The organism is Leisingera sp. XS_AS12 (assembly GCF_041224635.1).
GTDB lineage: Bacteria > Pseudomonadota > Alphaproteobacteria > Rhodobacterales > Rhodobacteraceae > Leisingera.
In genome coordinates, this window is record NZ_JBGFGM010000103.1 from 1 (window position 1) to 54,794 (window position 54,794).

Below are 54,794 nucleotides of genomic sequence, written 5' to 3' on the forward strand. Positions count from 1 at the left end.
CCCCCCCCCCCCCCCCCCCCCCCCCCCCCCCCCCCCCCCCCCCCCCCCCCCCCCCCCCCCCCCCCCCCCCCCCCCCCCCCCCCCCCCCCCCCCCCCCCCCCCCCCCCCCCCCCCCCCCCCCCCCCCCCCCCCCCCCGCCACAAGCCATCTGCGGGGCTTCAAACCGATCCGCATCCGGTTTATGGACAGCAAAACCGCTGCCGCAAAGGATGCCCTGCCCATGATCCCCTCCTCCTATCCGTCGAAAGAAGAAATCGCCCGCCTGTCGGCCCGGATGCTGCTGGAAATCGGCGCGGTGAACTTCAACACGGATGAGCCCTACACGCTGGCCTCCGGCCTGCCCTCGCCCAGCTACATCGACTGCCGCAAGCTGATCTCCTTTCCGCGCATCCGCTCGACGCTGATGGACTTCATGACTGTCACCGTGATGCGCAACGCGGGCTTCGAGGCGTTCGACAACATCGCCGGCGGCGAGACCGCGGGCATCCCCTTTGCCGCGCTGGTGGCCGAGCGCATGGCGCTGCCGATGACCTATGTGCGCAAGAAGCCCAAGGGCTATGGCCGCAATGCCCGCATCGAGGGCGCGATGAGCGAAGGCGAGCGGGTGCTGCTGGTCGAGGATCTGACCACCGATGGTGGTTCCAAGCTGTCCTTCGTGGATGCGATCCGCGAGACCGGCGCCAGCTGCGGCCATACCGCGGTGATCTTCTATTACGACATCTTCCCCGAGACCACCAAGACGCTGGGCGACCACGGGGTGGAGCTGCACTACCTCTGCACCTGGTGGGATGTGCTGGCCGAAGCGCGGGCGCAGGGCGCTTTCAGCACCGAGACACTGGACGAGGTGGAACGCTTCCTGAAAGATCCGCGCGCCTGGCAGGATGCGCATAAATCCGCCTGACGACACGTCAAGCTGACCGCGTTCCCCGGCGGGCGCTGTGGATAAGCCACGCGCCCCGAATCGCACTCCAGAGACAAGAACCACAAGATATGGGGGGCTTTCCTAAGCCCCCCGCATCCTTTAGCCTGCCCGAAACCGGACAGCAGCCGAATGGCCCCCAGCCATCCACAGACAGACGCCGGATATGCACAGGGTATCCACAGAGATTCCCAGATAGGAGAACGCCTCCGCGCGCCCTATAACGCAGGCCTAACGACGAGAGCAGTGATGAACGAGATTACCCCTTTCGACGGCGATATGCCCCCTCCGGCCCCGATGCCCGAGCCTGCACAGGCCGACAGCGCGATGCCGGACAACGAGCTGCCGCATTCGGTAGAGGCCGAGCAGCAGCTGCTGGGCGCGATCCTGACCAACAACGAGGTCTACGACAAGATCGCGCTGATCATCGATTCTTCGCATTTCTACGACCCGGTTCATGCCCGCATCTTCGAGGTGGCCGCGGCGCGGATTTCCAAGAATGCGCTGGCCTCGCCGGTTACCCTGAAAGCCTTCCTCGAAGACCATGAAGGTCTGAAGGAGCTGGGCGGCCCGGCCTACCTGGCCAAGCTGGCCGGTGCGTCGATCTCGGCCTTCGCGGTGCGCGACTATGCGCAGATGATCTACGACCTGGCGATCCGCCGCGAACTGATCGCCCTGGGCCAGTCGATCGCCGACAAGGCGCGGCGTGTCGACGTCGCCTCGGAACCGCGGGAACAGATCGTCGAAGCGGAACAGCAGCTCTATCAGCTGGCGGAACAGGGCCAGACCGAGAGCGGTTTCAAATCCTTCCTCAAGGCGGTGACCGAGGCGGTCAACGTCACCAACGAGGCCTACCAGCGTGGCGGCGGCATGGCCGGGATCTCCACCGGGTTGACCGACCTGGACAAGCAACTGGGCGGCCTGCACCCCTCGGACCTGCTGATCCTCGCCGGGCGCCCCTCGATGGGGAAAACCTCGCTGGCGACCAACATCGCCTTCAACGTCGCCAAGGCCTACAAGCGCGGCATCAAGCCCGACGGCACCGAAGGCGCCATCGACGGCGGCGTCGTGGGCTTCTTCAGCCTCGAGATGTCGGCCGAGCAGCTGGCGGGCCGGATCCTGGCGGAAGCCTCGGAAATCTCCTCGCACAAGATCCGTCAGGGTGACATGACCGAGGAGGAATTCCGCCGCTTCGTGCAGGCCGCGAAGGATCTGGAAAGCTGCCCGCTGTTCATCGACGACACGCCGGCGATCCCGATCTCGCAGCTGGCCGCCCGGGCGCGGCGCCTGAAGCGGACCCACGGGCTGGACCTCTTGGTGATCGACTACCTGCAGCTCTGCCGCGGCATGTCCGACAACCGCGTCAACGAGATCGCCGAGATTTCGATGGGCATGAAGGCGATCGCCAAGGAGCTGAACATCCCGGTGATCGCCCTGTCGCAGCTGTCGCGCCAGGTGGAAAACCGCGAGGACAAGCGTCCGCAGCTGTCGGACCTGCGCGAATCGGGCTCGATCGAGCAGGACGCCGACGTGGTGATGTTCGTGTTCCGGGAGGAATACTACAAGGAACGGGAAAAGCCCGGCGATCACGAGCTGGAGAAGATGGAAGAGTGGAAGCAGGCGATGGAACGGCTGCACGCCAAGGCCGAGGTCATCGTCGGCAAGCAGCGTCACGGTCCCATCGGCACGGTGGAGCTGTCCTTCGAGGCGCAGTTCACCCGCTTTGGCAACCTCGCCAAATCCTGGCAACAGGGGCCTGAGGACTATTGATCCGACCTTGTCCCGGGCAGCGCGCGGCAGCTTAACTTGAATTCAAGCCGCGGCGTGCACACATAGCAGGCGTGCGACGGCCTTGCAGGGCTTGCCGCACGCCTCACGGCCACCTATGCTGGAACGCAGAGGCCAGACTGCCGGGCGACCGGCCAAAATGGGAGATCACGCATGAAACTGGGACCAGATCCGATCATCGTATGACCGCTGCGGCAACCGCTGCCGCCGCGCCCCTGCGTCTGGCCGAACGACACCGGCCCCTTCTGTCTTTCTGCAATCTGTCTTCCCGTAAACTTCCCTGACGTTCCGGGATCTGTCCTCACGTTGCCCGATTGTGGCGCCGTACTGCGGCGTGCGACGCCGCGCGTCCGACGTCAGCTGTCCAAGGGGCGGCTCCGGTGTGGCGCCTTGTAGCGGGTCAGTTTCAGGCGGGGAAATGTCCGCCGGAAGGCCGCCATCAGCGCCTTGCCGCTGGTTTCGGCATCCGCACTGGTGGTGCGCAGCAGGTCCACCGCCCGCACCCGCCCGGCCAGCGACAGGGTCTTGTAGCTGTCGTAGTTCAGCCCCTCCACCTGCACCCGGATCTTCTCCAGCAGGCCGTAGTAGTCGATCACCTGGTGCAGCAGGTGGCCGGGAATGAAATGCAGGCTGGCAATATGCTGCCGGTAGATCTCCGTGTGGCGCGCATCCGTCACATGCGGCACCAGGTCGGGATTTGCCCCCAGCGCCGCCTGCAAGACCTCGCGACTGGGCGAGGAGCGGCGGAAGGTCTCCATGTCGCGGGTGTTGAAGTCGATCTCGGCAAACAGCGCCCGGATCAGCCGCCGCCGCGCAACGCTTTCGACATAGGCGCGGCGCAGGAACCAGCCCAGCAGGCCCGCCGCCAGCGAAAAGGGCAGCACTTGCAGGCGGATGCTGCCGAACAATTCTGCGATCCACCCCATCTCTGCCCTGCCCTCCCCGGTTGTTGCTGCCAACCTGCGAAGCCCGCGGCAGATTCACAACCGTTTTCTTGCCCATGCGCGGGGGCCATGGGCTTTCCCCCTTGACCTGCGCCACACCCGTGTCAAGAACACCGCATGAGCACGGGAAAACTGACAATCAACCTGGATGCGCTGGTCACCAACTGGCGGAATCTGGATGCGCTGACCGGCTGCGAGACCGCAGCCGTGGTCAAGGCGAACGGGTATGGCCTGGATGCAGGTCGCGTGGGCACCGCACTGGCCAAGGCGGGGGCGCGCAACTTCTTTGTGGCGGTGGCCGAGGAAGGTGGCGCGCTGCGCCGCGCCTTGGGTCCGGGACCGGGCATCTCGGTGTTTTCCGGCCATATGGAGGGCGACGCCAAACTGCTGAAGGATTTCCAGCTGACGCCGATGCTGAACTCGCTGGACCAGATGCTGCGCCACTTCGAGACCCTGCCCGGCCATCCGTTCGGCGTGCAGCTCGATACCGGCATGAACCGGCTGGGCATGGAGCCCGGCGAATGGGCCGCGGTTGCCGAAATTGCGCTCGGCCAGAACCCGGTGCTGCTGATGTCGCACCTGGCCTGCGCCGACGAGCCGTCGCACCCGATGAATGCGCATCAGCTGAAGACCTTCCGCGAGATGACCGACGGGCTGGACCTGCCGCGCTCGCTGGCGGCCACCGGCGGCATGCTGTTGGGGCCGGATTACCATTTCGACCTCTGCCGCCCCGGCGTCGGCCTGTACGGCGGCCTGCCGTTCAAGGATGCCTTGCCGGTGGTCCAGCTGGAGCTGCCAGTAATCCAGCTGCGCGACCTGGAGGTCGGCGAGACCGCAGGCTATGGCAACACCTGGACCGCCAAGCGTCCCAGCCGCATCGCCACCGTGGCGGCCGGCTATGCCGATGGCCTGCACCGGGCGATGGGCAATGGCGGCATTCACCTCTACGCCGGTGAGACCCCCTGCCCCGTGGTCGGGCGCATCTCGATGGACCTGATCACCGTGGATGTCACCGATCTGCCCGAAGTGCCGGAGATGCTGGCGATTCTGAACGAACAGCAGACCGTCGACACGCTGGCCGATGCCGCGGGCACCATCGGCTACGAGATCCTCACCGCAACCGGCCACCGGCACGCACGGACCTACCAGGGATGACACCGATCGCACTTCTGGCCCGGCTGGGGCGCACGGCGCTGTCTGCGCTGGCGGCGGTGGGACGGGCAGCGCTGTTTGCGCTCTCGGTCTTCAGCCACATGCTGCGGCCGCCCTTCTACCCGCGCGAGCTGTTCCAGGCGCTGCTCAACATCGGCTGGCTGTCGCTGCCGGTGGTTGGGCTGACCGCGATCTTCACCGGCGGTGCGCTGGCCTTGCAGATCTACGCGGGCGGTGCGCGTTTCAACGCCGAGGCCGTGGTGCCGCAGATCGTCGCCATCGGCATGGTGCGCGAGCTGGGCCCGGTGCTGGTCGGCCTGATGATCGCGGCGCGCGTCACCTCGTCGATCGCCGCCGAGATCGCCACCATGAAGGTGACCGAGCAGATCGACGCGCTGGTCACGCTGTCCACCCATCCGATGAAATACCTGGTGGCGCCGCGGGTGCTGGCAGCGCTGGTCACCGTGCCGGTGCTGGTCGCGGTCGGGGACATCATCGGCATCCTTGGCGGCTACACCGTGGCGACCCAGAACCTCGGCTTCAACCCGGCGGCCTATCTCAAGAACACCGTCGACTTCCTCGAGGCGCACGACATCCTGTCCTCGCTGACCAAAGGCGCCGTGTTCGGCACCATCGCGGCGCTGATGGGCTGCTACTACGGCATGACCTCGGGCCGCGGCGCGCAGGGCGTGGGCCGCGCCACCAAGGGCTCGGTCGAGGCGGCCGCGGTGCTGATCCTGGCCGCCAACTTTGTCCTGACGGGGGTGTTCTTCTCGCTATGATCCGCATGGAAAACGTCCACAAGTCCTTTGGCGACAATGCCGTGCTGAAGGGGCTGACCCTGGAAATTCCCAAGGGCACGTCGATGGTCATCATCGGCGGCTCCGGCACCGGCAAATCGGTGGCGCTGAAAAGCGTGCTGGGGCTGATCCAGCCCGACAGCGGCCAGATCTACGTCGACGGGAAACCGGCTGGCGCGGGCGACCGCGACGCGTTTCTGGCGCGTTTCGGCATGCTGTTTCAGGGCGCGGCCCTGTTCGACAGCCTGCCGGTCTGGCAGAACGTCGCCTTTCGCCTGCTGCGCGGGCGGCTGAAACGCCCGGCCGAGGAAGCCCGCGAGATCGCCATCGAGAAACTGCGCCGGGTCGGCCTGCGCGCGGCGGTGGCGGATCTGTTTCCCTCCGAGCTGTCGGGCGGCATGCAGAAACGCGTCGGCCTCGCCCGCGCCATCGCCGCCGAGCCGGAGATCATCTTTTTCGACGAGCCGACCACCGGTCTCGACCCGATCATGTCCGGCGTCATCAACGACCTGATCCGCGAGATCGTGGTGGAGATGGGCGCAACCGCGATGACCATCACCCACGACATGTCCTCGGTCCGCGCCATCGCCGACAACGTGGCAATGCTGCACGATGGGGTGATCCAGTGGACCGGCCCGGTGAGCGAAATGGACCAGTCCGGCGATCCCTATATGGAGCAGTTCATCCACGGCCGCGCCGAGGGGCCGATTGAGGCGGTGCGCTGAGGCGCCGCCTTTCATCTTTCCCTTAAATACTCCCGCCGGAGGCACCCCCCCCCCCCCGAACCTGACGCCCGGCGGGTGTGGGCCGCCGCCGTTTTCCCCTTTCAAATCCGCCGCTCAGCCCCCAAGTCATGGCGGCATGAATTGAAACGAGCCGCCATGATCCTCCGCTTCCTCACCCTGTCGCTGCTGGTCCTTTATCCGGTGGCGTGGTTTGCGCCCCTGATGCGGGCGGGCTTGCTGCCGCTGTTTGGCCTGTCGGAAATCTCGGTGCTGACCGGGCTGCAATCGCTGTGGGCCAGCGATGCCGCGCTGGCGCTGGTGGTCACCTTCTTTGCGATCTTTGCGCCCTACCTCAAGACCATCGGGCTGGCGCTGGTGCAATGGGACCTGCTCGACGCCAAGGTGCAGCCGGTGCTGCATGTGCTGGGCAAGCTGGCGATGGCCGACGTCTTCCTGATCGCGCTTTACATCACCCTGGCCAAGGGCATCGGGCTGGGCACGATCGAGACCGCCTGGGGTCTCTACCTGTTCACCGCCTGCATCCTGGCCTCGCTGGGGCTGGGCATGCTGACCGAACGCGGGCTGCGCAAAAACGCTTAAGCCCTTGATCCCGGGGCAAACCGCTCCAGTTGAATGCAGAGAACTGTTCGGGATCGAGTCCCCGGAACCGGAATTTCCTGCGGCAATCAGGTCTCCCCCGCCTGGCAGGACCGGGTCCGTGGATGTTGTCGGAGGGGGGCCTATGGCCGGGTATAAGACATTCCTTTTCACCGCGCAGGCCGCGATGATGCGGCTGTGCTTCTGTGCAATCTGCCTTGTCGCGCTGGCGGCGCTGGTCGCGACTGCCCTGTCGGCCCTTGGCGTCTGGCCGTGGCTCAGCCTGCAGGCGGGCTTTGGCGCAGAGCCCCATCCGCAGGCCGGAATGGCGGCGCAGATCGGCCTGACGCTGCTGGCGGTGATGCTGGTGTTCTTCCTGCCCGCCAACGGCCGCATCCTGGCGCTGGAGAATTCGCACCGGCGGTTTTCGCTGAACATGGAAGATGTGCTGCACGCCTATCAGCTGGCCCATGCGGGGGACCGCGCCGGGGTGTTCACGCTGGCGTCCGAATTCGACGCGGTGAAGGAGCGGCTGGCCTTCCTGCGCGACCACCCCGATCTTGCCGGGCTGGAGCCGGATGTGCTGGAGGTCGCGGCGCAGATGAGCCAGGTCAGCCGCGAGCTGGCGGAGACCTATTCGGATGACAAGGTGGCGCGCGCCCGCGCCTTCCTCACCCAGCGCCAGCAGGAGCTGGACACCTTCAAGACGCGGCTGGAGGATGCGCAGATCATCATGCAGGAGCTGCGCCAGTGGAGCCGCGACGTGGAGATCGAGGAAAGTATTGCCAAATCGCACCTCGGGCGACTGCGCGGCGAGCTGTTCGAGCTGTTGCCGGAACTGTCGGCGCAGCTGCAGACACCGCCGGATGGGTCTGACCCGGAAACCGGCAGCGTGGTGCCGATCCAGCCGCCACGCAGCGGCGGCTGAGGCGCATCCGCGCAGCAGTTCCGAGCGTCGGCCGACGCCGCGCATCGACGCCGCGCATGTGGACACTTGAACAAAACAGAAACATCTGCCAGTGATCCCACATGGCAAAAACATCTTTCTCCTGCTCCGCCTGCGGAGCCAGCTTTTCGAAATGGTCGGGCCGCTGCGAGGGCTGCGGCGAGTGGAACACCATCAGCGAGGACAAGGGCCTGTCGTCCGGCCCCTCGAAGAAGTCGCTGGGCATCAAGCGCGGGCGCACGATCGAGCTGACGGACCTGTCGACCCGCGAAACCCCGCCACCGCGCAGCCTGTGCGGCGTGGGCGAGCTGGACCGGGTGCTGGGCGGCGGCCTGGTTGCGGCCTCGGCGATCCTGGTCGGCGGTGATCCGGGCATCGGCAAATCCACGCTGCTGTTGCAGGCGGCGGCGCGCTTTGCCCAGAACGGGGTGAAGACCGTCTATGTCAGCGGCGAGGAGGCCTCGGCCCAGGTACGGATGCGCGCGCAGCGGCTGGGTCTGGCGGATGCGCCGGTGCAGCTGGCCGCCGAGACCAACCTGCGCGACATCCTGACCACGCTTGAGGCGGAGAAGCCGCAGCTGGCCATCATCGACTCGATCCAGACCATGTGGGCCGATCACGTGGACAGCGCCCCCGGCTCTGTCAGCCAGGTGCGCGCGGCGGCGCATGAGCTGACAACCTTTGCCAAGCGCCACGGCATTTCCATCATCATGGTCGGCCATGTCACCAAGGAGGGCCAGATCGCTGGCCCGCGCGTGGTGGAGCATATGGTCGACACCGTGCTCTACTTCGAGGGTGAGCGCGGCCACCAGTTCCGCATCCTGCGCGCGGTGAAAAACCGCTTCGGCCCCGCCGACGAAATCGGCGTCTTCGAGATGACCGGCGGCGGGCTGTCGGAGGTGGTGAACCCCTCGGCGCTGTTCCTGTCGGAGCGCGGCGAGCCGTCGCCCGGCTCGGTGGTGTTTGCGGGCATCGAGGGCACGCGGCCGGTGCTGGTGGAGATGCAGGCGCTGATCGCGCCCTCGCCGCACTCACAACCCCGCCGCGCCGTGGTGGGCTGGGATTCGTCGCGGCTGGCGATGATCCTTGCGGTGCTGGAGGCGCGCTGCGGCATTCCCTTTGCCGGGTTGGATGTCTACCTGAACGTGGCCGGCGGCATGAAGATTTCCGAGCCTGCCGCCGACCTCGCCGTGGCGGCGGCGCTGCTGAGCGCCCGAGAGGACGTGGCGCTGCCCGCCGATACCGCGGTTTTTGGAGAAATTTCGCTGTCCGGCGCCCTGCGCCCGGCGCCGCAGACCGAAAACCGGTTGAAAGAGGCGCAAAAACTTGGTTTCACGGCGGCGATAGCCCCCAGCGGCGGCAAATCCATTGCGGTGACCGGCCTGAATCTGCGCCATACCACCGATCTTGCGGGATTTGTTGGCGAATTCTTCGGGGCCGGCTAAAGTCGCAAAAAATTTGATATCGCAGGCAAACGGGCGAGGGACATGGAAGGTTTCACAATCATCGACGGGGTCGTGGCCCTTGTCATCGTCGTATCGGCATTGCTGGCCTATTCGCGCGGCTTCGTACGCGAGGCCATGGCCATCGCCGGCTGGGTTGCCGCCGGTGTGCTGGCGTTCATCTTTGCGCCGCAGGTCGAGCCGCTGATGGCCGAGATCCCGGTGGTGGGCGAGTTCATCGCCGACAGCTGCGAGATCTCGATCATTGCTGCCTTCGCCGCGGTGTTTGCGCTGGCGCTGATCGTGGTCTCGTTCTTCACACCGCTGTTTTCGACGCTGGTGCAGCGGTCTGCCCTGGGCGGGCTGGACCAGGGCGCGGGCTTCTTCTTTGGCGTGCTGCGCGGCATTCTTTTGGTGGCGATCGCGTTCTTCGTCTACAACGTGGTGATGACCGGCCAGAATTTCACGATTGTTGACGAGAGCCGCTCGGCACGGGTGTTCGAGCGACTGATCGGCAAGATCGAAGAGCGCAACCCCGAGCAGGCCCTGGGCTGGATCGAAAGCCAATACGTGGCGCTGACCAGCGCCTGCGACCAGTAAACCTACACAGCAGCAGCCTGGCTGTGACACGGCGGGTGCCCATGGGGCACCCGCCTTTTTTGTCGCGGCAAAGCACTCACACAGTTATCCACAGCCAAAACAAGCACTTCCTTAACCGCTTGTCGCCACGTTAACCTTTTGTTAACCACGGGGAATCGTGATTCTGCCTGCGCCGGGAGGAGGCGCGGAATCCCCCCTGTCGCGGGAAAAATCCTCAGCCTGCGGGGGGGAAAGGTTAACATCCGCTGCGGAATTGGCGTTTTTTCCACCGGAATCCCGGCGCGTCCCGGAAGGGGCCGCACAGCTGCCCCAATTTGGTCCCAATTCGGGGGCGATATGGCTTCAACGGCAGGACGCCGGGTCACGACGCTTCAGAAGGGACGAAACAATGCAGCTGGATCACGTTACAAGCTTTGCTGACTTTCAGCCGGTTGACGCACTGCTGCTGACCAATCCGCTGCCGCAAACCGCCGCCCCGGCTGCCAAGCGCGCCCGTCCGCGCAGCGGCGGCTTCCTCCCCGATACGCTGGTCGAGACCGAAGAAGGCTTCAAGCAGGCCCGCGACATCAAGCCCGGCGACAAGGTGTTTACCTTTGATGGCGGCGCGCAGGAAGTCAAAGCGGTGAAACACGCGGTGCCGCGCCTGACCACCTGCATGCATGTTCCGGCCGGCGCCCTGGGCAACGACACCGACCTGATGCTGCCTTCGGACCAGAAGGTGGTTCTGGAGATGGACACCGCCGAGCGCCTGTTCGGCCTGCCCGTCGTGGTGACCAAGCTGATCGCCCTGGCCGGTTACAAGGGCATCACCCCGGCCGCACCGGAACGCCTCGGCCGCATTCATTTCGAATTCGAAGAAGAAGAACTGGTCTGGGCCGAATGCGGCATGCTGCTGCCGGCCGGGGACGTCGCCGAGGACAGCGCCTTTCACCAGCTGTCGCTGAGCGAAACCCGCCAGGTTCTGGCCAGCGACGAAGGCCGCGCCCTGGCCGAAACCGGCATGGGCGAGGTCGATGCCCGCCTGCCCGGCCCGATGAACAACTTGCTGGACAACCTTCTGGATCGCATCCTGGCGGCCTGATTTCGCGCGGCGCTCACCCCACCCCCACCACCCAGCCGCGCCAAGATGATGGTTTGTCCCTGCCTCTGGCCCGCAGTTCGCTGCGGGCCTTTTTTTTCGACAGCCGTCAGGCTGCCCGCTTCTGCCGCGCCCAGACGCCGCAGCGCAGAAGGGATGTGTGATCCTTTGATGACAGCGCCCTGGAAAGGCACTATGTGAGGGCCGGAACAGGAAACGGATTCGGAGCCTCAGCCCTTGCCGCTGCTGCACGCCTGCCTAAGTGATGATGAGCCGACGCGCCACGCGCGCGCAGCCATGGACGCAGCTGGCCATCGGGGCCAGGCCCGTACAGCAGCCGGCGACCGCTTGACACCCCTGCCCTGGGCTGTGTCACACAGGTGCCCAAGCCGCTTCCAGCAGCAGTCGAACAGCAGAGCCTAAGTGGGATTGGAGCCAGCCAATGTGCGGGATTTTGGGGATCGCAAGCCGGGATACGGATGTCTTTGCGGAGATACATGACGGGCTCTTGATGCTTCAGCACCGCGGCCAGGACGCGGCCGGCATCGTCACCTACACCGGCGAGTTCTTCCGCGAGCGCAAGGCAAACGGTCTCGTCAAGGATGTCTTTGGCCCGCAGGATGCCGAGACCCTGACCGGACGGGTCGGCATGGGCCACGTGCGCTACCCCACCGCTGGCTCGCTGAGCGCGGCCGAAGCCCAGCCCTTCTTCGTCAACGCGCCCTATGGCATCTACCTGGTTCACAACGGAAATATCACCAACACCGCCGAGCAGCGCGAGAAGGTGACCGGCAAGTACAGCCGCCATCTGCGCACCACCTCGGACTCGGAAATCCTGCTGAACGTGCTGGCCGACAAGGTCGCGGACGCGATCAAGGTCAACGGCAACGCGGATCCGATCCGCAACATCTTTGCCGGCGTCAAGATGACCATGGAACGGGTGCAGGGCGCCTATTCGGTTCTGTGCATGATTGCCGGCGTCGGCATGCTGGCCTTCCGCGACCCGCACGGCATCCGGCCGCTGTCGCTGGGCAAGCGCCCCGCGCAGGGCGAAGGGGATGACTACTGCGTGGCCTCCGAGGACGTGGCCTTTGGCATCAACGGCTTTGAGAAGGTCCGCGATGTGAAACCGGGCGAAGCGATCCTGATCGACCTGGACGGCAAGATGCACACCTTCCAGGCAGTCGAGGGCAAGCTCACCCCCTGTATTTTTGAATACGTGTACCTGGCGCGCCCTGATTCGATGCTGGACGGGGTTTCGGTCTACAAGACCCAGCTGCGCATGGGCCAGGCGCTGGCCAAGCAGATCCAGGAGTCGGGCCTGGAAATCGACAGCATCATCCCGGTGCCTGATTCGGCCCGCCCCGTGGCGCTGGAAGTGGCGAACGCGACCGGCATCCGCTACCGCGAGGGGCTGGTGAAGAACCGCTATGTCGGCCGCACCTTCATCATGCCCGGCCAGGCCGAGCGGCAGAAGTCGGTCCGGCGCAAGCTCAACGCGATTCCGCTGGAGTTCAAGGACCTGAACGTGCTGCTGATCGACGATTCGATCGTGCGCGGCAACACCATCAAGAAGATCGTGCAGATGTGCCGCGAGGCAGGCGCCAAGAAGGTCTACATCGCCTCCGCCTCGCCGCCGGTGAAATACCCGAACGTCTATGGCATCGACATGCCCACCAAGCATGAGCTGATCGCAAATGGCCTGTCCATCGAAGAAATCCGCGATGAACTGGGCGCCGACGGGCTGTTCTACCAGAAGCTCGAAGACCTGATCTGGGCGGCGCAGGAAGGCAACCCGGACATCCAGGGCTTTGACTGTTCCTGCTTTGACGGCAACTACGTCACCGGTGTGACCGAAGACTACCTGGCGGCGCTGGAAGGCAGCAGCCGCGTCAGCGCCAAGATCAAGGACATGCCGGTGCCCGGCGCCTCGTGGAACGCATCCAAGCTGGCGCAGGGCTGACGCTCGCCCATCGCTGACGCGGGGGTTTGAACTTTCGCGCGCGTCGGCGTATGAGGGCGGCAACACGGCAATAGGGAGGCGCTGGCCGCGATGGTCCGCGCCTTTTCCTATGCCTTCTGACGAAAGGCCTCTTCTTGGATCCGCATCTTGCCCGCATGCTGAGTTCTCCGCGCAAGTGCCGCTGCTGCGGCGCCACCTTTGCGCAACTTCTCAGCCTCAGCTGTGACAGGCCCGATGTCTGCCCCGAGGATATGGAGGTCGAGGACAATTCAGCGGTTCTGGCCACCCGCGGTGACATCCTGACCGAAGATTTCTGCCGCCTGGGTGATCTGCGCTTCATCCGCGCGGTGCTGGCGGTACCGCTGACCAACAGTCGCGGCGAGGAATTCGTGCTGGGCACCTGGGCCAGCCTCAGCCGCGATGATTTTGACGCCTACCTCGATCTGTTCGAGATGCGCGAAGCGGACAAGCTTGGCGATCGTCCGGCCTGGCTGGCCAACGCGATTCCGCCGGATCTGGCGCTGCCCGCCGGCTGCATGCTGGAGATGCGCCCCGAAGGCCAGTACCCGGAGCTGAAGGTGAGCGAGCAAGGCCACCCGCTGTTCCCCTTGCAGCGCGACGGGGCCTCGCTGGAGGAGCTGCTGGAGCTGCTCTATGCCTATGGCCACGACCTGCCGTCGCTGGTTTATGATGCCTGAGCGCAGCTGAACGGCCCGGCGTCGGCGTCTTTCCACCCAGTCCCCCTGCCCGGTTCGCGGCTTCCTGCCGAAGCGGGCGGGCGTATGTCGCACACCCTTGCCGCCCAACTGCCGAGCCGTCACACACGCCCCGACAGAGACCCACCTATGATGGCCTTTTGGGGAAGGACGACATGGCAAATTCAGATACCACAGCCCGCACCTCTGCCAAGGTCGCCGGGCTTGCAACACAGAGCAATGCGGTGAACCGCAACAACCTGAGCCTGCTGGGGCTGTACGGTCCCGAGGACAGCATGACGGCGCTGGTGCGGCTGCCCTCCGGGCGGACCCGCACGGTGCAGCGTGGCAGCCGCCTGTCGGCGGGCCAGGTGGTCGCGATCGACGCGCGCGGGCTGGTGCTGAGCAGCCGTGGCGGTACCAAGCTGCTGGAGATGCCGGGCTCCTGAGCCGTCGGCCGACACCAACCACTTCCGACGTCAGCTGAAGGCCGCGCGATGGCGGCGGCCGTGCGCGGAAAATCTGACAGGCGCTGCCATAAATCGGCCCGGCAGCCGCGGCGCGCTGTCAGCGCCCCTTGACCTGCCTGCGCCCGCGGACCACAAGGTGGCCCATGACAGATAAGATCGCTCTCATCACCGGTGCCTCGCGCGGACTGGGCAGTGCCCTGGCCGAAGCCCTGGCCCCCACCCATCACATCGTCGCCGTGGCCCGCACCACCGGCGCTCTGGAAGAGCTCGACGACCGCATCAAGGCGGCCGGCGGCAGTGCCACGCTGGCGCCGATGGACATCACCGTGCCCGAAGCGATGGCGACCCTGTGCCGGGGCATCCATGACCGCTGGGGCAAGCTGGACCTGTGGCTGCACACCGCCATTCATGCCACCGCGCTGTGCCCGGCGCCGTCGGTCGCCCCCAAGGACTGGACCAAGGCGCTGGCGGTCAACGCCACCGCGACATCGGTGCTGATCCCCTATGTGGCGCCGTTGCTGGGCCAGTCGGGCCGGGCCGTGTTCTTTGACGACCCGAAAGCCGGCGAGAAGTTCTATGGCACCTATGGCGCGACCAAGGCGGCGCAGATGGCGCTGGCCCGCAGCTGGCAGGCCGAGACGGAGCGCACCGGCCCGCAGGTCCGCATCCTGGAGCCGCGCCCGATGGCCACCGCGCTGCGCGCCCGCTTCCACCCCGGCGAAGATCGCGCGGCCCTGGCCAGCATCCAGGACGAGGCGCACCGTATGCTGCCAGAAATCCTGGCCGAGTAACGACCACACATCTGGCCTGCCCGCCGCCCCCTTCCCGGGGCGGCGCGCGGCCCAAGGGGGCGACCCTGCCTGCATGATGCGACGCCGGGCGGCGGTCCCCGTCCCGCAGGGGGGCTAGCCACCGGCCAAGCGGCTGGTTTCCCCTCCCTCTTCCCTCCCCCAAGTGACGCCCGTTTTCGACTGCCTTCGCCCTGCCTGCGACCGCCCTGCTGCCCAGTCTGTTGCCTCTCTGCCCGTCTTGAGGATCGATCCGGCGCGGCGGCGCGAAAGGCTTGCCCCGTCCCGGCGCAGGTCCTATTCAATCGCAAACCCGGCAAAAGACGGCAGGCAGACCCATGCGCATCCTGATTACCAACGACGACGGCATCAGCGCCCCCGGGCTGGCCGTACTGGACACCATCGCCCGACAGGTTGCAGGCCCGGACGGCGAGGTCTGGTGCGTGGCACCGGCGTTCGAGCAATCCGGCGTTGGCCATTGCATCAGCTACACCCGTCCGACCATGCTCAGCCAGCTGGACAGCCGCCGCTTTGCCGCCGAAGGCTCGCCCGCGGACTGCGTGCTGGCGGGTTTGCACGTGGTGATGCGGGATGCGCGGCCCGATCTGGTGCTGTCGGGGGTGAACCGGGGCAACAACTCGGCAGAGAATGCGTTGTATTCCGGCACGCTGGGCGGTGCGATGGAGGCCGCGCTGCAGGGCATCCCGGCGATGGCGCTGTCGCAATATTACGGCCCCGCCAACCGCGACACCGCTGATCCGTTCGAGGCCGCCGCCGTGCATGGCGCAGCGCTGGTTCAGAAGATCCTGCGCCAGATGCCCGAAGACCGGCAGGATTACCGGCTGTTTTACAACATCAATTTCCCGCCCGTGCCCGCTGCCGCGGTGAAGGGCGTGCGCGCGGCCACCCAGGGGTTCCGCTCGGGCACCGGCTTCAGTGCCGAGGAACAAGTCTCGCCCACCGGGCGCCGTTGCCTCTGGGTGCGCGGTGGCAACCAGCAGGTGGAAACCGCGCCTGGCACGGATGCGGCGCTGAACATGGCCGGTTATATCTCCGTCACCCCGATGCGCGCGGATCTGACCGCCCATGACGCGATGGAGGCCCTGCAGGCGATCGAAACCGACGGTGAGAGACTCGGCGCATGAGCGGACCCGACGCCGAAACCAAGATGCAGTTCCTGTACTCGGTCCGCTCGCGCGGGGTGACCGATGCCTCTGTGCTGGAGGCGATGGAGGAGATCGACCGCGGCTTGTTCCTGCGCGGGCTGTTCGCCGAACGCGCCTATGAGGACGTGCCTCTGCCGATTGCCTGCGGCCAGACCATCTCGCAGCCCTCGGTGGTGGGCATGATGACACAGGCGCTGCAGGTCAGCCCCCGCGACAAGGTTCTCGAGGTGGGCACCGGCTCGGGGTACCAGGCCGCGATCCTGTCGAAACTGGCGCGCCGGGTCTATACCATCGACCGGCACGCGCGGCTGGTGCGCGAGGCGCGAGCGGTGTTCGAGCAGCTTCAGCTGGCCAATGTGACCTCGCTGGTTGGCGATGGCAGCCACGGCTTGCCGGACCAGGCGCCTTTTGACCGCATCATCGTCACTGCCGCCGCCGAGGACCCGCCCGGCCCGCTGCTTGCCCAGCTGAAGACGGGCGGCATCATGGTGCTGCCGGTCGGGCAGTCCGACCACGTGCAGACCCTGATCCGTGTTCGCAAGACTGAAGACGGGCTGGAATATGACGAGCTGCGCCCGGTGCGCTTCGTGCCCTTGCTGGAAGGGCTCGGCAAGGAAATCTGACCGCTGCCGCATGCCTCTGCCGCCGCGATGCCCGGACCGGTCACAATTTCTCCAGCTGGTTTGATATTCCCCCTTGGGCCACGTATCATGCCGGCGGATTTCAGCCGGCCGCCCGGCGGCATGGGCTATAATGATTGACGCGAGAGAATCCCCGCGAAAAAGGGGAGGCGTGTTTTGAGGAGAGCAAGATGACCCGGACCCCCCACCCCCGGACGGCCAGGCATGCGCTGCGCACCGACGGCCCGGCCCAGAGCGGGCCGACGCGCGCCGGTCTGTCCCGCCGCACCCGACTGCTGGCGGCGCTGCCTCTGATCGGGGTACTGGCCGCCTGCAAAAGCCCGCTGGACTACGATCTGCGCGGCCAGATTGGCGCCTTCAATACAACCAGCGCAGCCCAATCCGTGACCTCTGAACGCCCCCGTGCGGACAGCCGCGGGCTGATCACCTACCCCTCTTACCAGGTGGCCGTGGCCCGCCGCGGCGACACCGTGGCGGATGTCGCCACCCGCGTGGGCCTGCCCGCCGACGAGGTTGCCCGTTACAACGGCATGAGCCCGGGCGACAGTGTCCGGCAGGGCGAAATACTGGCCCTGCCCCGCCGCGCCCCCGACGGGGTGCCCGCTGACGGCACCGCCGCGCCCGGCTCGGTTGATATCGCCTCTCTTGCGGGTCAGGCCATCGAGACCGCGCCGCTCACCTCGCCGAACCCGGGCTCCGTCACTTCGACCGAGCTCAAACCCGCGCCCAAGCCGCAGCCGGCCAAGGTCCAGTCCGGCCCCGAGCCGGTGCGCCACAAGGTCAAACGTGGCGAGACCGCCTATACCATCTCGCGTCTCTACCGGGTGCCGGTCAAATCCCTCGCCGAGTGGAATGGCCTTGGCAGTGATTTCGCCGTTCGCGAGGGGCAATACCTGCTGATCCCGCTGAAAGAGGCCCCCGCCCCGAAACCGGAGGCGGAAGTCACGGCAGCGGCGGCCCCGGTCACTGTCACCGAACCCGGCGAAGGCAGCGTCACGCCTGTTCCGCCGAGCGCCACCCGCCCCTTGCCCCGCGAAACGGTGGCGCCCGCTGCCGAGGCCGCCAAGCCCCCGGCAGAGGTGAAACCGGCGCTGCCCGAACCCAGCCGCCAGAGCGATGCCGCGATGTCTTATCCGGTGCAGGGCAAGATCATCAAGACATACTCCAAGGGGCGCAATGACGGTATCGACATTGCGGGGCCTGCGGGCAGCCCGGTCAAGGCGGCCGAAGCCGGTACCGTGGCGGCCATCACCAAGGATTCCAACAATGTGCCGATCATCGTGATCCGCCACAGCCAGAAGCTGCTGACGGTCTATCAGAACGTCGACAACATCACCGTCAACAAGGGCGATACCGTCGCGCGCGGGCAGCGTATCGCCTCGCTGCGCGGGGGCGACGACGCCTATGTACATTTCGAGGTGCGCGACGGGTTCGAGAGCATCGATCCGCTCGACTACCTGAACTGACGCTGACGCGTTTCCGCGACCGACAGCATGCCCGGCAGAGATGCCGGGCTTTTACCTGTGTTGTCAGCGCAGGCTGACCCCGTGGCGACCGGCCAGATCGGTGAAGAACTGCCAGGCCACCCGACCCGAGCGTCCGCCACGGGTGGCCTGCCATTCCACCGCCTCGGCGCGCAGGGTCTCCGGTGCGACCTTGACGCCATAGGCGGCGCAATAGCCCTCGATCATCGCCAGGTATTCGTCCTGGTCGCAGGGGTGGAACCCCAGCCACAAGCCGAAACGGTCGGACAGCGAGACCTTTTCCTCAACCGCTTCGGACGGGTTGATGGCGCTGGAGCGTTCATTCTCGATCATGTCCCGCGGCATCAGGTGGCGACGGTTCGAGGTGGCATAGAACACCACGTTCTCCGGCCGCCCCTCGATGCCGCCGTCGAGCACCGCCTTGAGGCTTTTGTAGTGCTGGTCGTCATGGCTGAAGGACAGGTCATCGCAGAACAGGATGAAGCGGTGCGGCGCGCCGCGCAGGTGGTTCAAGAGCCGCCCGACCGAGGGCAGATCCTCGCGTTGCAGCTCAACCAGCTTCAGACCGGGGTGATCGGCCACCAGCGCGCCGTGCACGGCCTTGACGAGGCTGGACTTGCCCATGCCGCGCGCGCCCCAGAGCAGCGCGTTGTTCGCCGCGAACCCCTGCGCGAAGCGACGGGTGTTTTCCAGCAAGGTGTCCCGAGACCGGTTGATGCCAACCAGCAGGTCCAGATCGACACGACTGACCTCGGCCACCGGCTCAAGCCGTTCCGGCCCCACGTGCCAGACAAAGGCGGAGGCCACGTCAAAATCGGGTGCCGCCAGGGGCGCGGGGGACATCCGCTCCAGCGCCTCGGCGATGCGGGTCAATGCGGTCTGGTCCATGGGCGTGCCTCCGTCTGCCTGTGCGTTGGTGGTGTTCAAAGCACGTTCGTGGACGGGCGGCAAGAGACGGGAGATGTGGGAGAAAGCCTGCCCAAGGAGCGTAAGCTCAGAATGCGGTGCGGCTGGCGCGTGGCGCGGGAATTTGGCTGAGCGCCATACCTGCCCCTTCTGTCCTGGCGTTTATGCCGCGGGCCCGGCCCTCCCCTGCGTGGTGGCAGGGAGATGGGAGTATCCCGTTTCGGTAACAGAGGCAGCGGGCGGCTCACGTCACGCGTCGGACGCGGCCGCTGCCGACCGGTGCTGGGCTTCAGCTTTTGCGGCTTTGCTCTTCGGCCTTCGGGCTCCCGGCGGGGCCCTCATCCATTGTGTCGGTCGTATTCTTCCACTCTTCCTTGATTTTCTGCCGGGGCTTGCCGGGACCATCCTGCGCAACTTCCGGGCGGGCATCCTGCTTGTTCGATTGGCCGTCGGCTTTTCTGTCTTCGGGCATAACATCCTCCATGGCGCGATACAGAGCCAACGTTTGCCCTGTGGGAAAGTTCCGGCGCACCGAACGCTGCGCAAGGAGAGACAAAAAAGGCGCGCCATTGCTGGCGCGCCTTTCTGTGTTTTATCGAGACGGTTTACTTGTCCCTGCCGTCCTCGGCGTCAAACTCAGCCATCAGCGGATCATCAGGATGGGCTTCCATCTCTGTCTCAACCGTGTCGTCCTCGTCGTCATAGTAGCCCTCGGCGCGCAGCTTGGCTTCGCGCTTGGCCTCGACCCGGCGCACCAGGAAAATCGAGACCTCATAGAGGCCGTAGACCACCACGAAGAGAATGATCTGGGTGATCACATCCGGCGGCGTCACCAGCGCGGCGAGGACGAGGATCGCCACCACCGCGTATTTGCGGACAGACGCGAGCCCCTCGGCGCTGACCAGACCTGCCTTGCCCATCAGCGTCAGTAGAACTGGCAGTTGGAAGCAGAGGCCAAAGGCGACAATGAACTTGATCGTCAGGTTCAGATACTCCTGCGCGGAGCCCTGGAACACAACGCTCAGCCCCTGGTTCACCTGCTCGCCGACGACGGCCTCGCCTTCGGCACCGAACTGCTGGAAGCCGAGGAAGAAGTCATAGGCCAGCGGCGTGACCACGTAGAAGGCAAAGCTGGCCCCCAGCAGGAACATGAACGGCGAGGCGATCATGAAGGGCAGGAAAGCGCCCTTCTCGTTCTTGTAGAGCCCCGGCGCCACGAACCGCCACATCTGGAAGCCAATGTAGGGAAAGGCCAGGATAAAGCCGCCCAGGAAAGAGATCTTGATCGCCACAAAGAAACCTTCCTGTGGGCTGATGAAGATCAGGGAACAGTCCTGCCCGCTTTCGGCCAGCACATCGCACAGCGGCGCGGTGAGGAAATTGAACACCGGCGTCGCAACGGTAAAACAGATCACCATGCCGATGACAAAGGCCACGACCGAGTGGATCAGTCGGCTGCGCAGCTCGGCCAGGTGTTCGATCAACGGCGCGGTCGAGTCGTCGATCTCGTCCGTGTTGCTCATGATTTGGCCTCTCCGTCGGATTTCACCTCAGCCTCGGCGGCGGCAGCGCTGGCCTCGGCGGCTTCGGCCTCGCGCGCCTTGCGGTCGGCGGCAGCGCGCGCGGTGGCGGCCTGGATGCGCTTGGCGTCCTCGGCCCGCTCCGCGGCCAGTTTGCCGGTCTCGCTGTCAGGGTCGTATTTGGTCGGGTCGATGGACGATGCCATTTCCTGCGCCGCCTGTTTGACCCCGTCCATGGCGGTGCCGACCGGATTGGTGGCGGTCTTCAGCCCCTTGGCGATGTCATTGACCCCGGCTTCATCCGCCGCATCATGCATCGCCCGGCTGAATTCGCGCGCCATCCCCTTGGCCTTGCCCACGAACCGTCCGACATTGCGAAACAGCACCGGCAGGTCCTTGGGGCCGACCACGATCAGCGCGACCACGCCGATGACCAGAAGTTCGGTCCAGCCAAGATCGAACATAAGCGTTTAGACCTTGTCTTTTTCGGTCGCGGGGGTGACGTCCTTCGCCTCGGCGGCGGTGTCCTCTTCCAGCTCCTTGTTGCCCTCGCTGATCCCCTTCTTGAAGGACGTGATGCCCTTTCCGATCTCGCCCATCAGCGAGGAAATCTTGCCGCGGCCGAACAGGACCAGAACCACGACGGCGATCAGAAGAATGCCGGGAAGGCCGATGTTGTTGAGCATGAGTGTGTCTCCTTACATGGTCCGACGCGGCATATGCGCGCCGGTAAATACGGTCACTTTCGGGTTTAGCGCGTCGGCGACCTGCAGCGGAAGCTCCAAGCCCTCCGCGTGAGGCCCAGACTCCGCTGAAAGTGCAGTTTTTCCGGGACGCCAAACCTCAACTGACAGGTTTATGTCAGTTTCTATCCGGTAAATCCAGCCCATCACGACAAACAGGAGACAAAGTGATGACCAAACATGTGGCGGAAATCGTGACCTTCCAACTGGCCGAAGGCGTGAGCGAGGCGGACTTTACCAGCCTGATGCGGCGCACCGAGAGCTTCGTGCGCGCCCAGCCAGGGTTCATTGCCCGGCGTCTGAGCCGTGGCGCCGATGGCAGCTGGACGGATCATGTGGTCTGGCAGGACATGGCCACGGCGCAACAGGTGGCGCAAACCTTCATGCAGCAGGACTTTGCCCCTGCGGTGATGCAGGCCATCGCCGATGGCAGCGCCCGAATGCGCCATGAAGAGGTGCAGTGGTCGATGCTGCCCTGAGCCAACGCGGGCTGCGCCACGTCTGACATGGCGCAGCCCTTGACCTCCTCGCGTTGGCAATCCAAGGCTGGAGCATGCGCCGCACCGACCGCCTATTCGAAATCATCCAGATCCTGCGCGACGGCAAGCTGCACCGCGCACAGGACATTGCCGCGCGCCTCGAGGTCTCTACCCGGACCATCTACAGGGACATGGACACGCTGGTTGCCTCGGGGGTGCCGGTCGAGGGCGAACGCGGCGTCGGCTATATGGTGCGCGAACAGATCAGCCTGCCGCCGTTGACCCTGACCCCGGAGGAGCTGGAGGCGCTGAACCTCGGCATGGCCATCGTCGCCGAAGCCGCAGACCCCGACCTGAAGGCGGCGGCGCAATCGCTGGCCGCCAAGGTGGACGCGGTGCTGCCCGAGCAGACGATAGCCGAAGCCGACGCGTGGAAATTCGCGGTCTACCCTTTTGCCGATGCGGCGCGCGGCTTTGCCCACATGCCGACGCTGCGCTCGGCGATCAAGGCCCGGCAGAAACTGCGGCTGAGTTACCGGCGCATCGATGGCACCCTCACGCAGAGGACGATCCGCCCCCTGCACATGGAGTATTGGGGACGGGTCTGGACGCTGACCGCCTGGTGCGAGACCCGCGAGGATTTCCGGGTGTTTCGCGTGGACCTGATCGAAGAGGCTGCTGCCCTGCCGGAACTTTTCGTTGATGAGCCCGGCAAACGACTGAAGGATTACCAACCCTACAAGGATAGGGGCTGATCAGCTGTCCGCGGGGAGACCGGTCGGCGGGTTGCGCCCAGCCGGATATCAGGCGGGAAAGACGAAACAGCGGTCGCGCCGCACCGTCAACCACATCACCCGGCCCTTTTCCGGCAGGAACACGTTCGGCACCGTCGCGCGCAGGATGGAGCCATCGAAGTCCATGCGGAATTCGACCAGGCTCTCGCGTCCCAGAAAGCGGGCGCGTTCCACCACCGCGCGGGCCGGGACGCCGTCGCTGGAGGTGGGCAGCGGCCCCTTGCCGCCACGGTCGAAATCGATGCGCAAGTGCTGCGGACGAAAGACGATCTCGACCTCGGTGCCATCGGCGACGCCCGGCGCGAGGAATTCCCCAAAGGCGGTGCGGGCCAGGGCGCCATTCACCTGCGCCTTCAACACGTTGACATCGCTGAAGAAGGACAGCGCCGCCTTGTCGACCGGGTGGGTATAGACGTTGTAGGGCGCCCCCTGCTGCACGATCCGGCCGCCGCGCATCAGCGCGATCTCGTCGGCCATGCGCATCGCCTCTTCCGGCTCGTGCGTGACCAGCAGAACCGCGGTGTCTTCCTCTTTCAGCAGGCTCAGGGTTTCGTCGCGGATGCCGTCGCGCAGCCGGTTGTCGAGACCCGAGAAAGGTTCGTCCATCAGCATGATGCGCGGCCGCGGCGCCAGGGCGCGGGCAAGGGCGACACGCTGCTGCTCGCCGCCTGACAGCTCGTGCGGGTAGACGTCGATGTAGCGGCCCAGCGACACCCGCGCCAGCAGCTCTTCGACACGAGCGCGTTTCTCGTCCTTGCTGCCATTCAGGCCAAAGGCGACATTGGCGCCCACGGTCAGATGCGGAAACAGCGCGAAATCCTGGAACATCAGCCCGATTTCGCGCCGCTCCGGTGGCACCCGGAACACGGTGTCGCAGATCAGCTTGCCGTCGACATAGATCTCGCCGCTGTCCTGCATCTCGACTCCGGCGATCATCCGGAGCGTGGTGGACTTGCCGCAGCCCGATGGCCCCAGAAGGCAGGTCACCTGCCCCGCCTGAATCTGCAAGGAGACATCATCCACCACCGTGCGGCCTTCGATGCGACGCTTGATATTGCGGATTTCAAGACGGGGGGCTGGAGTTTGGGTCTGCAATTGCACCTGTCGCCTCTTGCGGTCCCCGACGATTTTCGTCGGAATTTGCCGAAGCTCTATCAGCCCGCCTGCCCTGCTTCAACCCTGCGGCTGCCACGGGCCACTGCGGCAAAGCCGACCAGCAGCACAGCCACGCAGATCTGCAGCAGCTGCTCGTATTTGTGCCCGTCATACAAAAGCGCGGCCAAGGCGGGCAGATCCCGCAGCATGTAGGCCGCAGCCCCTGCCATCGCCGCGGCAAAGCTCACCAGATACGCCCAGAGCGCAACCTGTCGCCCTGCCAGCGCTGCCGCCAGCACCGGGGTCAGGAACATCGACGCGGTGCCAGAGACCGCCACCGCATCAAACAAGGTCTGGTTGCCCCACAGCGTCAGCGCGCCGCCAGCCGCGGCAAACCCCAGCATCGCCAGTCGGCCGCCTGACAGCGTGCGCGGCAGCAGGCGCAATTCTTCGACCATCAGCCGCGCCGCGCTGCTGAGCGCCGAATCCAGCGTCGACAGCGCCGAGACAAGCAACGACACGATCAGCAGCACGAAAACCCAGCCGGGCAGGATGGCGGCCCATGTTCCCAGCAGCTGACCTTCATAGGCCGCACCCTCCAGCGAGGCCTGGATGCCGAAAAAGCCGAAGCCCAGGATGCAGACTGCCGAAATCCAGAAGGCGTGCAAGAAGCTTTTGCGGGTGGTGGCGGGATCGGCGAGGAAGCCGCGGTCCATCATCACCGGATCATGCACCGGGTAGGAAAACACCTGCAGCGCGGCAACCGCCAAGAGCACCCAGCCGTTGTGCGCACCTGCCGTTCCCGGCGCGGTCAGCACCGCGGCGAGGTCAAAGCCCGGCCGCAGCATGAGCGCCACCAGCGCCGTGCCGAACACCGCCAGAAACACCACCATCTGGATGACATCGGTGCGCAGCGCCGCCGACAGCCCGCCCCAGGCGGAATAGCCCAGCGCCAGCAAGCCGACGGCGACGATGGCCACGGTCTCTGCGCCCTGCACCTGCGGCAGCGCAGCGGCGAAGATCAACCCGACCACAAGGAGGTTGGCAAAGACCTCGGACAGGAGCCGCAACGCGATGACGAGGTTGTAAGCGGTGGTCCCTGTCGTCCCGAACCGCTGTGTCAGCCAGTCCTGAACCGACCCTGCCCCCTGGGCGCGCATCCGCCCGACGATGTATCCACCGGTCAGGAAGGAGCCGTAATAGGCCGCATAGGCCAGCGTGCCGACGATGCCATAATAGAAACCGAGGATCGCGGCATTCATCAGCGACCGCGCAAAGATCCATGTCGTCACCTGTGACAGCACCAGCGTCCACAGCCCCGGCGCCTGCCCCTCGGCGGAGCGTCCGCCAAAGAAGCCTCCGACCGTTGCCCGGCGCGGGGCACCCAACAGGCTGAGAGCAATAACGGCAGCAAAGAGAGCAGTGATGACGATGGCTTGCATGGACAGATCCCGAGAATTTGGTCTCCCCGGACTAGCAGCGGCGCGGGGCCGCTGCCAGATCTTCCACAGGAACGTGATGGCGCGTCAGCAGGCCGGGCACTAGGCCGGTGGCAGCAAGTCGAACTCCGCCGCCGCGTGCACGCGGCCGTTGACCATCAGCTCCACCCGGTGCAGCCCCGGCACCAGCTTGAAGGTAGTGGCATCGCCCTTCAGCTTGTGCGTCTTTTTCAGCCGCAGCTGATCGCCCGTCACCCGGGCCTGTTTGAGCTTGAACACCTTGGCGGAGGTCTTGCCCGACGGGCGCTGGAAATGCAGCACGTAATCCACCAGTACGGCAGAGCCCCGCGCGGCTGCCAGAACGCAGGCCAGTTCAAGCGCGTCCCCGATACGGACTTCGCGACGCGGGAGGCTGATCTCGGCCCGCAGTTCCAGGTCCGGGTCATAGCCCAGCATCTTCATCGCCCGCGGATGGCCCGCCTTGACCAGCCCGCGCAGGGCGTGGGCGGTGATCCAGTCCAGCTCCTTCCGGCTTTGTGCGCCCGCGGCCTGCCAGTGCTGCAGCCGGTCCATCACCAGGTCAGGATCCTTCTTGGCGATGTCGTTGAGGTGATTGGCGACCGAGCGCGTCACGAAGCGTGCGCCGTCGGCGTGCAGCCGGTCCAGCAGCGGCAGCGGGTCGGCCAGCGCCAGCCCCACCGACTCGCCCCAGGGCAGCCGGGGCCGCGTGCCCTCGCTGACCAGGCGGCGGACGTGATAGCTGGAATGCCCGGCCCAGCGCTCCATCCGCGCCAGCACCTCGGCGGGCCAGCGATTCAGGAAGGGGCGGATCGCCCATTCCATCGAGAACCGCTGGGTGATCTCCTCCAGCAGGTCCAGCGACAGATCGCGGTGATCCTCCAGCCCGTGGCGGGCAACGTAGTCGCCCAAGGGGGCAAAGATGAAATCACCGAAGTCATCATCCTTGAGCGACGGGTCCAGCGGCGGCGGCAGCGCGCGCAGCAAAACCCGGGCGGCCTCGGGGAGGCTGGCGGGCAGATGGTCTGCCAGCACGTCGGCGATCAGCGTGATACGCTGCTTCAGCTCCAGCGCGGGCAGATCCGCCATCACCTGCGCCTCGAAGGCGGCAGCATCAAATCCAGTGTCAGCCGCAGAAAAAAGGTCCGCCAGGTAGCGGACCTTGTCGCGGTTGAACAGCTGGTCTTTCAGGGAAAACCCGCTGGCCATGCGCGGTTCCTTACATGGTGGTGTTGGTGGCGCCGCCATCCAGCAGGATGTTCTGACCGACCATGAAGCCCGCGTGCTGCGAGCAGAGGAAGGCGCAGGTCGCACCGAATTCCTGGCGGGTGCCGTAGCGACCTGCCGGAATGGTGGCGCAGCGCTGTTCCTTGGCTTCCTCGACAGAGATGCCTTGCGCCTTGGCCGCGCCCTCATCCAGCGACACGGCGCGGTCGGTGGCGTGGATGCCCGGCTGAAGGTTGTTCATGATGACGCCCTTGCCGGCCACCTGCCGCGCGGTGCCCGCGACATAGCCGGTCAACCCCGCCCGCGCCGCGTTCGACAGGCCCAGCACCGGGATCGGAGATTTGACCGAAACGGAGGTGATGTTGACGACCCGGCCCCAGCCGCGCTCCATCATGCCGGGCACCAGCGCCTTGATCAGGGCGATCGGCGACAGCATGTTGGCATCCAGCGCCTTGATGAAGTCCTCGCGCTCCCAGTCGGTCCACATGCCCGGCGGCGGGCCGCCTGCGTTGGTCACCAGGATATCGACGCCCTCGGCGGCCTCCAGCACCTTCTGCTGGCCGTCCTCGGTGGTCACGTCGGCCGCCACGGTGACGACATCGACGCCATACTGGTCGCGGATCGCCTGCGCCGAAGCCTCGAGTGCGTCGGCACCGCGGGCGTTCATCACCAGGTTCACACCGGCCTCTGCCAGCGCCTCGGCGCAGCCCAGGCCCAGCCCCTTGCTGCTGGCGCAAACCAGCGCGCGCTTGCCCGCAATTCCCAGATCCATCGTCATTCTCCCTTGGGATTCCTGTTCGTTCGCGGCGCAGATTGCACCGTTGCGCGCCCGATGACCAGCCCCGGACCGTCTTGCGCGTCGCGCACCGCCGCCGCGCCGAAAAATCTGCGCGGGGGTACCGTTTTTTGGCCATGTTTTCGCGCCATACCCCTTGGACGCGCCGCGCGCAGGCGACATCATAGGGACAGACCCGGACGTGACGATGGACCCCAGCTTGACCTCCAGCCATGCCGCCCTCCCGGCCTATCCGGCCGCTGATTTCTGTGCCGCCTACGGGGCCTGCATGGGCGATCCGCTCGGCCTGCTGGAAGACCTGGTGCTGGATGACATCTATGTGCTGGCGCAATCCGCGCGCCCGCGCCGTCTCGGCATCGCCGCGCATCATGACGGGCGGTTGACCGTTGACCAGAACACCCAGCTGGGCACGCCCGGCGCAACGCTGCACCTGGACGGATTGCTGACCGTGATGCCCGACAGCGGCACCAACGTCGAGATCCTGCTGGTGGTCGAGGCCGACTCTGACGGCTATGTGGCGGAGATCTTTCTGCTGCCGCTGGCCCCCTTGCTGCCGCAGGTGAATTACACGCTGGTCAGCGCCGAACGGGAGCCTGCAAGACGCAAGCTGGCGCAGTCGGCCTGCGTGTCCTTTACCCGCGGCACCCGCATCACCCTGGCCACCGGCGCGCAATGCCCGATCGAGGACCTGGCCCCCGGCGACCGGGTGCTGACGCGCGATGCAGGGGTGCAGCAGGTGCGCTGGGTCGGCCAGTCCACCCTGCGCGCGGTGGGCAATCTCGCGCCGATCCTGATCCGCGAGGGGGCGCTGAACAACGCCCGCGACCTCGTCGTCAGCCCGAACCACCGGCTGATGGTCTATCAGCGCAGCGACGAGATCGGCGCAGGCGCGCCGGAGATCCTCGTGCGGGCCCGTGACCTGGTGAATGGCAACAGCGTCGTGGTGCTGGATGGCGGCTTTGTCGACTATGTGCAGATCCTGTTCGACAGCCATCACATCATCTACGCCGAAGGGATCGCGGCCGAGACAACTTTCCTCGACCCGGTGACCCGCCCCGCGCTGCCGGAGGACCTTCGAATATGCCGCGGTGGCGAGGGGGCTGGCGCGTGGCCCGGCATTCCCCAGCCCGGCGCGCACGGGCTCGAGGTGGGTCGGGCGCTGCTCAACCGTCCCGACGCGGTAAAGCTGCTGAAGCGCGCGTCGTTGCGTTAGCGCCGGTCACGGCCCGCCAGGCCCCGCCCGCCCAAGCCCCTACCCCTTGCCCTTGGTCTTGGTCGCGCCCGGCTTGGCGTGTTTTTCGATGTATTCAATGATCTTGCCGGCGATATCGAGGCCGGTTGCCTTTTCAACGCCCTCAAGGCCGGGAGAGGAGTTCACCTCCATCACCACCGGGCCGTGATTGGCCCGCAGCATGTCGACACCGCAGACATTCAGCCCCATGGTTTTTGCGGCGCGGGCCGCGGTGGAGCGTTCCTCGGGCGAGAGCTTCACCAGCGCGGCAGAGCCGCCGCGATGCAGGTTGGAGCGGAACTCGCCCTCGGCACCGGTGCGTTTCATCGCCGCGATCACCCGGCCACCGACCACGATGGCGCGGATGTCGGTGCCGCCCGCCTCCTTGATGAACTCCTGCAAGAGAATGTTGACGCCGGCGCCGCGGAAGGCCTCGACAACGGATTTGGCCGAGCGGTTGGTATCGGCGAGCACCACGCCGATGCCCTGTGTGCCCTCCAGCAGCTTGATCACGATGGGCGCGCCGCCGGCCAGGTCCAGCACCTCGTCGGTCTGCTTGGGGTCATGGGCAAAGGTGGTGACCGGCAGGCCGATGCCATCGCGCGCCAGAAGCTGCATCGAGCGCAGCTTGTCGCGTGAGCGGCCGATGGCCACGCTTTCGTTCAGGGGGAACACGCCCATCATCTCGAACTGGCGCAGCACCGCCATGCCGTAGAAGGTGACCGAAGCGCCGATGCGCGGGATCACCGCGTCATAACCGGTCAGCTTTTCGCCGTTGTAATAGATCTCGGGCCGCCTTGAGGCGATGTTCATGTAGCAGCGCAGGGTGTTGATGATGTGCAATTCATGGCCACGCTCCTCGGCAGCCTCCTTCAGCCGCTTGTGCGAGTAAAGCTCTGGATTGCGGGACAGCATGGCTATTTTCATCAGGGTCTCCCTATGGGGTTGGTCAGGTCGGTGTCTTGCCCCTCTTGCTTTCTGGCGCGGCGTGCCTCGGCGGGCCGCCGCTGTTCGTGCCGCGCGGGGCGGGTGTGCCACCGTGGCGCGGACTTGCATGGTAGCGTGTTTTGCAGCCTGCAGGTAAGTTTTCGCCGACCGCCCACCACGGCAGGGACGCGGCGCCCGGCCCGGCTGTTTTTCTTGCCTCCTGCCGCATTCCTGCTATACGCGCGCTCATGCAGGATACCGTCACCAACCGCCCCGAACTGCCGCCCGAAGTTGCCCGTCGCCGCACCTTTGCGATCATCTCGCACCCGGATGCGGGCAAGACCACGCTGACTGAAAAGTTCCTCCTTTATGGCGGCGCGATTCAGATGGCCGGACAGGTGCGCGCCAAGGGCGAGGCACGGCGGACCCGCTCGGACTTCATGCAGATGGAAAAGGATCGGGGCATCTCGGTCTCGGCCTCGGCCATGTCGTTCGATTTCAACGGCTTCCGCTTTAACCTGGTGGACACTCCCGGCCACTCGGACTTCTCCGAGGATACCTACCGCACGCTGACGGCGGTGGATGCGGCCGTGATGGTGATCGACGGCGCCAAGGGTGTGGAAAGCCAGACCCAGAAGCTGTTCGAAGTGTGCCGCCTGCGCGACCTGCCGATCCTGACCTTCTGTAACAAGATGGACCGCGAAAGCCGCGACACCTTCGAGATCATCGACGAGATCCAGGAAAACCTGGCGATCGACGTGACCCCGGCCAGCTGGCCGATCGGGGTGGGCCGCGATTTCATCGGCTGCTACGACATGCTGCGCGACCGGCTGGAGCTGATGGACCGCGCCGACCGCAACAAGGTGGCCGAAAGCATCGAAATCAACGGGCTGGACGACCCCAAGCTGGCCGAACACGTGCCTGCGCATCTGCTGGAAAAGCTGCTGGAAGAGGTCGAGATGGCGCGTGAGCTCTTGCCCGCGCTGGACCCCCAGTCGGTGCTCGAGGGGCATATGACACCGATCTGGTTCGGCTCGGCGATCAACTCCTTTGGCGTCAAGGAGCTGATGGACGGCATCGGCAAATACGGCCCCGAGCCGCAACCGCAATCGGCGGAGCCGCGGCAGATGTCGCCGGAGGAGAAGAAGGTCGCGGGCTTTGTCTTCAAGGTGCAGGCCAACATGGACCCCAAGCACCGCGACCGGGTGGCCTTCGTGCGCATGGCCTCGGGCCATTTCAAACGCGGCATGAAACTGACCCATGTGCGCACCAAGAAGCCGATGGCGATCTCCAACCCGGTGCTGTTCCTGGCCTCCGACCGCGAGCTGGCCGAAGAGGCCTGGGCCGGCGACATCATCGGCATTCCGAACCACGGCCAGCTGCGCATCGGCGACACCCTGACCGAGGGCGAGGCTCTGAAGGTGACCGGCATCCCGTCGTTTGCGCCGGAACTGCTGCAGGGCGTGCGCGCGGGCGATCCGATGAAGGCCAAGCACCTGGAAAAGGCGCTGATGCAGTTTGCCGAGGAAGGCGCTGCCAAGGTATTCAAGCCCTCGATCGGCTCCGGCTTCATCGTTGGCGTGGTCGGCGCGCTGCAGTTCGAGGTTCTGGCCAGCCGGATCGAGATGGAATACGGCCTGCCGGTGCGCTTCGAGGCCAGCCAGTTCACCTCGGCCCGCTGGGTCAGCGGCGACAAGGCGGCGGTGGACAAGTTCATCAACACCAACAAGCAGCACATCGCCCATGACCACGACGGCGACATCGTCTATCTGACACGGCTGCAGTGGGACATCGACCGGGTCGAGCGGGACTACCCCGACCTCAAGCTGACCGCGACCAAGGAAATGATGGTCTGACGAAGCGCCCGGCTCTGCCGGGCGTTTTCTGTTGCCCCCCTTGCACTTGCCCGGCTCTGCACGGATGCTGACCGCACAGGCGGAGAGGACCGCAGGCAGGGGACAGGCCATGGCGCAGCAGCAGGTGAAATGGGGCATTGTCAGCACCATCAAGGCCGGGGCCGAGGACATCCTGCGTTTTGCCGCCCATCATCTGGAGATGGGCGCACACCGGCTGTATCTCTATCTGGATGCGCCCTGCCCCGACGCCTTTGGCCACCTGAAGGCGCATCCCAAGATCCGCGTCATCACCTGCGACGACACCTACTGGGGCAAGCAGGGACGCACCAAGGGCCGCCGACCCGCCAAGCACCAGGTCCGCCAAAGCGCCAACGCCACACGGGCCTACCACCGCCAGGCGGCGGGCGATGTTGACTGGCTGCTGCATTGCGACGTGGATGAATTCCTGTGGTCGCCCGACCCCGTCGCCGCGACATTGGCGGAATTGCCACAAGAGGCGCTCTGCGCCAGGGTCCGCCCTCTCGAAGCGCTGGCGGGCGGCGATGGCTCGGCCTTCAAGACCCTTGCCGATGAGACCGCCTCCGCCGCGGCCTATGGCCCGTTTGGCGCCGATCTGCGTGGCGGATTCCTCAGCCACACCCAGGGCAAGCTGTTCGTGCGCTGCGGCCAGCCCCGGCTGGAGTTTCGCATCCATAACGCCTTTGTCGATGACTCCCCCAACCCGGGACAGGCCGAATTGGACCAGATGGAGCTGTGCCACTTTCACGCGCAGAACTGGGACAGCTGGCTGGCACACTATCAATACCGGCTTCGCAAAGGCTCCTACCGGGCCGAATTGAAGCCCACCCGCGCGCGCCAAGCCGGGGGAATCACCATGCACGAGTTGCTGAGCACGCTTGAGCGCGAAGAAGGCACCGCCGGACTGCGCCGCTTCTTTGAGGCGGTCTGTGCCGACGGCCCCGCCCTGCGCGAGCGGCTCGATGCGGCCGGACTGCTGCGGATTCGCCAACTGGGCTTGGGCGCGACGCGGCAGAAACACTTTCCGTCCAGCCCCTGAATTGTTCCCTTTTCAGCGCGCCACCGGCTAAAAAGAGCGCAAAAACCGGCATTAATTGACGATCACCCGGTATTTTGCTATGCCCGCCCTCGAGCCGGAAGCTGCCATCCCGCGTGACCCTAGCGGAGCCGGCTGCAACACACACGCGCGGGCCTGGTCAGTGTCCGCAATGACGGATACAGATGACAAAATTCACCGATCTGAACCTGAACGCCAAGGTCCTCAAGGCAATTGAGGAAGCTGGTTACGAAAGCCCCACCCCCATTCAGGCCGGGGCGATTCCCCCGGCGCTGGAAGGGCGCGACGTTCTGGGGATTGCCCAGACCGGGACCGGCAAGACCGCGTCCTTCACCCTGCCGATGATTACCCTGCTGGCCCGTGGCCGCGCCCGCGCCCGGATGCCGCGCAGCCTGGTGCTGTGCCCTACCCGCGAGCTGGCGGCACAGGTTGCCGAGAACTTCGACACCTATGCCAAGCACGTGAAGCTGACCAAGGCGCTGCTGATCGGTGGCGTTTCCTTCAAGGAACAGGACGCGCTGATCGACAAGGGTGTCGACGTGCTGATCGCCACTCCGGGCCGCCTGCTGGACCATTTCGAGCGCGGCAAGCTGCTGCTCACCGGCGTGCAGATCATGGTGGTGGACGAGGCCGACCGGATGCTCGACATGGGCTTCATCCCCGATATCGAGCGCATCTTCTCGCTGACGCCCTTCACCCGTCAGACGCTGTTCTTCTCGGCCACCATGGCGCCGGAAATCGAACGCATCACCAATACCTTCCTGTCGGCTCCGGCCCGGATCGAGGTCGCCCGCCAGGCCACCGCCTCCGAAACCATCGAGCAGGGCGTGGTGATGTTCAAACCCTCCCGCCGCGACCGCGAGGGCAGCGAGAAGCGCAAGGTGCTGCGCGCGCTGATCGACGCCGAGGGTGAGAAGCTGACCAACGGCATCATCTTCTGCAACCGCAAGACGGATGTGGATATCTGCGCGAAATCGCTCAAGAAATACGGCTATGACGCGGCCGCGATCCATGGCGACCTGGACCAGAGCCAGCGCATGAAGACGCTGGACGGCTTCCGCGAAGGCTCCCTGCGGATCCTGGTCGCCTCTGACGTCGCGGCGCGCGGGTTGGACGTGCCGAGCGTCAGCCATGTGTTCAACTTCGATGTGCCCGGCCATGCCGAGGATTATGTCCACCGCATCGGCCGCACCGGTCGCGCGGGTCGCGAGGGCAAGGCGATCACCATCTGCTCGCCCCGCGACGAGAAGGCGCTGGATGCGGTTGAGACCCTGATCCAGAAGGAAATCACCCGGCTGGAAAACCCGGTGAAGCCCGCGCCGAAAAAGGACAAGCCCGCGCCGGAGTCCAAACCCGAGGCAGACACCAAGGTCGAAAGCCGCGAGGAGAAATCCGGTGGGAAGCCCGCGTCGAAATCCGCCAAGGACACGCGCGACAACCGCGACACCAAGGTCAACCAGAAGAGCGGCCGCTCCTCTGGACGTGGCAAGGGCGAGCGTCGCGATGACAAGACCGTCGTGGGCATGGGTGATCACATGCCCAGCTTCATTGCCCTCAGCTTTGCCGAGCGCCGCGCCGGTTAAATCGGCAGGTTGAATCGGCAAAAGACGCTCCTGATTCCGATTTCCAAAGGGCCGCTTCCCAGTGAAGCGGCCCTTTTGCGTCTGTCCTGCCGTATGGATTCGGGCGCTGGCACTGATGTTCAGACACGCCCATGCAAGTGCGGCATGGCAAGCTTTGCACTTGCAGCATAACGGGTCTTCGATCTTGGTTGGCGTAAACGGGCCGAGAGAGGCGTATAGCTGCGCCAACAGAAAACGCGCCACTGATGACAGGCCAAACCATGACCAGCACCGAAAACACAACGCCGACACTGACCCTCGCCGATTTCCAGGCCATCGAGGCACGCGCACATGAGCTGCGCGCCGAGGCCTTTGCCTCCATGCTGCGCACCCTGTTCCGCGCCGTGTTCAGCGCGCCGCGCAAAGTGGTCTCCTGCCCCAGCTGCGCCCGTCCGCTGCACGGCTGACGCCCAAGGCTGCACTGGCCCCCGTCCGGGGCACGATCAAAACGCCGCGAGTCCCCGAAGGGCCGCGGCGTTTTTCGTTGCTGGCCGCCGTTTCAGGCTGCTGTCCCTACGTCTCCGCAAAAGCGACAGCGCCGCGGTCCCGTCAAGGGACCGCGGCGCCTGGCCCAACGGGGCCTGATGCATCCGGGATGCAGCTTGGGCCGGGCGGGAGAGCCGCCCTGCCCCGGCATGCAGGATCAGCGCATGCGGCTGACCACCACCGTGACTTCCGGCTTCTTGCCGATCTCGCTCTGCGCGCTTTGGCGCGCGATGCGACGCAGTTCCTGCTCCAGCTTTTCCTCGTTGCGCAGGGTCTTGGCCCCGGCCCGCATCAGGAACTGGTTCAGGTCCTCTTCCATCACCTCGACCAGTGCCGCGTTGGAGCTGCCGGTCTCTGCCAACCCCTTGATGTCGCACCAGGGTTCCCCCAGAGGCTCGTCCTCTTCATCGAGGATAACCGTCACGGTGACATGGCCGTTCAGCGCCATGCGGATGCGGTCGCGCACGATGCCGTCCAGCGCGCCGTATTTGACCGTGCCGTCCAGGTAGGTGCGGCCGGTGTCGACATAGCCGGTGACCTTGGGCGCATCGCCCGTCAGGTCCATCATCATGCCGTTGACCACCACCGCGCTGGCGATGCCCTTGGCTTCGGCCAGGCGCGCATGCTGGCGCAGGTGACGGTGTTCGCCGTGCATCGGGACCACCATCTTGGGCTTCAGCAAATCGTGCAACGCCTCCAGGTCGGGCCCATTGGCATGCCCCGACACGTGGTACAGGCCCGAGCTGTCGTCCACCACATCGACGCCCTTTTCCGAGAACTGGTTGATGATGTGGATCACGCCCTTTTCATTGCCCGGAATGGTCTTGGAGGAGAACAGGAACAGGTCACCCTCCTTCAGCTCCAGCCCGCGGTACTTGCCGCGCGCCAGCTGGGCGGTGGCAGCGCGGCGTTCGCCCTGGCTGCCGGTGGTGATCAGCATCAGGTTCTCGCGCGGCACATCGCTGGCGTCCTCGGGGCTGATGGTCTTGGGAAAATCGCTCAGCACACCGGTTTCCACCGCGGCTTCGATCATCCGCCGCATGGCCCGGCCCAGCAGCACGATGGAGCGCCCGGCCTTCTCGCCCGCCTTTGCGAGCGTCTTCACCCGCGCCACGTTGGAGGCAAAGGTCGTGGCGGCCACCATGCCCTTGGCATTGGCGAACAGTTCGGTGATCGGCTCCGGCAATTCCGATTCCGAGCGGCCCGGATGGGTCGAGAAGACGTTGGTCGAATCGCAGACCAGCGCCTGGATGCCCGGCGCGGCGATCTGCGCCCACATCTCGGGATCGAAGGGTTCGCCCACCAGCGGGTTCGGATCCAGCTTGAAGTCGCCGGTGTGCACCACCCGGCCTGCCGGGCTGTCGATCACCAGGGCGCCGCTCTCGGGGATGGAATGGCTCATCGGCGCGACGCCAACCGTGAAGGGGCCAAGCCGTGTCACCTCGGGCCAGGCCTCGACGGTGACGACGTTGGCCGGGTCGTGGCCCGCTTCTTCCATCTTGCGCCGCGCGAGGTTGGCGGTGAAGGGGCGGGCGTAGATCGGCACGCTCAGGCTGGAGTACATATGCGCGATGGCGCCGATGTGGTCCTCGTGACCGTGGGTGATGAAAATCCCCTCCAGCCGGTCCACGCGCTCTTTCAGCCAGGTCATGTCCGGCATGATGAGATCCACACCCGGGGTCGTGTCCATGTCCGGGAAGGTCACGCCGAGGTCGACCAGGATCAGCCGCTCCTTGTCCTGCGGTCCGTAGCCATAGACATAGGCATTCATGCCAATTTCACCCGCCCCGCCGAGGGGCAGGTATATCAGTCGTTCACTGCTCATGCGTCAGTTCCGTTTTCCTTGTTGTATTTATGTATGATCTGAAGCCCGTGCATGGTGAGGTCTTCCTCGAACGCATCGAACAGATCTGCCGTTTGCTGGAACAAAGGCGCCAGCCCGCCTGTTGAGATAACTTTCATCGCCACGCCGCGTTCCATCTTGATGCGGTCGCAGATTTCGCGCACAAGGCCGACATAGCCCCAGAACACGCCGGACTGCATGCAGGCGACGGTGTTGGTGCCAATTACACGCTGCGGCTTGGTAATGTCCACATGCGGCAAGGCCGCCGCGGCCTGGTGCAGAGCCTCAAGGCTGAGGTTCACGCCGGGCGCGATCACCCCGCCGATATAGGCGCCATCCTCGGCGACGACGTCAAAGGTGGTTGCCGTGCCAAAATCGACCACGATCAGGTTGCCGCCATGCTGGTCGAAACCGGACACGGTGTTGACCAGGCGGTCGGGCCCGACCTGGGTGCCTTCATCAACCCGCACGGCGACCGGCAGCTTGCACTCGGGTTTGCCCACGACCAGCGGGCGCGTGTTGAAATACCGATCGGCCAGCACCCGAAGGTTGAACACCACCCGCGGCACCGTGGAAGACACGATCATGTCGGTGATATCCGCCTCGATGCCCTGCAGCCGCATCAGCGTGTTGAGCCAGACATAATATTGGTCGGCGGTGCGCTTCCAGTCGGTGGCCGTGCGCCACATGGCGATAAACTCTTCGCCGTCATAAATCGAAAAGACCGTGTTGGTGTTGCCGCAATCAACTGCCAGAAGCATCGCTGCCCCTTTCTAGAAAAAGATGTCCGCCGCCGGGATGCTGACACGGCCCTTGGCCGTGTTTAGGACGAGGTTGCCGTTGGCGTCCACCGTCTCGAATGTGCCTTCGGTTTCAGAATTGGCGGTGCGGGCGGTGATCACCTCGCCCAGCTTGGCCGCGCGGGCGAGCCACTCGGTACGGATCGGTTCGAACCCGTAGGTGGAGAACTGATGCTCATAGCGGGCAAAGGCCTCTGCCAGGGCTTCGAGGAAATCCTCGGGCGAGACCTGCACGCCGGTTTCCGACAACAGCGACACCGGCCAGACCGCGCCGGGTTCCAGCCATTCCTTCATCGGGGTTTCCACCAGATTGACGCCGATGCCGACGAACAGGTGATTGACGCCTTTGCCATTGCCCGAGCTTTCCAGCAGGATGCCGGCCAGCTTGCCGCCCTTCAAGAGCACGTCGTTGGGCCATTTCAGAGACAAGCCGTCGCTACGGCCGGTGACCGCGACGCAAGCGTCATAGACCGCGAGGGCTGCCACGAAGCTGCGCAGCGCCGCCTGACCCGGAGCGCCTTCGGGGCGCATCACCAGGGTGGCGGCGAAATTGCCCTTGGGGTCTTTCCAGTCGCGACCGCGTCGGCCGCGGCCCTTGGTCTGACGCAGGGCCAGAATCCACTCCGGCCCCGCCAGCCCGTCGGCAATACGGGCCGCCTCGTCCAGGGTACTGTCGACCTCGGGCAGCACCCGTTTTCCATATCCTGCTGGCCAGCTCATGCGCGCTCCTTAGAAAGTGCGAAAGGCCCGGTCAAGCGACCGGGCCCGTTCAGCCTGATGAAAAGCCGATCAGTTTACAAGGGTGGCCGCAGCCGCAGCCGCCGCGCCGTCGATGCCGAACTGGTAGACCACGCCCACCAGCATCATCGCTGCCGAGGCCATCAGGGCCACCGCCAGCACCGGGGAGCCCTTGGCCTCGACATCGCCCTCGCCGGTGCCGAAGTACATGTAGAACACGATCCGCAGGTAGTAGAAGGCACCGATGACCGAGGCCACGGCGGAGGCGATCACCAGCCCCATCAGCCCGGCGTCCACGCCCGCCTTCCACACGCCCAGCTTGGCAAAGAAGCCCAGCATCGGCGGCACGCCCGCCAGCGAGAACATCAGCACCAGCACCGCCAGCGCCTTGCCCGGCTCGCGCGCGGCGAACTGGTTCAGGGCCAGAATGTCGGTGACCGGCTTGCCGTCCTTCTCAAGCATCAGGATGAAGGAGAAGGTGCCGATGTTCATGGTGACATAGATCGCGAGGTACACCAGCATCGCGCTGATGCCTGCCTCGGTCCCGGCCGCAAGGCCGATCATCGCATAACCCATGTGGGCGATGGAGGAGAAGGCCATCAGACGCTTGATGTCGCGCTGGCCGATGGCGGCAATCCCGCCGAGGAACATCGACAGCACCGACAGAACCACGATCACCTGCTGCCAGTCGGCGATGGCGCCGCCGAAGGCGTCATGCAGCACGCGGGCAAACAGGCCCATCGCCGCCACCTTGGGTGCGGTGGCAAAGAAGGCGGTGACCGGCGTCGGAGAGCCTTCGTAGACGTCGGGCGTCCACATGTGGAACGGCACCGCGGAGACCTTGAAGGCAAGCCCCGAGATCATGAAGACGAGGCCGAACAGCATGCCGATGGACATGTGGCCCTGCTCTGCCACCTGAATGATGCCTGCGAATTTCGTGGTTCCGGCAAAGCCGTAGACCAGCGAAGCACCGTAGAGCAGCAGACCGGAGGACAGCGCCCCCAGCACGAAATACTTGAGGCCCGCCTCGGTCGATTTCACGCTGTCGCGGCGCATTGCAGCCACGACGTACAGCGCCAGCGACTGCAGCTCCAGCCCCATGTAAAGCGCCATCAGGTCGCCTGCCGAGACCATCATCATCATGCCCACGGCGGAGAGCGCGACCAAGATCGGGTATTCGAACCGCAGCATGCCGCGCCGGGCCATGTATTCCTGACCGATCAGCAGCACCGCAGCGGCGCCCAGAAGCAGCGCCACCTTGGCAAAGCGCGAGAAACCGTCGTCGATGAACATGCCGCCAAAGGCGGTCTGCGTTCCGGCCGGGCTGGAGCCGATCCAGAAGGCCAGCACCGCCAGCAGCGCGGCGGTGGACCAGACCAGCGGGCCCGCCAGCCTGTCCTTGCCGGTGTATACCGCGCCCAAGAGCGCCGCCATGGCGTATAGTGCCAGAACGATCTCTGGCAGGATTACGGTGAGATCAGCTTGGATCATCTGCCTGATGCTCCCTTAGTGCGAAGCAATCTGGGTCGCCGCCGAGGTATCGGCAGCAGCCAGAGACTGGTTGAAGTTAGCGACCAGCGCCTCGGTCGAGGGGCTGATGATGTCGGTGACCAGCGCCGGGTAGACGCCCAGCAGCAGGGTCATCACCACCAGCGGCGCGAAGATGAACCGTTCGCGGGCGCTCATGTCCTGGATGGTCTTGAGGCTGCCCTTGATCAGGTCGCCGAACACCACGCGGCGGTAGAGCCACAGCGCGTAGCCCGCCGAGAAGATCACGCCGGTTGCCGCCACTGCGGTGACCCAGGTGTTCTTCTGGAAGGCGCCCATCAGGGTCAGGAACTCACCGATGAAGCCAGAGGTACCCGGCAGGCCGACGTTGCCCATGGTGAAGAACATGAAGACCAGCGCATAGGCGGGCATACGGATCACCAGGCCGCCATAAGCGTCGATCTCGCGGGTGTGCATGCGGTCATAGATCACGCCGACGCAGAGGAAGAGCGCGGCGGAGATGAAGCCATGGCTGATCATCTGGAAGATCGCGCCGTCGACGCCCTGCTGGTTGGCGGCAAAGATGCCCATGGTGACAAAGCCCATGTGTGCGACGGACGAATAGGCAATCAGCTTCTTCATGTCCTCCTGCACCATGGCGACCAGCGAGGTGTAGACCACCGCGATGGCGGACATCCACAGCACCACGTCGGTCATCACGTCTGCCCCAACCGGGAACATCGGCAGGCTGAAGCGCAGGAAGCCGTAGCCGCCCATTTTCAGCAGGATCGCCGCCAGCACCACGGAGCCCGCGGTCGGCGCCTGTACGTGCGCGTCCGGCAGCCAGGTGTGCACCGGCCACATCGGCATCTTCACCGCGAAGGAGGCAAAGAAGGCGAGGAACATCAGCGTCTGCGCGCCCCCCACGATGTGCAGGCCCAGCACGTCAAACGACGCCGCCGAGAAGCTGTGGGTCAGCAGGGTCTCAATATCGGTGGTGCCGGCATCCACATACATGAACACCATCGCCACCAGCATCAGTACCGAGCCGAAGAAGGTGTAGAGGAAGAACTTGAACGAAGCGTAGATCCGCTCCTTGCCCCCCCAGATACCGATGATCAGGAACATCGGAATGAGGCCCGCCTCGAAGAACAGGTAGAACAGCACCAGGTCCAGCGCCATGAAGACGCCCAGCATCAGGGTCTCCAGGAGCAGGAAGGCGATCATGTATTCCTTCACCCGGTCGGTGACCGACCAGCTGGCCAGGATGGTCAGCGGCATGATGAAGGTGGTCAGCATGACGAACAGCACCGAGATGCCGTCGACGCCCATCTTGTACTTCAACCCGAAGATCCATTCCGCCTCTTCGACGAACTGGAAGCCGGTATTGGCGGGATCGAACTGGGAATAGATCCCGAGGCTGATCAGGAAAGTGACGGTGGTGGCAAAAAGCGCGACGTATTTGGCGTTGCGCTGCGCCGCCTCATCCGCGCCGCGCATCAACAGGGCCAAGATGGCCGCCGCAAGCGCCGGGATGAAGGTGACGATAGAAAGGAGATTGTCCATCAGTGCGCTCCTCCGCCGATCGACATCCAGGTGACCAGGGCGGCAATGCCCAGCACCATCCAGAAGGCATAAGTGAAGATGTAACCGGACTGCGCCCGGCCCGCGAGGCGGGTGAAGAAGGGAACAATGCCCATCGCCAGACCGTTCAGGAAGCCGTCGATGGTCTTGCCATCGCCCTTCTTCCAGAAGAGCCGACCAAGCGCCACCGCCGGTTTGACAAAGATCGCATCATAGATCTCGTCAAAGTACCACTTGTTCAGCAGGAACAGGTACAGCGGCCGCTGCTGCTTGGCCAGGCGCTTGGGCAGCGAGGGGTTCACGATGTAGAACAGGTAGGCCAGCGCCAAGCCGCCCAGCATCGCGATGAAGGGCGAGACCTTCACCCATTTGGGCGCGGCATGGGCATCCTCCAGCACGTGGTTGTCCGGCGCGATGTACAAGGCGCCCTCCCCCGGCTGGCCGACGAAGGCGTAGTGGTGCTCATCACCGGCATAATCGTCTGCCGCCGCTTCGCCATGGGCCTCTGCCGAGGCCTCGGCCACCGGGATGCCGTAGAACTTGCCGACCTGATCGGCGTGACCGAAGAAGCTGCCGTACCACAGCATGCCCGAGAAGATCGCGCCAAGACCCAGAACGCCCAGCGGGATCAGCATGACCATTGGGCTTTCATGGGCGTGGTCGTGGGTGTGCTTGTCGCCGCGCGCCTCGCCGTAGAAGGTCAGGAACATCAGGCGCCAGCTGTAGAACGACGTCATGAAGGCCGCGAGCACCAGCGCCCAGAAGCCGAACATCGAGCCGCCCGCATAGGCGCTTTCGATGATCGCGTCCTTGGACAGGAAGCCGGCAAAGCCGATGTGGGTGAGCGGGATGCCGACGCCGGTGATGGCCAGCGTGCCGATCATCATCGCCCAGAAGGTATAGGGGATCTTCTTGCGCAGCGCGCCGTAGTTCCGCATGTCCTGCTCGTGATGCATCGCGTGGATCACCGAACCGGCGCCAAGGAACAGCATCGCCTTGAAGAAGGCGTGGGTGAACAGGTGGAACATCGCCGCCGAATACATGCCGACGCCAGCCGCCACGAACATGTAGCCGAGCTGCGAGCAGGTCGAATAGGCGATCACCCGCTTGATGTCGTTCTGCACCAGGCCAACGGTGGCGGCAAAGAATGCGGTCGCGGCCCCCAGCACGGTGATGAACGCCGTGGCTTCAGGCGCAAACTCCATCAGCGGCGACATGCGGCAGACCAGGAACACGCCCGCGGTCACCATGGTCGCGGCGTGGATCAGCGCCGACACCGGGGTCGGGCCTTCCATCGCGTCCGGCAGCCAGGTGTGCAGCAAGAGCTGGGCCGACTTGCCCATCGCGCCGACAAACAGCAGGAAGGCCAAGAGGTTCGCCGCGTTCCACTCGGTCCACAGGAAGGACACCTGGGTCTCTGCCAGCGTCGGCGCTGCCGCGAAGATGTCGCCGAGGTTGATACTGTCGGTCAGGAAGAACAGACCGAAGATCCCCAGCGAAAAGCCGAAGTCGCCGACACGGTTGACGATGAACGCTTTCATGGCCGCGGCATTGGCCGACGGCTTGCGGTAGTAAAAGCCGATCAGCAGGTAGGAGGCGACACCGACGCCCTCCCAGCCGAAGAACATCTGCACCAGGTTGTCGGAGGTCACCAGCATCAGCATCGCGAAGGTGAAGAACGACAGGTAGGCAAAGAAGCGCGGCTTGTAGCTCTCGCCCTCTTTCCACTGCGGGTCATGATCCATGTAGCCGAAGGAGTAGAGGTGCACGAGGCTGGAAACCGTGGTGATCACGATCAGCATGATCGCGGTCAGCCGGTCCAGACGGATCGCCCAGTCGGTCGCCAGCGAGCCGCTCTCGATCCAGCGCAGGATGGTGATGGTCTCGGTGGTTCCGTCAAACGACAGGAAGGTGATCCAGCTCAGCAGCGCCGACAGGAACAACAGGGCCGTCGCGGTGATCGTGGCGGCTTTTTCACCGATGAACTTGTGGCCGAAGCCGCAGATCACCGCCCCCACCAACGGGGCAAAGAGGAGGATGGTTTCCATGGTTCTTTAGCCCTTCATCACGTTGACGTCTTCGACGGCGATGGTGCCGCGGTTGCGGAAGAAGCAGACCAGGATCGCAAGGCCGATGGCGGCCTCGGCGGCGGCCACGGTCAGCACGAACAGGGTAAACACCTGCCCCACCAGATCGCCCAGGAAGCTGGAGAACGCCACCAGGTTGATGTTCACCGCCAGCAGCATCAGCTCGATGCTCATCAGCAGGATGATGACGTTCTTGCGGTTAAGGAAGAGCCCGAAGATGCCGATGACGAACAGCGTCGCCGCGACGGTCAGATAATGTTCAAGTCCGATCATTTGCCTTGCAGCCCCTGCCCCGGTTTCACGTCCTTCAGCTCCATCGCCATCGCCGGGTCGCGCATCATCTGGGCGACGACGTCCTGGCGTTTGACATCCGTGCGGTGGCGCAGCGTCAGCACGATCGCGCCGATCATCGCCACCAGCAGGATCAGGCCCGATAGCTGGAACAGAAGGAAATATTGGTCATAGATGATGAGGCCGAGCGCCTCGGTGTTGTGGCGGTCCGCAGGCACCGGATTGGCCAGCAGCTCCGGCGCCTTGTGGGCGGTTTCCCAGACGCCAAAGGCCATCACGAACTGCATCAGGATCACCAGGCCGATCAGCAGCGCCAGCGGCATGTATTTTGCCATCTCCGCTTTCAGCTCGGCAAAATCCACGTCCAGCATCATCACCACGAAGAGGAACAGCACCGCGACCGCCCCCACGTAGACGATGACCAGCAGCATGGCGACGAATTCCGCCCCCAACAGCACAAACAGCCCGGCCGAGGAAAGGAAGGCCAGGATCAGCCACAGCACCGAATGCACCGGCTGGCGGCTGATCACGGTGAACAGCCCGCCGGTGATTGCGCTGATGGCGAAGAGGTAGAAGGCAAAAACGCTCATGTCTCATCGTCCCTTTTGTCGTCCATGACCTGCTGCGCCAGATCCAGCGCCCGGTTCATGGCCGGAATGCCGGCGAAGACCGACATCTGTCCGATCGTTTCCACGATCTCTTGTTTCTTGGCACCTGCCGCGAGGGCGTGGCGCACGGTCTGGCGCACGGCACTGTCGGCCTGTGCGCCCTGGCAGGTGAGCCCGGCCAGCGTCAGCAGCAGCCGGGTCTTGGCATCCAGACCGTCCTTGTTGACGGTATTGCCGAACATCATTTCCATGACCTCTTTGGGCATGGTGGGCCACAGCGCCTCGAACTCCTTGAAGGCCTCGGAGGGCGAGAAGTTCTCCAGCGCCGGATTGAACGCCTTGGCCATCTGCTGGGCCTGGGCCTGCATCTGTTCCATCATGGCCTCAAACGGGTTTGGCGGCTGCTTGGTCACGTCATCTCCTCTGGCCCGAGACTTTTCAAAAAGTCATGGCAAAAGTTTTCGGGAAACTTTTGCGCGGCTCTTTCATCGGTAGGGGGCGTCGATTTCGAGGTTGCGGGCGATCTCGGCTTCCCAGCGGTCGCCGTTGGCCAGGAGTTTTTCCTTGTTGTAGAACAGCTCCTCGCGGGTCTCGGTGGCGAACTCGAAGTTCGGCCCCTCGACAATCGCATCCACCGGGCAGGCTTCCTGGCAGAAACCGCAGTAGATGCATTTGGTCATGTCGATGTCATAGCGCGTGGTGCGGCGGCTTCCGTCCTCGCGCGGTTCCGCGTCGATGGTGATCGCCTGCGCCGGGCAGACCGCCTCGCAGAGCTTGCACGCAATGCAGCGCTCCTCGCCGTTGGGATAGCGACGCAGCGCGTGCTCGCCGCGGAAGCGGGGCGACAGCGGGCCTTTTTCGTGCGGGTAGTTCACGGTTGCCTTGGGGGCGAAGAAATACTTCAGCCCCAATTTGAAGCCGACCCAGAAATCCTGCAGCAGGAAGTATTTGGCGGCGCGGGTGTAGTCGATGTTCGCCATCAGTTAGCCTCCCACGGTCCAGCGGGCGAAGATGCCCCAGAACCAGTCAAATTTTGCAGCAAAGGACACAAAGACCACCCAGGCCAGCGAGAACGGCAGGAACACTTTCCAGCCCAGCCGCATCAGCTGGTCATAGCGGTAGCGCGGGGTGATCGCCTTTACCATCGCGAAGAGGAAGAAGAAGAACGCCATCTTGGCGACCATCCACAGCACGCCGTCCGGCAGGCCCGGGATCGGGCTGAGCCAGCCCCCGAAGAACAACAGCGTGGTCAGCGCGCACATCAGGAAGATGGCGATATATTCGCCGGCCATGAACAGCAGGAACGGGGTCGAGGAGTATTCCACCTGGTAGCCCGCCACCAGTTCGGATTCCGCTTCCGGCAGGTCGAAGGGCGGGCGGTTGGTTTCCGCCAGCGCAGAAATGAAGAACAGGAACACCATCGGGAAATGCGGGATCCAGTACCAGTTCAACAGCCCCAGGTCGCCATCCTGTGCGCGCACGATGTCGCCGAAGTTCATGCTTCCGGTGGAGATGATGATGCCGATGATGATCAGGCCAAGGGAGACCTCGTAGGAGATCATCTGCGCCGCCGAGCGCAGGCTGCCGAGGAACGGATACTTGGAGTTCGACGCCCAGCCGCCCATGATGACGCCGTAGACCTCGAGCGAGGAGACCGCGAAGACATAGAGGATGGCGACGTTGATGTCCGAGAGCACCCAGCCGTCGTTGAACGGGATCACCGCCCAGGCGATCATCGCCAGAACGAAGCTGGTCATCGGCGCGAGGATGAACACGGTGCGGTCGGCGCCCGCGGGGATCACCACCTCTTTCACCACGTATTTCAGCGCATCCGCCACCGATTGCAGCAGGCCGAAGACGCCCACCACGTTCGGGCCCCGGCGCATCTGGACCGCGGCCCAGATCTTGCGGTCCCCGTAGACGAGGAACAGGAGCGAGATCATCACAAAGGCAACAACTGCCAGCACTTGCGCCAGGATCAGAACAGCGATGCCGCCTGGAGTGTTAAAGAAATCAGCCATAGGTCCTCACACCGTGGGTATTCCGTTCGCCGCGCAATCCGCCACCACGACCTCGGCGTCGATGGTGCGCAAGCCGCGCGGCAAAGCGGGGGAGATCAGATAGACCGCATCGGCGGTCCGGCTGCCCCCTGCCTGTTTCATTGTCGTGCGCACGTGGCGCGCAAACCCGTAACCCCGGATCAGCGCATATTGCGCGGCGGCACATTCCGCATATTTGTCGAGATCCCCAGTGTCGCGCACATCGCGCATGGAGACATGAAATTGCACCAGATCGCCCTCAAGCAGGCTGGTCTCCACCCCTTCGTAGACCGGGGTGGGCCGCGCGCCGGTGCTGCCCGGCTCCATCGCGCAGGCGGCCAGCATCAGCACAGATATGAGGGCGAAACGGATCATTCGGCAGCCAGTTTCCCGGTCGTGCGGGTCTTGGCACCCGCGGACAGCTCGGCCATCAGCTGCGAGGCGCGCGCGATCGGGTTGGTCAGGTAGAAGTCGCGGATCGCGGGCAGGAAGTCGGCAGTGCCGAGCGTGTCCTGTGCCAGCGGGGCCCCTTCCTTCGCAGTCACCCGGTCGATCTTGGCCAAGTGCGGCACTGCCGCGACCAGAACCTGCCGCAGCTGCGCCAGCGAATCGTAGGGCAGCTGTTTTCCGACCTCGGCGCTGAGCGCCCGCAGGATGGCCCAGTTTTCCTTGGCCTCGCCCGGTGCAAAACCGGCGCGCATCGCCAGCTGTGGACGGCCTTCGGTGTTCACGAACAGGCCGTTTTCCTCGGTATAGGCGGCGCCGGGCAAGATCACGTCGGCGCGATGCGCGCCACGGTCGCCATGGCTGCCCTGGTAGATCACGAAGGCACCTGCGTCGATCTCCACCTCATCGGCACCGAGGTTGTAGATCACCTCGGCTCCGTCGATGGCGGCGGCCATGCCGCCTTCGGTGACCGCACCGATGTCCATCGCGCCAACGCGGGAGGCGGCAGTGTGGAGCACCAGCAGTTTGGAGTCGGTGTCGGCCGCGAGTTTCTGCGCAGCGGCCAGAACCGCCAGACCGTCGGCTTCGCGCAGCGCACCCTGCCCCACGATTACCACCGACGGCGCATCCTTGATGGCGCCATGGTCCTTGTCGAGCAGGCTCGACAGGGCTGCCCGGTCGGTGCCGACATGTGCGTAGTCGTAGGTCAGATCTGCAGGCTGGCCGACCAGGCCGACCTGGGCGCCATTCAGCCACGCCTTGCGGATGCGGGCGTTCAGCACCGGGGCCTCGTCACGCGGGTTGGTGCCGATCAGCTGGATGAACTTGGCGTTGTCGATGTCCTCGATGGTGGCGGTGCCGGCATAGCCCGCACGGTTGCCGATTGGCAGCCGGGCGTTGTCGGTGCGGCATTCAACGTTACCGCCAAACCCCTCGATCAGCTGTTTCAGCGCAAAGGCCGCCTCGACCGGGGCCAGATCACCGATCAGCCCCGCAACTTTCTTGCCCTGCATGGCATTGGCCGCCGCGGACAGGGCTTCGGGCCATGTGGCGGGCTTCAACTTGCCGTCGACGCGCACATAGGGGCGGTCGAGACGCTGGCGGCGCAGGCCATCCCAGACAAAGCGGGTCTTGTCGCTGATCCACTCCTCGTTCACGCCGTCGTGGTTGCGCGGCAGGATGCGCATCACTTCGCGGCCCTTGGTGTCGACCCGGATGTTCGCCCCCAGCGCGTCCATCACGTCGATGGTTTCGGTCTTGGTCAGCTCCCAGGGGCGTGCGGTAAAGGCATAGGGCTTGGAGGTCAGCGCGCCCACCGGGCAGAGGTCGATGATGTTGCCCTGCAGGTTCGATTGCAGGGTCTGGTTCAGGTAGGAGGTGATCTCCGCATCCTCGCCACGGCCAGTCTGGCCCATCTGGGTGATGCCAGCGACCTCGGTGGTGAAGCGCACGCAGCGGGTGCAGGAGATGCAGCGGGTCATGGTGGTGTCCACCAGAGGGCCGAGATCCAGGTCATCCACCGCCCGCTTGGGCTCCTTGAAGCGGCTGCCCGACAGGCCATAGGCCATCGCCTGGTCCTGCAGGTCGCATTCGCCGCCCTGGTCGCAGATCGGGCAATCCAGCGGGTGGTTGATGAGCATGAATTCCATCACGCCTTCACGGGCCTTCTTGACCATGGGCGAGTTGGTTTTCACCTGCGGCGCCTGGCCTTCGGGCCCCGGGCGCAGGTCACGCACCTGCATCGCGCAGGAGGCCGCGGGCTTGGGCGGGCCGCCAACGACCTCGACGAGGCACATGCGGCAGTTGCCGGCAATCGACAGGCGCTCATGATAGCAGAAGCGCGGGATCTCGATGCCCGCCTCTTCGCAGGCCTGGATCAGGGTCATTGCCCCGTCCACCTCGATCTCGGTTCCGTCAATGTTGATCTTGCGGAGGTCAGACATGGTCTATTTCGCCCTCAGTAACACGCCGATCGCGCTGTTTTTCTCAATCTCCGCGCGGCCATAGGCGCAGAAAGTTTCCGGTTCGCCGTAGCTGACGCCGTTTTGCGCCAGCAGCCGCTCGCCCTTGGCCCGCATCCGCGCCTTTTCATCGTCGGATTCGATGTATTCGCGGATCTCGGCATCGCTGTAGCCCAGGGCATTCGCCCGCGACTTGAGACGGCGCAGCTCGCCCAGCCCCTTGAAGTAGCGAGGCGCGATGCTGTCGCAATGGTCCGCCACTTCCTTGGCGACGGCGACGGCGAACAGCGGGTCTTCGATTTCAGCGACATCACGCAGGGATGGCTTGGCCAAGGCTGCCACAGGCAACGCCAGGACCAGGGTCAGGGTGGCGGCCGTCAGGGTACGCAACATGGGTCTCTCCTTTGCAAAAGAGAGGCCACTGCGCCGCAGCACAGCTCTGCTATGCAATAGCAGACGCTGCTGATATGCCGCGCTCCTGCTCACGGGTTGCATGTTCCCTGGAAAATCGCATCACCACCGCTCAGCGTCAGCGGCGCGTTTTCGTCCGAGGGGTTCACGGCCCAGTCGATCCGCGAGGTGCCATAGTTTTCGATGCAGTAGCGCGTTCCGGCATGGGCAGCCGCCTGCAGCGCCCCGGTGATCGAACGTCCTGCGTCCTTGACCGTCACCGAGAACAGCGCGCGGTTCACCTTTTTGTCGACAGCCTTGGCGCTCGTCTTGAAAGGCACGCCGTCATACAGGGGGCGCTTGTTGCCGACGACGGCCTCGCACCCTGTCAGCGCCAGGACAGCCGCGATCACCAGCGGGGCCGCCACACGATATCGTTCATTCATGCTCAAAACAGTGCCACCAATGCCAGAATTGCCAGGCCGAGCATCAAGGCCCAGCCCGTCACGTAAAAGATCGTTCTTGCCCCAGCCTGCTCGCGGCCGATGCCGCGGATGTGCACGATCACCATCAGAATGCGGGTCACCAGCACCAGGGACGCCAGCATGTTCACCCAGAACGGGGCCGCCCCGGCAAGAATCGCCAGCAGCGTCACGGTAAGGAAGATCGGCAGGGTTTCGCAGCCATTCAGATAGGCGCGGTTCAACCGGTAGGCCGGGTTCGCATAGTCCTCTGCCGGGGTGCCGCCCGGTGCCAGCCCGGCCTTCTGCTTGGCCAGCGCCGAGAGCGGCGACAGCAGCAGCACAATGACGGCAAACCCCGCCAAAGCGACCAGAGCATGGGAATATGCGGCCAAAGCGTCCACTGGTGATTACTCCGCGGCCATCGCGCCCATGCGGCCCGACTTCTGCGCCTTGATGCGGTCCTCGATTTCCTCGCGGAAGTTGCGGATCAGGCCCTGGATCGGCCAGGCCGCCGCATCGCCGAGCGCGCAGATCGTATGGCCTTCGACCTGCTTGGTCACATCCCACAGCATGTCGATCTCTTCCAGCTCTGCCTCGCCGCGCACCAGCCGCTCCATCACCCGCATCATCCAGCCGGTGCCTTCGCGGCACGGGGTGCACTGGCCGCAGCTTTCGTGCTTGTAGAACTTCGCAAGCCGCCAGATCGCCTTGATGATGTCGGTCTGCTTGTCCATCACGATCACCGCCGCGGTGCCGAGGCCGGAGCCCAGCTCGCCGCGCAGGTAGTCGAAGTCCATGATCGCGTCGCGCATGTTCTCACCGCGCACGCAGGGCACGGAGGAGCCGCCGGGGATCACCGCCAGAAGGTTGTCCCAGCCGCCGCGGATGCCGCCGCAGTGCTTCTCGATCAGCTCCTCGAAGGAGATGCTCATCGCCTCTTCCACCACGCAGGGGGTGTTGACGTGACCGGAGATCGCAAACAGCTTGGTGCCCGCGTTGTTCTGCCGCCCGAAAGAGGCAAACCACTCCGCGCCGCGGCGCAGGATGGTCGGAACGACGGCAATGGATTCGACGTTGTTCACGGTGGTCGGGCAGCCATAGAGCCCCGCGCCCGCCGGGAACGGCGGCTTCATCCGGGGCATGCCCTTCTTGCCTTCAAGGCTTTCGATCAGCGCGGTTTCCTCGCCGCAGATGTAGGCCCCTGCCCCGTGGTGCAGGAAGATGTCGAAATCCCAGCCCGAACCGGCCGCGTTGCGGCCCAGCAGGCCCTGATCATAGCATTCGTCGATCGCTGCCTGCAGCGCCTCGCGCTCGCGGATGTATTCGCCGCGCAGGTAGATGTAGCAGGTATGGGCGTTCATCGCGAAGCTGGCGATCAGCGCGCCTTCGATCAGCGTGTGCGGATCGTGGCGCATGATTTCCCGGTCCTTGCAGGTGCCGGGCTCGGATTCGTCAGCGTTGATCACCAGGTAGGCCGGGCGTCCGTCGCTTTCCTTGGGCATGAAGGACCATTTCAGACCCGTGGGGAAGCCCGCGCCGCCGCGGCCGCGCAGACCGGAATCCTTCATCGTCTGGATGATCCAGTCGCGGCCCTTCTCGATGATGCCTGCGGTGCCGTCCCAATGGCCGCGCGCCTTGGCGCCAGCCAGCGTGCGCTCGTGCATGCCGTAAAGGTTGGTAAAGATCCGGTCCTGATCCTTCAGCATGGGTGCCTACCTTTGGTTGTCCCGGCGCATCCGCCAGAGTTGAAATATGTTGACCAGCGCATAGATCATGCCTGCCAGCGCGGCGAAGTCGAACAGCAGGGCATAGCGCCCCGGCAGTCCCAGCATGGGGCCGATGAACAGCGACAACACAACCCACAGCGAAATGGTCCCGGCAATCACAAGCGCGATATGCCGACCCTTGGCCGCGATGGCGTGGTCCTGGTCCTTGCTCATCTGTTCCCTATCACCCGGGCGCGGCCCCTGACGGAGCCGCCCCTGTTACTTGTCGTCGTCTTTGTAGATGCCTTCGTCCTTGGCGCGTTTGGCGAATGACGTCTCATCGCCCACGGCCAGGCGCTTGGCCTGTTCGATCCAGCCGTCCCGCTTGATCCGGCCCTTGAATTTGAGCCGCGCGTCGACCCAGGCGACCTCGGCGTCTGTCCATTCGGCGATCTGGTCGAAGTGGAAAAACCCAAGCTCGTTCAGGGTCTGCTCCAGCTTCGGGCCGACGCCCTTCAGCAGTTTCAGATCATCCGGCAGGCCACCGCGGGCCTCTTTCAGGGTCTCCGGCGCCTTTTCCTCTACCGCGGGCTGGGCCGTGGAATCTTCCGTCACCTTGGCGGCGGCACCTTCCGGCGAAGACGGCTCGGCCGCGGCGGATTTGGCAACCTTTGCCTTCTTCTCGGGGGCGTCCTTGGCCGCCTGTTTCACGGCCGGCAGCACGGCTTCGGGCGCCTTCGGCGGCTGCCCCCCGGCTGCGCGCCCGGCTACCTTGCCATCCTTGCCGATCCAGGGGGTCAGCAGCGGCACCTCGTCACCCTGGATGCGCTTGACGCCATCCTTGATGTCCATCGCCAGCTGCACCGACGCGTTGTACTGCGTCTTGCCGCTCTCATAGTCGCCAAGCGACGTCAGGCCGGTTTTCGGCTCTGCCGCGTAGCGGCCATTCTGCGGCCCCGGCGTGACGGTCTTGCCAGCCGCCAGATCGTCCAGCAGACGGGTGAAGCTTTCGGTGGTCAGGTCTTCGTAGTAGTCCTTGCCGATCTGCGCCATCGGCGCATTGGTGCAGGCACCAAGGCATTCGACCTCTTCCCAGGAGAACTTGCCATCCGCCGACAGGGTGTGCGGCTTGGCGGCGATCTTCTCGCGGCAGACAGCGATCAGATCCTCGGCGCCGCAGATCATGCAGGAGGTGGTGCCGCAGATCTGCACATGCGCGACCGACCCCGTGGGCTGCAGCTGGAACATGAAGTAGAAGGACGCAACCTCCAGCACCCGGATATACGCCATGCCCAGCATGTCGGCGACATATTCGATTGCCGGCTTGCTGACCCAGCCTTCCTGTTCCTGCGCGCGCCACAGCAGCGGAATGACCGCAGAAGCCTGACGCCCCTCGGGGTATTTGGTGATCTGCGCCTCGGCCCAGGCCTGGTTGGCCGGGGTGAAGGCAAAACTTTCGGGTTGTTCGGGATGCAGACGGCGAAGCATTAGCGGTCAATCTCTCCAAATACGACGTCCATGGTGCCGATGATGGCGGCGACGTCGGCCAGCTGGTGACCCTTGGCCACGTGGTCCATCGCCTGCAGATGCAGGAAGCCCGGCGCGCGCAGCTTGGCGCGGTACGGCTTGTTGGCCCCGTCCGCCACCAGGTAGACGCCGAACTCGCCCTTGGGCGCCTCGACCGCGGCATAGACCTCGCCCGCCGGCACATGGAAGCCTTCGGTGTAGAGCTTGAAATGGTGGATCAGGCTCTCCATCGACGTTTTCATGTCGCCGCGTTTGGGCGGCGTCAGCTTGCCACGCGCCAGCACGTCGCCAGTGGCTTCGCGCAGCTTGTGGATCGCCTGCCGGATGATCGACAGCGACTGGCGCATCTCCTCCATCCGGCACAGGTAACGGTCGTAGCAGTCGCCGTTCTTGCCAACCGGGATTTGGAAGTCGAATTCATCATAACATTCATAGGGTTGCGCACGGCGCAGATCCCAGGCAAGGCCCGAGCCACGCACCATGACACCCGAGAAGCCATATTGCTGAATGTCCTCTTCGGTGACCACGCCGATGTCGCAGTTGCGCTGCTTGAAGATCCGGTTCTCGGTCAGCAGGCCATCGATGTCGTCGAGCACGCGGGGGAATTCGATCGCCCATTCCTCGATGTCATCGATCAGCTCATCCGGCAGATCCTGGTGGACGCCACCGGGCCGGAAATAGGCCGCGTGCAGGCGCGCACCGCAGGCCCGCTCGTAGAAGATCATCAGCTTTTCGCGCTCTTCAAAGCCCCAAAGCGGCGGCGTCAGCGCGCCGACGTCCATGGCCTGGGTGGTCACGTTCAGCAGATGGTTCAGGATACGGCCGATTTCGGAGTACAGCACCCGGATCAGCGAGGCACGGCGCGGCACCTCGACACCGGTGAGCTTTTCGATGGCGAGACACCAGGCGTGTTCCTGGTTCATCGGCGCCACGTAGTCGAGCCGGTCGAAATACGGCAGGTTCTGCAGGTAGGTGCGGCTCTCCATCAGCTTTTCGGTGCCGCGGTGCAGGAGGCCGATGTGCGGGTCGCAGCGCTCGACGATCTCGCCGTCGAGTTCTAGCACCAGACGCAGCACGCCGTGCGCCGCCGGGTGCTGCGGGCCGAAGTTGATGTTGAAGTTGCGGATCTTCTGCTCGCCGCTCAGCGCATCCACGCTGCCATCGTCGAACTTGGCCTCGAGGTTGGTCCCATCCATCATTTCGCGCCCTCCTTCTCGTCACCGGGCAGGATGTATTCGGCACCTTCCCAAGGGCTCATGAAATCGAACTGGCGGTATTCCTGCACCAGCTTGACCGGCTCGTAGACCACGCGCTTCTGCGCGTCATCATAGCGGACCTCGGTATAGCCGGTGGTCGGGAAGTCCTTGCGCAGCGGGTAGCCGCGGAACCCGTAGTCGGTCAGGATCCGGCGCAGGTCCGGGTGGCCCGTGAACAGGATGCCGAACATGTCGTAGACTTCACGCTCGAACCAGTTGGCCGAGGGGTGCACATCGGTGATCGACGGCAGCATCTCGTCCTCGCGCACGGCGGCACGCAGGCGGATGCGCTGGTTCCGGTACATCGACAGGAAGTGGTAGACCACGTCGAACCGCTTGGGCCGGTCGGGGTAGTCGACCGCCGTGATGTCGACCAGCGTCGAGAATTTGCAGTTCGGATCGTTCTTCAGGAACTCGACCAGCCCGGCGATGTTGGCGGGGGCCACGTCGATGTTCAATTCGTCAAAGGAGATATCCCAGGACACCACGCAGTCGGGGCGTTTGGCTTCGATCTGGGCACCCAGCTCTTGCAGCGCTTGCGTCATTTGCTTGCCTCCCTGCCTCAGCGGACCAATGTGCCGGTGCGGCGGATCTTGCGTTGCAGCTGCATCAGCCCGTACAGCAGCGCCTCAGCGGTCGGCGGGCAGCCCGGAACGTAGACATCGACCGGGACGATACGGTCACAACCGCGCACCACCGAATAGCTGTAGTGGTAGTACCCGCCACCGTTGGCGCAGGACCCCATCGAGATCACGTAGCGCGGCTCGGGCATCTGGTCGTAGACCTTGCGCAGCGCCGGGGCCATCTTGTTGGTCAGGGTGCCCGCGACGATCATCACGTCCGACTGGCGCGGCGAGGCGCGCGGCGCGATGCCAAATCGTTCGGCATCATAGCGCGGCATCGAGGTGTGCATCATCTCCACCGCGCAGCAGGCAAGACCAAAGGTCATCCAGTGCAGGGAACCGGTGCGTGCCCAGTTGATGATGTCTTCGGCAGAGGTCAGCAGGAACCCCTTGTCCTGCAGCTCCGCATTCAGCGCCTGGGTGACAACTTCCTTGTCCACGCCTGCGGTGTTTGTCCCGGTCATCACTGCCATTCCAGCGCTCCCTTCTTCCACTCATAGGCGAAGCCGATGGTCAGCACGCCCAGGAAC

General features: G+C 64.9%; 58 protein-coding genes (1 of these 58 running past the window's edge). 24 read left to right on the plus strand and 34 right to left on the minus strand.

Annotation, left to right across the window (positions count from 1 at the left end; genetic code table 11):
• Positions 1-220 precede the first annotated feature (220 nt).
• Together AB9K35_RS12385 and AB9K35_RS12390 are read left to right on the plus strand one after the other, a co-directional pair.
• Positions 221-901, plus strand: a complete 681-nt coding sequence (locus tag AB9K35_RS12385) for an orotate phosphoribosyltransferase (RefSeq protein WP_222453537.1) — start codon at positions 221-223, stop codon at positions 899-901.
• Positions 902-1,168: 267 nt separating this feature from the next.
• Entirely contained in the window at positions 1,169-2,689 is a 1,521-nt protein-coding gene (locus AB9K35_RS12390) for a replicative DNA helicase (RefSeq protein WP_222453538.1), read from the plus strand.
• Between the two features lie 374 nt (positions 2,690-3,063).
• On the opposite strand, the gene AB9K35_RS12395 is transcribed toward AB9K35_RS12390, so the two are convergent.
• A complete protein-coding gene (locus AB9K35_RS12395; protein ID WP_369926477.1) occupies positions 3,064-3,633 on the minus strand; it encodes a hypothetical protein in 570 nt (189 codons plus the stop codon).
• 135 nt (positions 3,634-3,768) lie between these two features.
• Here AB9K35_RS12395 and alr point away from each other — a divergent pair, with 135 nt between their 5' ends.
• The 15 genes from alr (at position 3,769) to AB9K35_RS12470 (ending at position 18,180) form a co-directional block, all read left to right on the plus strand.
• On the plus strand, positions 3,769-4,806 hold the full coding sequence (gene alr / locus AB9K35_RS12400; RefSeq protein WP_222453540.1) for an alanine racemase: 1,038 nt from the start codon (positions 3,769-3,771) through the stop codon (positions 4,804-4,806).
• Positions 4,803-5,585 carry an MlaE family ABC transporter permease gene (locus AB9K35_RS12405; RefSeq protein ID WP_369926478.1) on the plus strand — a complete coding sequence of 261 codons (783 nt, stop codon included), beginning with the start codon at positions 4,803-4,805 and terminating at the stop codon, positions 5,583-5,585. Before alr ends, AB9K35_RS12405 begins: the two co-directional genes overlap by 4 nt.
• Positions 5,582-6,328, plus strand: a complete 747-nt coding sequence (locus tag AB9K35_RS12410; RefSeq protein ID WP_369926480.1) for an ABC transporter ATP-binding protein — start codon at positions 5,582-5,584, stop codon at positions 6,326-6,328. The genes AB9K35_RS12405 and AB9K35_RS12410 overlap by 4 nt, the downstream gene beginning before the upstream one ends.
• 156 nt (positions 6,329-6,484) lie before the next feature.
• The gene (locus AB9K35_RS12415) at positions 6,485-6,928 is read left to right on the plus strand and encodes a paraquat-inducible protein A (protein ID WP_369926482.1); all 444 of its coding nucleotides are present in this window, start codon (positions 6,485-6,487) and stop codon (positions 6,926-6,928) included.
• A 142-nt stretch (positions 6,929-7,070) separates the two neighbouring features.
• Positions 7,071-7,853: a hypothetical protein gene (locus AB9K35_RS12420; protein ID WP_222453544.1), complete on the plus strand. Its 783-nt coding sequence runs from the start codon at positions 7,071-7,073 to the stop codon at positions 7,851-7,853.
• 101 nt (positions 7,854-7,954) lie between these two features.
• Positions 7,955-9,316: a DNA repair protein RadA gene (gene radA / locus AB9K35_RS12425; protein ID WP_222453545.1), complete on the plus strand. Its 1,362-nt coding sequence runs from the start codon at positions 7,955-7,957 to the stop codon at positions 9,314-9,316.
• Between the two features lie 42 nt (positions 9,317-9,358).
• Positions 9,359-9,913, plus strand: coding sequence for a CvpA family protein (locus AB9K35_RS12430; RefSeq protein WP_222453546.1), 555 nt, complete (start codon positions 9,359-9,361; stop codon positions 9,911-9,913).
• 388 nt (positions 9,914-10,301) lie between these two features.
• Positions 10,302-10,994: a Hint domain-containing protein gene (locus AB9K35_RS12435; protein ID WP_222453547.1), complete on the plus strand. Its 693-nt coding sequence runs from the start codon at positions 10,302-10,304 to the stop codon at positions 10,992-10,994.
• 439 nt (positions 10,995-11,433) lie between these two features.
• Positions 11,434-12,954, plus strand: coding sequence for an amidophosphoribosyltransferase (purF, locus tag AB9K35_RS12440; protein ID WP_222453548.1), 1,521 nt, complete (start codon positions 11,434-11,436; stop codon positions 12,952-12,954).
• Positions 12,955-13,109: 155 nt separating this feature from the next.
• On the plus strand, positions 13,110-13,652 hold the full coding sequence (locus tag AB9K35_RS12445; RefSeq protein ID WP_222453549.1) for a DUF2199 domain-containing protein: 543 nt from the start codon (positions 13,110-13,112) through the stop codon (positions 13,650-13,652).
• 173 nt (positions 13,653-13,825) lie between these two features.
• Positions 13,826-14,098 (plus strand): hypothetical protein, encoded by a 273-nt coding sequence (locus AB9K35_RS12450; protein ID WP_222453550.1) that lies wholly within the window; start codon positions 13,826-13,828, stop codon positions 14,096-14,098.
• A 164-nt stretch (positions 14,099-14,262) separates the two neighbouring features.
• Complete coding sequence (locus AB9K35_RS12455; protein WP_369926486.1) at positions 14,263-14,910, plus strand: SDR family NAD(P)-dependent oxidoreductase; 648 nt, start codon at positions 14,263-14,265, stop codon at positions 14,908-14,910.
• Positions 14,911-15,245: 335 nt separating this feature from the next.
• Positions 15,246-16,052, plus strand: a complete 807-nt coding sequence (gene surE / locus AB9K35_RS12460) for a 5'/3'-nucleotidase SurE (protein ID WP_222453552.1) — start codon at positions 15,246-15,248, stop codon at positions 16,050-16,052.
• On the plus strand, positions 16,049-16,696 hold the full coding sequence (locus tag AB9K35_RS12465) for a protein-L-isoaspartate(D-aspartate) O-methyltransferase (protein ID WP_369926489.1): 648 nt from the start codon (positions 16,049-16,051) through the stop codon (positions 16,694-16,696). The genes surE and AB9K35_RS12465 overlap by 4 nt, the downstream gene beginning before the upstream one ends.
• A gap of 188 nt (positions 16,697-16,884) precedes the next feature.
• Positions 16,885-18,180, plus strand: a complete 1,296-nt coding sequence (locus AB9K35_RS12470; protein ID WP_369926491.1) for a peptidoglycan DD-metalloendopeptidase family protein — start codon at positions 16,885-16,887, stop codon at positions 18,178-18,180.
• 63 nt (positions 18,181-18,243) lie between these two features.
• Here AB9K35_RS12470 and AB9K35_RS12475 read toward each other — a convergent pair whose 3' ends face one another.
• From AB9K35_RS12475 to AB9K35_RS12495, 5 genes are all read right to left on the minus strand, one after another.
• Entirely contained in the window at positions 18,244-19,086 is an 843-nt protein-coding gene (locus AB9K35_RS12475; RefSeq protein WP_222453555.1) for an ATP-binding protein, read from the minus strand.
• A gap of 307 nt (positions 19,087-19,393) precedes the next feature.
• Positions 19,394-19,576: a hypothetical protein gene (locus tag AB9K35_RS12480; protein ID WP_369926493.1), complete on the minus strand. Its 183-nt coding sequence runs from the start codon at positions 19,574-19,576 to the stop codon at positions 19,394-19,396.
• A gap of 133 nt (positions 19,577-19,709) precedes the next feature.
• Positions 19,710-20,627, minus strand: a complete 918-nt coding sequence (gene tatC / locus AB9K35_RS12485; RefSeq protein ID WP_369926495.1) for a twin-arginine translocase subunit TatC — start codon at positions 20,625-20,627, stop codon at positions 19,710-19,712.
• Positions 20,624-21,088: a Sec-independent protein translocase protein TatB gene (gene tatB, locus AB9K35_RS12490; protein ID WP_222453558.1), complete on the minus strand. Its 465-nt coding sequence runs from the start codon at positions 21,086-21,088 to the stop codon at positions 20,624-20,626. Before tatB ends, tatC begins: the two co-directional genes overlap by 4 nt.
• A gap of 6 nt (positions 21,089-21,094) precedes the next feature.
• Positions 21,095-21,310, minus strand: a complete 216-nt coding sequence (locus tag AB9K35_RS12495; protein WP_222453559.1) for a twin-arginine translocase TatA/TatE family subunit — start codon at positions 21,308-21,310, stop codon at positions 21,095-21,097.
• Between the two features lie 227 nt (positions 21,311-21,537).
• Here AB9K35_RS12495 and AB9K35_RS12500 point away from each other — a divergent pair, with 227 nt between their 5' ends.
• Together AB9K35_RS12500 and AB9K35_RS12505 are read left to right on the plus strand one after the other, a co-directional pair.
• Entirely contained in the window at positions 21,538-21,846 is a 309-nt protein-coding gene (locus AB9K35_RS12500; RefSeq protein ID WP_369926498.1) for an antibiotic biosynthesis monooxygenase, read from the plus strand.
• Positions 21,847-21,920: 74 nt separating this feature from the next.
• Positions 21,921-22,601 (plus strand): helix-turn-helix transcriptional regulator, encoded by a 681-nt coding sequence (locus AB9K35_RS12505; protein WP_369926500.1) that lies wholly within the window; start codon positions 21,921-21,923, stop codon positions 22,599-22,601.
• Between the two features lie 48 nt (positions 22,602-22,649).
• Here the strand turns inward: AB9K35_RS12505 and AB9K35_RS12510 are convergent, their stop codons facing one another.
• The 4 genes from AB9K35_RS12510 to AB9K35_RS12525 form a co-directional block, all read right to left on the minus strand.
• Complete coding sequence (locus AB9K35_RS12510; RefSeq protein ID WP_222453562.1) at positions 22,650-23,741, minus strand: ABC transporter ATP-binding protein; 1,092 nt, start codon at positions 23,739-23,741, stop codon at positions 22,650-22,652.
• A 53-nt stretch (positions 23,742-23,794) separates the two neighbouring features.
• Positions 23,795-25,177, minus strand: coding sequence for a sodium:proline symporter (locus AB9K35_RS12515; RefSeq protein WP_369926502.1), 1,383 nt, complete (start codon positions 25,175-25,177; stop codon positions 23,795-23,797).
• Positions 25,178-25,276: 99 nt separating this feature from the next.
• Complete coding sequence (locus AB9K35_RS12520; protein ID WP_369926504.1) at positions 25,277-26,401, minus strand: hypothetical protein; 1,125 nt, start codon at positions 26,399-26,401, stop codon at positions 25,277-25,279.
• Between the two features lie 10 nt (positions 26,402-26,411).
• Positions 26,412-27,191, minus strand: a complete 780-nt coding sequence (locus tag AB9K35_RS12525; RefSeq protein ID WP_369926506.1) for an SDR family oxidoreductase — start codon at positions 27,189-27,191, stop codon at positions 26,412-26,414.
• A gap of 211 nt (positions 27,192-27,402) precedes the next feature.
• Here AB9K35_RS12525 and AB9K35_RS12530 point away from each other — a divergent pair, with 211 nt between their 5' ends.
• Positions 27,403-28,428 (plus strand): Hint domain-containing protein, encoded by a 1,026-nt coding sequence (locus tag AB9K35_RS12530; RefSeq protein WP_369926508.1) that lies wholly within the window; start codon positions 27,403-27,405, stop codon positions 28,426-28,428.
• Between the two features lie 39 nt (positions 28,429-28,467).
• Here AB9K35_RS12530 and rimK read toward each other — a convergent pair whose 3' ends face one another.
• On the minus strand, positions 28,468-29,373 hold the full coding sequence (gene rimK, locus AB9K35_RS12535; RefSeq protein ID WP_369926510.1) for a 30S ribosomal protein S6--L-glutamate ligase: 906 nt from the start codon (positions 29,371-29,373) through the stop codon (positions 28,468-28,470).
• A 248-nt stretch (positions 29,374-29,621) separates the two neighbouring features.
• Between rimK and AB9K35_RS12540 the strand changes: the two genes are divergently transcribed.
• The 4 genes from AB9K35_RS12540 to AB9K35_RS12555 all read left to right on the plus strand — a co-directional run bounded on the left by AB9K35_RS12540 (position 29,622) and on the right by AB9K35_RS12555 (position 34,333).
• Positions 29,622-31,229: a peptide chain release factor 3 gene (locus AB9K35_RS12540; protein ID WP_222453568.1), complete on the plus strand. Its 1,608-nt coding sequence runs from the start codon at positions 29,622-29,624 to the stop codon at positions 31,227-31,229.
• A gap of 109 nt (positions 31,230-31,338) precedes the next feature.
• Positions 31,339-32,286, plus strand: coding sequence for a glycosyltransferase family 2 protein (locus AB9K35_RS12545; RefSeq protein ID WP_369926512.1), 948 nt, complete (start codon positions 31,339-31,341; stop codon positions 32,284-32,286).
• A 182-nt stretch (positions 32,287-32,468) separates the two neighbouring features.
• Positions 32,469-33,887 carry a DEAD/DEAH box helicase gene (locus AB9K35_RS12550; protein ID WP_369926514.1) on the plus strand — a complete coding sequence of 473 codons (1,419 nt, stop codon included), beginning with the start codon at positions 32,469-32,471 and terminating at the stop codon, positions 33,885-33,887.
• A gap of 260 nt (positions 33,888-34,147) precedes the next feature.
• Positions 34,148-34,333, plus strand: coding sequence for an RSP_7527 family protein (locus AB9K35_RS12555; protein ID WP_369926516.1), 186 nt, complete (start codon positions 34,148-34,150; stop codon positions 34,331-34,333).
• Positions 34,334-34,569: 236 nt separating this feature from the next.
• Here AB9K35_RS12555 and AB9K35_RS12560 read toward each other — a convergent pair whose 3' ends face one another.
• The 23 genes from AB9K35_RS12560 to AB9K35_RS12670 all read right to left on the minus strand — a co-directional run.
• Complete coding sequence (locus AB9K35_RS12560; protein WP_369926518.1) at positions 34,570-36,237, minus strand: ribonuclease J; 1,668 nt, start codon at positions 36,235-36,237, stop codon at positions 34,570-34,572.
• Complete coding sequence (locus AB9K35_RS12565) at positions 36,234-37,016, minus strand: type III pantothenate kinase (protein ID WP_222453573.1); 783 nt, start codon at positions 37,014-37,016, stop codon at positions 36,234-36,236. Before AB9K35_RS12565 ends, AB9K35_RS12560 begins: the two co-directional genes overlap by 4 nt.
• Before the next feature lie 12 nt (positions 37,017-37,028).
• On the minus strand, positions 37,029-37,775 hold the full coding sequence (locus tag AB9K35_RS12570) for a biotin--[acetyl-CoA-carboxylase] ligase (protein WP_222453574.1): 747 nt from the start codon (positions 37,773-37,775) through the stop codon (positions 37,029-37,031).
• A 69-nt stretch (positions 37,776-37,844) separates the two neighbouring features.
• Positions 37,845-39,284, minus strand: coding sequence for an NADH-quinone oxidoreductase subunit NuoN (nuoN, locus tag AB9K35_RS12575; protein WP_369926520.1), 1,440 nt, complete (start codon positions 39,282-39,284; stop codon positions 37,845-37,847).
• A 15-nt stretch (positions 39,285-39,299) separates the two neighbouring features.
• Positions 39,300-40,847: an NADH-quinone oxidoreductase subunit M gene (locus AB9K35_RS12580; RefSeq protein WP_222453576.1), complete on the minus strand. Its 1,548-nt coding sequence runs from the start codon at positions 40,845-40,847 to the stop codon at positions 39,300-39,302.
• Complete coding sequence (nuoL, locus tag AB9K35_RS12585) at positions 40,847-42,913, minus strand: NADH-quinone oxidoreductase subunit L (RefSeq protein ID WP_369926522.1); 2,067 nt, start codon at positions 42,911-42,913, stop codon at positions 40,847-40,849. The genes AB9K35_RS12580 and nuoL overlap by 1 nt, the downstream gene beginning before the upstream one ends.
• A gap of 6 nt (positions 42,914-42,919) precedes the next feature.
• Entirely contained in the window at positions 42,920-43,225 is a 306-nt protein-coding gene (nuoK, locus tag AB9K35_RS12590; protein WP_008553673.1) for an NADH-quinone oxidoreductase subunit NuoK, read from the minus strand.
• Positions 43,222-43,833 (minus strand): NADH-quinone oxidoreductase subunit J, encoded by a 612-nt coding sequence (locus AB9K35_RS12595; protein ID WP_222453578.1) that lies wholly within the window; start codon positions 43,831-43,833, stop codon positions 43,222-43,224. Before AB9K35_RS12595 ends, nuoK begins: the two co-directional genes overlap by 4 nt.
• The gene (locus AB9K35_RS12600; protein WP_369926589.1) at positions 43,830-44,231 is read right to left on the minus strand and encodes a carboxymuconolactone decarboxylase family protein; all 402 of its coding nucleotides are present in this window, start codon (positions 44,229-44,231) and stop codon (positions 43,830-43,832) included. The genes AB9K35_RS12595 and AB9K35_RS12600 overlap by 4 nt, the downstream gene beginning before the upstream one ends.
• Before the next feature lie 105 nt (positions 44,232-44,336).
• On the minus strand, positions 44,337-44,831 hold the full coding sequence (gene nuoI / locus AB9K35_RS12605) for an NADH-quinone oxidoreductase subunit NuoI (protein ID WP_222453580.1): 495 nt from the start codon (positions 44,829-44,831) through the stop codon (positions 44,337-44,339).
• A 3-nt stretch (positions 44,832-44,834) separates the two neighbouring features.
• A complete protein-coding gene (gene nuoH / locus AB9K35_RS12610) occupies positions 44,835-45,872 on the minus strand; it encodes an NADH-quinone oxidoreductase subunit NuoH (RefSeq protein WP_369926527.1) in 1,038 nt (345 codons plus the stop codon).
• Between the two features lie 6 nt (positions 45,873-45,878).
• Complete coding sequence (locus tag AB9K35_RS12615) at positions 45,879-46,265, minus strand: hypothetical protein (RefSeq protein WP_222453582.1); 387 nt, start codon at positions 46,263-46,265, stop codon at positions 45,879-45,881.
• Positions 46,262-48,280, minus strand: a complete 2,019-nt coding sequence (nuoG, locus tag AB9K35_RS12620) for an NADH-quinone oxidoreductase subunit NuoG (RefSeq protein WP_369926529.1) — start codon at positions 48,278-48,280, stop codon at positions 46,262-46,264. The genes AB9K35_RS12615 and nuoG overlap by 4 nt, the downstream gene beginning before the upstream one ends.
• A 3-nt stretch (positions 48,281-48,283) precedes the next feature.
• The gene (locus tag AB9K35_RS12625; protein ID WP_369926531.1) at positions 48,284-48,691 is read right to left on the minus strand and encodes a DUF5333 domain-containing protein; all 408 of its coding nucleotides are present in this window, start codon (positions 48,689-48,691) and stop codon (positions 48,284-48,286) included.
• Positions 48,692-48,780: 89 nt separating this feature from the next.
• Positions 48,781-49,134, minus strand: coding sequence for a hypothetical protein (locus AB9K35_RS12630; RefSeq protein WP_369926533.1), 354 nt, complete (start codon positions 49,132-49,134; stop codon positions 48,781-48,783).
• Between the two features lie 2 nt (positions 49,135-49,136).
• Positions 49,137-49,553 (minus strand): MAPEG family protein, encoded by a 417-nt coding sequence (locus AB9K35_RS12635; protein ID WP_369926535.1) that lies wholly within the window; start codon positions 49,551-49,553, stop codon positions 49,137-49,139.
• 6 nt (positions 49,554-49,559) lie between these two features.
• Positions 49,560-50,858 carry an NADH-quinone oxidoreductase subunit NuoF gene (gene nuoF, locus AB9K35_RS12640; protein ID WP_222453587.1) on the minus strand — a complete coding sequence of 433 codons (1,299 nt, stop codon included), beginning with the start codon at positions 50,856-50,858 and terminating at the stop codon, positions 49,560-49,562.
• Positions 50,859-50,864: 6 nt separating this feature from the next.
• Positions 50,865-51,092: a DUF5337 domain-containing protein gene (locus tag AB9K35_RS12645; protein ID WP_222453588.1), complete on the minus strand. Its 228-nt coding sequence runs from the start codon at positions 51,090-51,092 to the stop codon at positions 50,865-50,867.
• Positions 51,093-51,137: 45 nt separating this feature from the next.
• Positions 51,138-52,346, minus strand: a complete 1,209-nt coding sequence (locus AB9K35_RS12650; RefSeq protein ID WP_369926538.1) for an NADH-quinone oxidoreductase subunit E — start codon at positions 52,344-52,346, stop codon at positions 51,138-51,140.
• The gene (locus AB9K35_RS12655; RefSeq protein WP_369926540.1) at positions 52,346-53,584 is read right to left on the minus strand and encodes an NADH-quinone oxidoreductase subunit D; all 1,239 of its coding nucleotides are present in this window, start codon (positions 53,582-53,584) and stop codon (positions 52,346-52,348) included. Before AB9K35_RS12655 ends, AB9K35_RS12650 begins: the two co-directional genes overlap by 1 nt.
• Complete coding sequence (locus tag AB9K35_RS12660; RefSeq protein ID WP_222453591.1) at positions 53,581-54,186, minus strand: NADH-quinone oxidoreductase subunit C; 606 nt, start codon at positions 54,184-54,186, stop codon at positions 53,581-53,583. The genes AB9K35_RS12655 and AB9K35_RS12660 overlap by 4 nt, the downstream gene beginning before the upstream one ends.
• Positions 54,187-54,203: 17 nt before the next feature.
• Positions 54,204-54,737 (minus strand): NADH-quinone oxidoreductase subunit B family protein, encoded by a 534-nt coding sequence (locus tag AB9K35_RS12665; protein WP_369926542.1) that lies wholly within the window; start codon positions 54,735-54,737, stop codon positions 54,204-54,206.
• On the minus strand, positions 54,728-54,794 hold the 3' end of the coding sequence (locus tag AB9K35_RS12670) for an NADH-quinone oxidoreductase subunit A (RefSeq protein WP_222453592.1). It continues 299 nt past the right edge of the window; 67 of the gene's 366 nt are visible here — the last part of the coding sequence; the start codon falls outside the window, past its right edge — the gene reads right to left on this strand; it ends in the stop codon at positions 54,728-54,730. The genes AB9K35_RS12665 and AB9K35_RS12670 overlap by 10 nt, the downstream gene beginning before the upstream one ends.

Coding starts and splice junctions, on each gene's coding strand:
- AB9K35_RS12385 (WP_222453537.1), top strand. CDS start 221: ATGATCCCCTCCTCCTATCCGTCGAAAGAAGAAATCGCCCGCCTGTCG.
- AB9K35_RS12390 (WP_222453538.1), top strand. CDS start 1,169: ATGAACGAGATTACCCCTTTCGACGGCGATATGCCCCCTCCGGCCCCG.
- AB9K35_RS12395 (WP_369926477.1), bottom strand. CDS start 3,633: ATGGGGTGGATCGCAGAATTGTTCGGCAGCATCCGCCTGCAAGTGCTG.
- alr (WP_222453540.1), top strand. CDS start 3,769: ATGAGCACGGGAAAACTGACAATCAACCTGGATGCGCTGGTCACCAAC.
- AB9K35_RS12405 (WP_369926478.1), top strand. CDS start 4,803: ATGACACCGATCGCACTTCTGGCCCGGCTGGGGCGCACGGCGCTGTCT.
- AB9K35_RS12410 (WP_369926480.1), top strand. CDS start 5,582: ATGATCCGCATGGAAAACGTCCACAAGTCCTTTGGCGACAATGCCGTG.
- AB9K35_RS12415 (WP_369926482.1), top strand. CDS start 6,485: ATGATCCTCCGCTTCCTCACCCTGTCGCTGCTGGTCCTTTATCCGGTG.
- AB9K35_RS12420 (WP_222453544.1), top strand. CDS start 7,071: ATGGCCGGGTATAAGACATTCCTTTTCACCGCGCAGGCCGCGATGATG.
- radA (WP_222453545.1), top strand. CDS start 7,955: ATGGCAAAAACATCTTTCTCCTGCTCCGCCTGCGGAGCCAGCTTTTCG.
- AB9K35_RS12430 (WP_222453546.1), top strand. CDS start 9,359: ATGGAAGGTTTCACAATCATCGACGGGGTCGTGGCCCTTGTCATCGTC.
- AB9K35_RS12435 (WP_222453547.1), top strand. CDS start 10,302: ATGCAGCTGGATCACGTTACAAGCTTTGCTGACTTTCAGCCGGTTGAC.
- purF (WP_222453548.1), top strand. CDS start 11,434: ATGTGCGGGATTTTGGGGATCGCAAGCCGGGATACGGATGTCTTTGCG.
- AB9K35_RS12445 (WP_222453549.1), top strand. CDS start 13,110: ATGCTGAGTTCTCCGCGCAAGTGCCGCTGCTGCGGCGCCACCTTTGCG.
- AB9K35_RS12450 (WP_222453550.1), top strand. CDS start 13,826: ATGGCAAATTCAGATACCACAGCCCGCACCTCTGCCAAGGTCGCCGGG.
- AB9K35_RS12455 (WP_369926486.1), top strand. CDS start 14,263: ATGACAGATAAGATCGCTCTCATCACCGGTGCCTCGCGCGGACTGGGC.
- surE (WP_222453552.1), top strand. CDS start 15,246: ATGCGCATCCTGATTACCAACGACGACGGCATCAGCGCCCCCGGGCTG.
- AB9K35_RS12465 (WP_369926489.1), top strand. CDS start 16,049: ATGAGCGGACCCGACGCCGAAACCAAGATGCAGTTCCTGTACTCGGTC.
- AB9K35_RS12470 (WP_369926491.1), top strand. CDS start 16,885: ATGACCCGGACCCCCCACCCCCGGACGGCCAGGCATGCGCTGCGCACC.
- AB9K35_RS12475 (WP_222453555.1), bottom strand. CDS start 19,086: ATGGACCAGACCGCATTGACCCGCATCGCCGAGGCGCTGGAGCGGATG.
- AB9K35_RS12480 (WP_369926493.1), bottom strand. CDS start 19,576: ATGCCCGAAGACAGAAAAGCCGACGGCCAATCGAACAAGCAGGATGCC.
- tatC (WP_369926495.1), bottom strand. CDS start 20,627: ATGAGCAACACGGACGAGATCGACGACTCGACCGCGCCGTTGATCGAA.
- tatB (WP_222453558.1), bottom strand. CDS start 21,088: ATGTTCGATCTTGGCTGGACCGAACTTCTGGTCATCGGCGTGGTCGCG.
- AB9K35_RS12495 (WP_222453559.1), bottom strand. CDS start 21,310: ATGCTCAACAACATCGGCCTTCCCGGCATTCTTCTGATCGCCGTCGTG.
- AB9K35_RS12500 (WP_369926498.1), top strand. CDS start 21,538: ATGACCAAACATGTGGCGGAAATCGTGACCTTCCAACTGGCCGAAGGC.
- AB9K35_RS12505 (WP_369926500.1), top strand. CDS start 21,921: ATGCGCCGCACCGACCGCCTATTCGAAATCATCCAGATCCTGCGCGAC.
- AB9K35_RS12515 (WP_369926502.1), bottom strand. CDS start 25,177: ATGCAAGCCATCGTCATCACTGCTCTCTTTGCTGCCGTTATTGCTCTC.
- AB9K35_RS12520 (WP_369926504.1), bottom strand. CDS start 26,401: ATGGCCAGCGGGTTTTCCCTGAAAGACCAGCTGTTCAACCGCGACAAG.
- AB9K35_RS12525 (WP_369926506.1), bottom strand. CDS start 27,191: ATGGATCTGGGAATTGCGGGCAAGCGCGCGCTGGTTTGCGCCAGCAGC.
- AB9K35_RS12530 (WP_369926508.1), top strand. CDS start 27,403: ATGGACCCCAGCTTGACCTCCAGCCATGCCGCCCTCCCGGCCTATCCG.
- rimK (WP_369926510.1), bottom strand. CDS start 29,373: ATGAAAATAGCCATGCTGTCCCGCAATCCAGAGCTTTACTCGCACAAG.
- AB9K35_RS12540 (WP_222453568.1), top strand. CDS start 29,622: ATGCAGGATACCGTCACCAACCGCCCCGAACTGCCGCCCGAAGTTGCC.
- AB9K35_RS12545 (WP_369926512.1), top strand. CDS start 31,339: ATGGCGCAGCAGCAGGTGAAATGGGGCATTGTCAGCACCATCAAGGCC.
- AB9K35_RS12550 (WP_369926514.1), top strand. CDS start 32,469: ATGACAAAATTCACCGATCTGAACCTGAACGCCAAGGTCCTCAAGGCA.
- AB9K35_RS12555 (WP_369926516.1), top strand. CDS start 34,148: ATGACCAGCACCGAAAACACAACGCCGACACTGACCCTCGCCGATTTC.
- AB9K35_RS12560 (WP_369926518.1), bottom strand. CDS start 36,237: ATGAGCAGTGAACGACTGATATACCTGCCCCTCGGCGGGGCGGGTGAA.
- AB9K35_RS12565 (WP_222453573.1), bottom strand. CDS start 37,016: ATGCTTCTGGCAGTTGATTGCGGCAACACCAACACGGTCTTTTCGATT.
- AB9K35_RS12570 (WP_222453574.1), bottom strand. CDS start 37,775: ATGAGCTGGCCAGCAGGATATGGAAAACGGGTGCTGCCCGAGGTCGAC.
- nuoN (WP_369926520.1), bottom strand. CDS start 39,284: ATGATCCAAGCTGATCTCACCGTAATCCTGCCAGAGATCGTTCTGGCA.
- AB9K35_RS12580 (WP_222453576.1), bottom strand. CDS start 40,847: ATGGACAATCTCCTTTCTATCGTCACCTTCATCCCGGCGCTTGCGGCG.
- nuoL (WP_369926522.1), bottom strand. CDS start 42,913: ATGGAAACCATCCTCCTCTTTGCCCCGTTGGTGGGGGCGGTGATCTGC.
- nuoK (WP_008553673.1), bottom strand. CDS start 43,225: ATGATCGGACTTGAACATTATCTGACCGTCGCGGCGACGCTGTTCGTC.
- AB9K35_RS12595 (WP_222453578.1), bottom strand. CDS start 43,833: ATGAGCGTTTTTGCCTTCTACCTCTTCGCCATCAGCGCAATCACCGGC.
- AB9K35_RS12600 (WP_369926589.1), bottom strand. CDS start 44,231: ATGATGGAACAGATGCAGGCCCAGGCCCAGCAGATGGCCAAGGCGTTC.
- nuoI (WP_222453580.1), bottom strand. CDS start 44,831: ATGGCGAACATCGACTACACCCGCGCCGCCAAATACTTCCTGCTGCAG.
- nuoH (WP_369926527.1), bottom strand. CDS start 45,872: ATGGCTGATTTCTTTAACACTCCAGGCGGCATCGCTGTTCTGATCCTG.
- AB9K35_RS12615 (WP_222453582.1), bottom strand. CDS start 46,265: ATGATCCGTTTCGCCCTCATATCTGTGCTGATGCTGGCCGCCTGCGCG.
- nuoG (WP_369926529.1), bottom strand. CDS start 48,280: ATGTCTGACCTCCGCAAGATCAACATTGACGGAACCGAGATCGAGGTG.
- AB9K35_RS12625 (WP_369926531.1), bottom strand. CDS start 48,691: ATGTTGCGTACCCTGACGGCCGCCACCCTGACCCTGGTCCTGGCGTTG.
- AB9K35_RS12630 (WP_369926533.1), bottom strand. CDS start 49,134: ATGAATGAACGATATCGTGTGGCGGCCCCGCTGGTGATCGCGGCTGTC.
- nuoF (WP_222453587.1), bottom strand. CDS start 50,858: ATGCTGAAGGATCAGGACCGGATCTTTACCAACCTTTACGGCATGCAC.
- AB9K35_RS12645 (WP_222453588.1), bottom strand. CDS start 51,092: ATGAGCAAGGACCAGGACCACGCCATCGCGGCCAAGGGTCGGCATATC.
- AB9K35_RS12650 (WP_369926538.1), bottom strand. CDS start 52,346: ATGCTTCGCCGTCTGCATCCCGAACAACCCGAAAGTTTTGCCTTCACC.
- AB9K35_RS12655 (WP_369926540.1), bottom strand. CDS start 53,584: ATGATGGATGGGACCAACCTCGAGGCCAAGTTCGACGATGGCAGCGTG.
- AB9K35_RS12660 (WP_222453591.1), bottom strand. CDS start 54,186: ATGACGCAAGCGCTGCAAGAGCTGGGTGCCCAGATCGAAGCCAAACGC.
- AB9K35_RS12665 (WP_369926542.1), bottom strand. CDS start 54,737: ATGGCAGTGATGACCGGGACAAACACCGCAGGCGTGGACAAGGAAGTT.